Genomic DNA, 42,499 nt, shown 5'->3' on the forward strand with positions numbered 1-42,499 from the left:
CCAAACCGTTTCATCGGGAAGAATTGGTGGCGCGTATCCACGCCATTATTCGCCGCTCCAAGGGGCATTCCCAATCGATTATCCGAACGGGGCGGGTTTCAGTCAACTTGGACGCAAAGACTGTCGAGGTAGATGAAAAGTCGGTTCATCTGACTGGCAAGGAATATCAAATGTTGGAATTGCTGAGTTTGCGAAAAGGAACCACCCTGACCAAGGAGATGTTTCTTAACCATCTTTATGGTGGGATGGACGAGCCGGAGTTGAAAATCATCGATGTATTCATTTGCAAGCTGCGCAAGAAGCTGAGCAATGCGACCGGCGGAGAAAACTATATCGAAACGGTTTGGGGGCGTGGTTACGTCCTTCGCGATCCGCAAACCAGACCGCTCGACAATGTCAGATTGGCTGTCAACGCCTGAACGTTTGAAAATACCGTCCCTGAGGTCCCGGACGGAAACGCCACTCACGACACGGCACATCTGGACCTGAACATGGCCTCGCCCTATCACTGGTGATCAAGATCGAGCAACAGGGCGGGGCCATGAACGACACTCTACCGGTGGAAAAATTGACCCGGGCTCAGGCCCAGGAAGAACTGGCGCGTCTTTCGGCCCTGTTACACCGGGCGAACGAACTCTATCATGTTCTCGACGCACCAGAGATTTCCGATGCGGAATACGATGCTCTAAAGCGCCGCAATTCGGAAATCGAAGCCCGGTTCCCGGGGCTCAAGCGTATGGACAGCCCGACTGAGTTGATCGGCGCGAGGGCAAGCGACGGGTTTGCCAAGGTTACCCACGCGGTTCGGATGCTGTCGCTGGGAAATGCATTCGACGACGACGATGTGACAGATTTCGACCGTTCAATCCGAAAATACCTCGGAGTAGGTGACGAGACGTCACTCAGCTATACTGCGGAACCAAAGATAGACGGGCTGTCCTTGTCCTTGCGCTATGAGAACGGAGACCTGGTTCAGGCTGCAACGCGGGGTGATGGAGAGATCGGTGAAAATGTCACTGCGAATGCCCGGACGGTCCCGGACATCCCGCACCGACTGAACGGTGCTCCCGCCGTTCTTGAAGTGCGAGGTGAAGTCTACATGTCGCATGCCGATTTCGAGGCGCTCAATGCGCGTCAGGCGGAAGTCGGGGGCAAGCTTTTTGCCAACCCACGCAACGCAGCCGCCGGGTCGCTGCGGCAACTGGATGCCGAGATCACGCGCGCACGCCCCTTGCAGTTCTTTGCCTATTCCTGGGGTGAGGTGTCTGAACCACTGGGCGATACTCAGATGCGCGCAATTGGACGGTTGGATCAGTTGGGGTTTCAGACCAACCCGTTGACCCGACTTTGTGAAACGACCAGGGACATGATTGCGCACTACCGCGAGATCGAGGCGCAGCGGGCGACCTTGGGTTACGATATCGACGGTGTGGTCTATAAGATTAATGATCTTTCCCTGCAGGCGCGATTGGGATTCCGTTCGACAACACCCCGTTGGGCGATTGCGCATAAATTCCCTGCCGAACTCGCTTGGACCCGATTGGAATCAATCGACATTCAGGTAGGCCGGACCGGCGCGCTCAGCCCAGTGGCGCGCCTGTCACCGGTGACGGTTGGCGGTGTAGTCGTCTCGAACGCAACATTGCACAACGAAGACTACATTGCCGGTCGGGATGCCAAGGGAGGATCCATTCGCGGTGGCAAGGACATTCGCGTGGGCGACTGGGTGCAGGTCTACCGCGCGGGAGACGTGATTCCCAAAGTGGCAGATGTCGATCTTGCCAAACGTCCGGCCGGGGCCGAGCCTTTTGTTTTTCCGCTCAGGTGTCCGGAATGTGGCAGCGACGCAATCCGCGAGGACGGGGATGCAGTCCGCCGCTGTGTGGGGGGTATAATTTGCCCTGCACAAGCCGTCGAAAAGCTGAAGCATTTTGTTTCGCGCAAGGCGTTTGACATCGAGGGGCTAGGGGCCAAGCAGATTGAAATGTTTTACGACGATCCCGATTTGCCGGTGAAAACTCCGGTCGACATCTTCACGCTGCACGATCGGGATGCGGCCAACCTGACCAAACTCGCCAAGCGAAAAGGTTGGGGTGCACAGAGTGCCGCAAACCTCTGGGCGGCGATTGATGAAAAACGTACCATACCCTTCGGACGCCTACTGTTTGCCCTGGGTATCCGGCATGTCGGCGAGGCAGCGTCGAACTTGATTGCCAACCACTACAGCACCTGGCCGGAGTTCGAGCGTTCGATTACTGCGGCCGCTGGTTTCGAGGGACCGGATTGGGAAAACCTGTTGAGCATTGACGGTGTCGGAGAGGTCATGGCGCGGGCGCTGGTCTCGGCCTTTGCACAACCGGCAGAGCGTGAAACCATCGATGCTCTGGTGGCCCAGCTTACGGTGTTGGATGCGAAACGCCCCGATACATCCGGCAGCCCCGTAGCCGGGAAAACTGTGGTGTTTACCGGCACTTTGGAAAAGATGACACGTGCCGAAGCCAAAGCGCGGGCCGAAGCGCTGGGGGCTAAGGTTGCCGGATCGGTCAGCAAGAAAACGGATCTGCTTGTCGCCGGGCCCGGTGCCGGATCAAAGGCAAAAAAAGCCGCCGAACTCGGTATCGAGACGCTGGACGAAGACGGTTGGCTGCAGCTGATCGAAAGCGCATGAAGGGGCGACCAGAACAGCTTTTCCCGCTTTTTGCCGGGGTGGAGACGCTGGAAGGAGTGGGGCCGAAAACAGCGCAGCTTTTCGGCCATCTCGACATCGAGACGCCGAGGGATCTGTTGTTTTCCTTGCCTTATGCCGTAGTTGACCGTCGGCGCCGGGATACGATCAAAGGGGCAGAGTTCCCGTCTACGCTGACTGTTGAAATCACAGTGGGCGCGCATCGGCCTCCACGAACCAAGGGAGGAGCCTACCGAATCCATGTCGAGGATTCACAAACAGATTTTCAACTGGTCTTCTTTCATGCCCGCGGTGACTATCTGAAAAAGATCCTTCCCCAAGGTGCGCGCCGCGTCGTGTCAGGCAAGCTGGAACTGTTCGACGGCATGGCGCAAATGGTGCACCCGGATCATATGTTGCCGGTAGAAGAGGCAGACGATATTCCGGATTTCGAACCGGTTTATCACCTTACGCAGGGTGTGACGCAAAAGACGGCCTTCAAGGCCGCGCAAAGCGCTTTGGCGCGGACACCGGACCTGTCGGAATGGATTGATCCGGCTCAGTTGGCCAAGGAGGGCTGGCCCAACTGGCAGGCGGCAATAAGGGCAGCACATGAACCCAGCGGGCTGGATGACGTGGTTCCCACCGCTCCGGCCCGCGCACGGCTGGCCTATGACGAATTGCTTGCTCATCAGTTGACTTTGGCGCTTGCCCGTCAGCGCGAGCGAAAGTCGCGCGGATTGATCAGTGTCGGAACAGGCATTCTGCAATCCAAGGTTTTGGGCAGTCTCCCGTACCGGCCTACAGGCGCGCAAGTGCGAGCCATGGAAGAAATCGCCGCAGACATGGCTGCACCAACTCGCATGAACCGTCTGTTGCAGGGGGACGTCGGGGCAGGCAAGACCCTGGTGGCGTTCATGGCGTTGTTGCTCGCGGTCGAGGCGGGCGGGCAAGGCGCAATGATGGCTCCGACCGAGATTCTTGCCCGGCAACATCTCGAAGGGTTGCGCCCATTGGCAGAAGACGCCGGCGTGGTGCTGGAGATCCTGACCGGTCGTGACAAAGGGGCAGAGCGCAAGGCCAAACTGGAGGCGCTCAAACGAGGTGACATTCACATTCTCGTCGGTACACACGCCGTGTTCCAAAGCGACGTGACGTTTCATGATCTTCGCCTCGCCATCGTCGACGAGCAGCATCGATTTGGTGTACGACAACGGATGGAACTGGCAGAAAAGGGTATCGCGGCAGATGTTCTGGTGATGACCGCAACGCCCATTCCGCGCAGCCTTGCACTCGCGCAGTACGGCGACATGGATGTTTCGGTTCTGGACGAAAAGCCACCGGGACGGAAGCCGATCAAAACGGCCATCATCAGTACCCAACGGCTGGACGATGTGGTGGACCACTTGCGCCGAGCCATTGCCGAAGGCCGCCAATGCTACTGGGTGTGTCCACTTGTTGACGAATCCGAAGTATCGGACCTGACCGCGGCCGAAGACCGCTTCAAACGTCTGCGTGCGGTGTTGGGCGATGGCGTGGTCGGGTTGGTGCATGGTCAAATGCCGCCAGCCGAAAAGGACGAGGCGATGGCCGCGTTTCAGGGGGGTGACACCAAGGTACTGGTGGCAACCACGGTGATCGAAGTTGGGGTGAACGTCCCGAATGCGTCGATCATGGTAATAGAGCGGGCCGAGATATTCGGCCTCGCACAATTGCATCAACTTCGCGGCCGTGTTGGACGTGGCGAGGCCGACTCGACCTGTTTGCTCATGTATCAGTCACCGCTGAGCGAAGGGGGCCGCAGACGTCTGGAGGTTCTGCGCGAGACTGAAGATGGGTTCAGGATTGCCGAAACGGACCTGCAAATGCGCGGCGCCGGAGATCTGATCGGAACCGCACAATCGGGGCTTCCCAAGTTCCGGATCGCGGACCTTGAGCGTCAAGCCGGCTTGATGGCGGTTGCGCAATCTGACGCTCGTTCGCTCCTGTTTTCAGACCCAGACTTGACGTCGGAACGGGGCAGGGCAGCTCGTGTTCTTTTGTGGCTGATGAAACAGGATCAGGCGATCCGTTTGATTTCAGTGGGTTAGGCAAAGAATCCCTTAAAGTTCACAAATGTTCTCAAAAAGTTCTTTACAGACCCGATGAAAAATGAGAACAAAAGGTCAACAAAGGATTAAACCTGACCGGAGGTGAGAGCATGCTGAAGCAGATCAAGACCGCATTGAACCGTTCGCAGGAAACGCTGCTGCAAGACGCTGTTGGCGCCGCTTCCCTGGTTGTGATGCTGATGGTTGCGCTCCACCTGCCCGGAGGTTTCTGACCCTTTCTGCCTGCGATCTCGTGCCGGCCGCCTGCATCTTTATCCCCATTTGGATGCCTGGGTAACGACCTGTCCCAAGACCCTTGAGAGGCCATGCCTCGGCCTCGAACTGGCTATCCGGATCCCTCGCGAGACACGCACAACCTGCCGCCGCCCTCTCCGCCCGGGAGGAGCGGCGGTTTTTTTCAAAGCTGGCCGGTCTCGAAGATATCAAGAAGAGCTGACAAAACGGAATGAGCGGCGACCGACGCCAGGATCATCCCCATCACGCGACTGACAATGGCCGATCCTGCGTGGCCGATCAGGCGAATGATCGGATCGGCCAAGAGCATCATGACGAACGCAATGGCGATCACCGTCAGCATGACCGCCGCCGTGATGGTTTGGTCGGCAACGCCGAACCTTGTGTTGTCGGTGAGGATGACAATCGCGAGCATTGCACCGGGAGAGGCAAGGGAAGGCACGGCAAGTGGGAATATGGCGGGATTTGGTTTCTGGATTTCCTCGGCGGTCTCTTCCTCTATCTGGCGCCGATCCGAGTTTGCCTTGCTCTCTCCAAAGATCATGGTGAGAGCGAACAGGAAAAGAATGATTCCACCTGCGACCTGGAACGAATTCAACCCTATATCCAGAGCTTCGATCAGCAATTGACCGAAGATCAGAAAAAACAAAAGGACCCCTGCACTCACAAGGGCGGCTTGAAATGCGGCCCATCGGCGCGCTCTGGCATCCAGCATTGCGGTCACGGCCACAAAAACAGGGATCGTACCAATGGGGTCGATAACCACCCAAAGGGTGACAAACGTCTCGAGAAGATCAGACATGAACTCCACCAACAAACTGGCCGCAGACTAGGCCGGTTTGTTCGCAAAATCCATGTTCATGCGCAATTGGCTTGCTCTGCCTTTGCCATTGCTTCTGCCGTGGCATCCAAAACCAAAAGGATTGAAGCGTGGCGATTTTTATAGTCGCGAGCTGGCATCAACACCTCCAGCCCATCAAAAGGGGCATCTGGTGCAGGTCCGTCGTTCTTGAGCATCGCCTTGAGTTGATCTCGGGCAGCTTCAACTTGTTGTCGCGTCGCGCCTATGATGGCGCCCCCTACGACCGATGCCGATGCCTGTCCCAATGCGCACGCTTTTACGTCCTGCCCAAAGTTGATGATTTTGCCGTCTTCGACCTTGATGTCGACTGTCACGGTTGATCCACAAAGGGGCGAACGCTTCTTGACTGTTGCGTCCGGGTGTTCCAGCCGTTCGAGATGCGGAATATCCGCCGCGAGCGCCAGTATGCGGCCGGAATAAAGCTTGATCAGATCGGTCTCGCCGGACATGGGTTTCCCTCGTGGTCTGTTCCCCATACATAGTGGCCGTGCTCCGGGATGCAAAAGGTTTTTGTCCATGATGTTCGATCCTTCTTCGCTGAAATACAACGATGCCGGCCTTGTTCCTGCAATAGCCCAGGATGAGGCATCAGGCGAAGTTCTGATGATGGCCTGGATGAATGCTGAGGCAGTTGCGAAGACGCTGGAAACAGGTCGCGTGACCTATTGGTCCCGATCGCGTCAGGCCTTCTGGGTCAAGGGTGAAAGTTCCGGCCACGTGCAGGAATTGGTGGATTTTCAGGTCGATTGCGATCGAGATTGCTTATTGGTGAAGGTCCGACAGACCGGCCCAGCCTGCCACACCAACCGGCGGAGCTGTTTCTATGTCGCAGTTCGGAACGGTGAAGAAGTGGAGTTGATGGCACCCGAGGCCTGACCTCAAAACCCGACCAAGGCCCGGATATCTTCCGGAGTCGCGCCGTCGTCGCGAAATTTTCCTATTGCTCGGGCATCATCACGCTTGGCCAGACGTTTGCCGAACTCATCACGGATCAGGCGGTGATGGTGATAGATCGGTGTTGGAACGCCCAAAAGTGTTTGCAAAAGAACGTGAATCCGGGTGGCTTCGAACAGATCCTCGCCCCTTGTGACATGAGTGATCTGTTGATCTGCATCGTCGACAACGACCGACAGGTGATAGGAGCTTCCCATGTTGCGCCTAACAAGGATGATGTCGCCAACACCAGCCAACAGGATGTCCGGTTCAAGTCGATGCAAACCGGTATGTTGCGGGCCGGTTTCCTGAAATGAACGACGATCAGTGCACGCCAGCGCCTTTGAGATATCAAGACGCAGAACATCATCGGGCCCGGTCTCCGAAATGGGTCGCGCGCGGCAAGTCCCCGGATAGATCCGCCCGTCAGGTCCGAATTGCGGTACGCCTTCTTGTGGCGCGCCCGCTGCGGCCTCGATGTCCGTGCGATTGCAGCGGCAGGGATAGACCACACCCTTGGAAATCAGGTGTTCCAGAGCTTGCCTGTAACGGGGCAGTCTGCTGCTCTGGCGCATGACGGGTTCTGGCCATGACAAGCCTAGCCAAAGCAGGTCGTCATAGATTTGGGTTTCCCAGTGCAGCCGGGATCGCGAGGTATCGATATCCTCGATCCTCAACAGGAATGTACCACCATTGTCGTGGGCCATGTCTCGGGCGATCAGGGCAGAAAAGGCGTGTCCCAAATGCAGAGGTCCGGTAGGTGAAGGGGCAAAGCGGGTCGTTATTGTCACGCTTTTTCAACAACGTATACTTCGGACTTCAGGTTCAATCCCGGAAGGTGCGTTCCATGTTCGCGGAACAATAGTCGTGCAGCACCCATATCAAGCCATTCGCTTAGGCGACCCGTATACGCACGATCCGCCAAAGCATGATCATTGAGCGAAAATGCGAGCAGACCACCCTTTGGCAACGCCTTCATGAGCAGGTCGAAAGTTGCAGGCGGAGCGGCGCCCACGCCCAGAACCCCGGCGGCGGTAATGGCCTTGTAAGATCCTTGAACGAGCGGGTTCGGATTGGTGATGTCGAAAGTTTTCAAATCGCGATAAACATTCTTGGCAGCTGCTCCCTCAAGCATCTTGGGGGTAGGATCCATGCCGTCGATGGTCTTGAATCCGACCCGTGACAAGGCAACGCCTGACAAACCTGTTCCGCATCCATAATCCAGAATCGGCGTGTCGGGTTCCGGGAGCTTCGACCAAAGCGCTTCAGCTATGCGGCCCGGTGTGACATAGCCGTTCTCCCCGATCTCCTCGTCATAGGTCGCGGCCCATTTCTGATAGTGCTCGCGCGTGGCTTCGGGCGACTGCAGATCGTAAGTGTTCTTCAGAAATTTCTCACTCATACCTGAACATTAGGCATGAGATTTCGCGTACGTCCAGTCAGGATTGCGCCAACCAATCCAGCCAGGCCGCTTTGGCCCGGTCAGTATAGGCCTTGTAACGATCCTTGCGGCCGCGGCGACCGCCTTTCAGACCGTCGACAAGGCGGAACAGGCCAAAATTCACGTTCATTGGCTGAAAGGTCTTGGCCTCGGCCCCGCCTGTAATGTGATGGATCAAGGCCCCCATCGCACTGTCCTGCGGAACTTGTGGAAGGTGATCGCCTAGGATTTCAGCTGCGGCGAAACGGCCAGCCAAAAGACCCATGGCGGCGCTCTCGACATAGCCTTCGACGCCCGTGATTTGCCCGGCAAAGCGGATGTTTGGCTGCGATTTCAACCGCATCTCGGAGTCTAGCAACGTGGGTGAATTGATGAACGTGTTGCGGTGAATTCCACCTAGCCGCGCAAAGCTGGCGTTTTCCAAACCCGGGATCAAGCGGAACACGTCAGTCTGGGCGCCGTATTTCATCTTGGTTTGAAAGCCAACGATATTGAATAAAGTTCCCAGCGCATTGTCGCGACGCAGTTGAACAACCGCATAGGGCTTTACATCCGGGTGGTGCGGGTTTGTCAGGCCAACCGGCTTCATTGGCCCGTGGCGCAAAGTCTCGCGCCCGCGTTCCGCCATGACTTCGATTGGCAGGCAGCCATCAAAGTATCCTGCCGTTTCACCTTCATGAAACTCGGTTTTGTCTGCGTCCAGCAGCGCATCGATGAACGCTTCGTATTGATCGCGATCCATCGGACAGTTCAGGTACGCAGTGCGCTCCTCTTCGGTATCGCCCTTGTCATAGCGCGACTGCATCCATGCCTGCGACATGTCTATGCTGTCGGCATAGACAATGGGGGCAATGGCGTCAAAAAAGGCCAGCGACTCGGCACCGGTTTTCTCCCTGATCGACGCTCCAAGTGTGGGCGAGGTCAGGGGGCCGGTCGCAAATATCCATGTGCCGCTGCCGGGCAGCGTTGTCACTTCCTCCTCAGAGATCGAGACGCGAGGATGCGCACGCAGCTTCGCCGTCACGGCCTCCGCAAACGGATCACGATCAACGGCCAGGGCCCCGCCGGCCGGCAGGCGATGCGCGTCTGCCGTAGTCATTATCAGGCCGTTCGCCGCGCGCATTTCCCAATGCAAAAGGCCAACCGCGTTCTGTTCGTCGTCATCCGAGCGAAACGAGTTGGAACAAACCATCTCGGCCAGATTGCCGGTGTGATGCGCAAAAGTACCGACTTTGGGGCGCATTTCGTGGATGACCACATCAACGCCCATTTCCGCCGCCTGCCAGGCGGCCTCGGACCCGGCCATGCCGCCGCCAACGATATGCAATGCCTCTGTCATGCTGAGCCACATAGGGCAGGGCACCACTTAGTGCAACGCCAGAAAGCTTGTCGCGATTTTGGGGGGATTTGGGGTCGCCGGTACGGGAATGTCAACGCCGGTGAGAGAATCCGGCCTGGAGGGACCTTCCGCCTGCGGCGACCCAAAAGTGTCGGTCAGGTCTTTGCCTTACTTAATCCTTGCCACAATAAGACCGAACTTGAAAGCAAAATGAAGGGAAGGATCAGAAAGATATCAACAAGTTGAATCAATAAGGCCACCAGCGACCTATTGTGTCCAACTTGGGTCTCTTTTTTCGATAAATGCGGCAATTCCCTCTTCGGTGTCACGGTTGAGCATGTTTTCGACCATCACCTCGCCGGTATAGGCATAGGCTTGGTCGACAGGCATCGGGATTTGATGGTAAAACGCCTGCTTGCCGATCTTGACGGCACTCCCAAGTTTCGAAGCGACGAGTTCTGCGAGGTCCTGTGCCTGCTCTGCCAGCTCCTGTGCGGGAACAGCGCGGTTGATCAGGCCGAGTTCAGTCGCGCGTGCCGCATCGATAAACTGTCCAGTGGTCAGCATCTCAAATGCCTGCTTGCGGGGAATGTTCCGGCTGAGCGCCACCATGGGGGTAGAGCAGAACAGGCCGATATTTACACCATTCACACCAAAGCGGGTACCGTCGGCCGCAATTGCCAGATCGCAGGTGGCCACAAGCTGACACCCTGCGGCTGTTGCGATCCCGTGTACCTGAGCGATCACGGGTTGCGGTACTTGCTGGATCGTCATCATTACGCGGGCGCACCGGTCGAAAAGATCCTTGAAGTACGCGCGCCCCTTGTCCTCGTTTTGGCGTCCTGCGGTCATCTGTTTCAGGTCGTGACCCGCGCAAAATGCCTTGCCCGCCCCCGACAGGATCACCGCGCGGATTTCCCTGGCCTGGTGCAACGCATCCAGTTCCATCTGTAGTGCCGCGAGCATTTCGTCACTCAGGGCGTTCAGCCGATCCGGCGCGTTAAGGCGTAAGTGCCGAACGGCGTCCGTGTCGTGACGTTCCAGAATTGCCATCTTGCTCTCCCCTCGTAAGTCGGGGCAACTCTAAGCACAGAAACGGAGGAGGGGAAGAATGTCGTTGGCAATGAACAAGGAAGAACTGGCGGATTACTTGGCCGAGGTGTTTCCGCAGGTCAAAGAGGATTTTGCCATCGACAATCTAACCGAGGAATCAGTGACTATGCGTCTTCTGACTGCCGAGCGGCATTTGCGCCCGGGCGGGACAGTGTCTGGGCCGTCAATGTTCGCTTTGGCGGATGTCAGTGTCTACGCGATAGTGCTTGCGCGCTTGGGGCGCATGGCGCTGGCTGTTACCACAAATTGCTCGATGGACTTCATGCGCAAACCGGACGGCGCCGCGCAAATGAGAGCCGAATGCCGGTTGCTCAAGCTTGGGCGCACCCTGGCCGTCGGGGATGTTCTCATGTTTTCGGAAGGCTCCGACAAGCCTGTTGCACGCGCAACGATGACCTATTCGATACCGCCCGCAGGGTCAGTTGCAGCCTCGGCGGGTTAAAAAAGGCCGGGGAACGTCCCCGGCCCAGGAAGAGGTCCCGAAATAACCGGGACTGGGGATAGTTTACAGCTGCCAGAATCGCAGGCTCGCCTCGCGACGGGACTGCATTCGCGTCAGCCCAACATCCTTGAGCATCCTGTCGTCCAACCGGCTCAGGTTGATCCGGCTGCGGCGGCGTTGCTCCCAACGTGTCACGGTCGCGGCAAAACGCACGGCCAGAGCAGCGATCAGCGGCAGCCGGGGGCTGGCGTTCAGCAGCGACAGGGCGGGGTTGTGCATTGCGCGTGTCATGACGGATGTCCTTTCCAAATTGTATTGACACAATATTGAGCTGATTGATACAAGTGCTTGATACATTCCGGAATCACCTAAAGGCAAAGGAAAGATTGTAATGAGTACAATTTGGACCGATGCGCTGCCTCAAACCCAAGGACCCAAGTATACACTGGTGGCCGACACCATCAGAAAAGCGATAGATTCAAAAGCTTTGGATGTAGGCGCCAAGTTGCCACCAGTCCGCGAACTGGCATTCAAGCTGGGTATTACACCCGGAACTGTGGCGCGGGCCTATACGGTTCTAACGGATGAAGGTTTGCTTCAGGCCGAGGTGGGGCGCGGTACATTTGTCGCCCCTCCGAAATCTCCGATCATGGATGACGTTTGGTCCAGGCAACTGCATTTGCAAGAGGCGGAAAATGAAAGGCATGTCAGCCTGTTCAGTCCCCGGTTGGCGGACGTGGGGCAGGTGGCGCTTATACGAGAGTGCTTGAACAAGGTGGCGCGGGCCGATCCGGCGATGTTCCTGAACTATCCAACGCGCGACGCATACCAACCCGCTCGTCAGGCGGTTGTGGATTGGCTGTCCGAACTACCGCTCGGGCCTGTGACGTCCGACGATATCGTTTTGACGCATGGCGGTCAGAACGGTTTGTGCGTCGTGTTCCAGACGATTCTGAGTGGCCCGAAACCTGTTCTTCTGGTCGAAGACCTGTCTTATGCCGGGTTCCGGCGCGCCGGAGAGTTGATGCGTGCGGAAGTGATCGGGATCAGGATGGACAAATGGGGCATCAGCCCCGAAGCGATGGATCATGTCCTGCGTCAAACTTCGGCGCAGGCGGTTTGTGTATCTCCCGAAGTGCAGAACCCGACCGGCAGCCACTCTCCCCTGGAGCGGCGCAAGGAAATCGTCGCGGTTGCGCGCAAGTATGATCTGCAGATCATCGAGGATGACTGCTATCGGATGGGCGATGCGCGCGCGCCAAGCTATCGCGCTTTGTCCCCGGAACGAGGGTGGCATGTTTCGTCGATCTCGAAAACTTTGACACCCGCTTTGCGAGTCGGATTTGCAATCGCCCCAGAAGGGCGAAGTGGGGATTTGAGGCGGTCTGCCGAGTATGGTTACTTCGGGCTGGCCCAGCCACTGGTTGAATTGACAAGGCTGCTTCTCAGCGATCCTCGGACGCGTGATCTGGCCAACGAAATCAGGGCACGTATGTCTGAATACGTCCGTGTTGCTGTGAATTCGCTCGGAGGGTTCGATCTGGTGTGGGATCCGCAAGTGCCGTTTGTTTGGCTGAGGTTGCCCTCGGGGTGGCGGTCAGCGGCGTTTACGCGAGCTGCCGAGCGGGAAGGAATACAGTTGCGCTCGGCAGACGAATTCGCTTTGCGGGATGGCCGTGCGCCGAACGCGGTGCGTATCGCCATGAACGCGCATGTTTCGCTGACACGGTTCGAAGAGGCAATGCTTAGGTTGCGCAAACTTCTGGACAACCCGCCAGAGCAAATTAGTGTTTGATCGGGCGGGTGTCTCGGGCGCAATTACTATTTTTCGGTAAGAGGTATCCAAGCCGAAATATCGTTTGCGCCATAGCTCCAGCTATTCTGGCTGGCCGCAACACCCGCAGAGACTGCTGCTGCAATCAATCCTGCAACGGACGGGCCCGCGACTATCACGCCGTCAAGGGTAGGCTCAAACTTATAAGTAGCTTCGAGTGTTTCCGTGGCACATTTCATGCGAATTGTCGTCGGTCTACCTTTGAACTTGGGGACACGCACGATTGCCGGGGTAACAAATTTTGCCGAAATTTCAGCTGAATCTATTTCGCAAGCGACACCGGTTATTTCAGATTCGCTGGGGCTCTTTTGTTTTTGATTGTGGGAGACTTCCTGAATGACTTCTGTACCATCGCCCTGAGAAAGGAATGTGCGTACAACTGGTTCGGTGTAGCCAAGGATCCTGCTATTGTTGATGCTGCTGTTTTTTACAGTCACTTGCACAGGTGGAGAAGTAATCGGAGCCCCGTTGGTGCACGCGGCTAAAAGCGCAGATCCTGCCAGAATTGCAAACACTCGGTATTTCATTGTTTTTCCTAGTAGTTATGTAGTTATTCTAAGTCTCCCCATGTCGAGACTTGGGGACATACGGTCAAGCGAGTAATGGGATTTTATTTCTCCATTGGCGGGTGCTGTTGCGAAACTGCTACTGAACTGCCCGGTCTCTAGCTTGCTAGATATGGGGTAAAATATTACCTATTTTTTAAGACATTAAAAACAAACAATTAAATGGATGTTGGCGCACTTGACGTGCAATCAATCCGCAAATAAAACCCGAGCATCGAATTCGGGCCGGCCCATTGGGTCGGTCTTTCACATCAAACAGGACTATCCTGCCATGAAAACCTTTTCTGCAACACCTGCAGACATCGACAAGAAGTGGATCCTGATCGACGCCGAGGGTGTTGTTCTGGGCCGTCTTGCCTCGATCGTCGCCATGCGCCTGCGTGGCAAGCACAAAGCGTCGTTCACCCCGAACATGGACATGGGCGACAATGTCATCGTGATAAACGCTGACAAAATCCAGATGACCGGCAAGAAGCGCGAAGAGCACTTCTATTGGCACACTGGCCACCCGGGTGGCATCAAGTCGCGCACCAAGCAGCAGATCCTTGAAGGCGCACACCCCGAGCGCGTCGTGACCCAGGCGGTCAAGCGCATGCTGCCGGGCAACCGTCTGGCGCGTCAGCAGATGACCAACCTGCGCGTTTACGCCGGTGCCGAGCATCCTCATGAGGCGCAAGCGCCCGAAGTTCTGGACGTGAAGTCCATGAACAAGAAAAACACCCGGAGCTAATGACCGATGGCTGATCAGATCAATACTCTCGAAGAGCTGAGCGCCGTCGCAGGCGTTGAAACCCTGGTTGCAGACGAACCGCGCGAACCCGTTCGCGACGAGCTGGGCCGTTCATATGCTACTGGCAAGCGTAAAGACGCCGTTGCCCGCGTTTGGATCAAGCCGGGTTCCGGAAAGGTCACCGTGAATGGCAAAGATCAGGACGTCTATTTTGCTCGTCCCGTTCTGCAGCTGATCCTGCGCCAGCCGTTCCAGGTTGCCGGTGTCGAAGGTGAATTCGACGTTGTCGCAACCGTCAAGGGCGGTGGCCTGACCGGTCAGGCCGGCGCGGTCAAGCACGGCATCTCGAAAGCCCTGCAGCTGTACGATCCGAACCTGCGTGGCGCACTGAAAGCCGCTGGCTTCCTGACCCGCGACAGCCGCGTTGTGGAACGTAAGAAATTCGGTAAGCGCAAGGCCCGCCGTTCGTTCCAATTCTCGAAGCGTTAATCTTCGGGTTCCAAGTTTCAAAAGGGCCGCGCCGGGTGCGCGGCCTTTTTTGTGCGATCTTTCCATTTTCTGCCCTAGCGCGATACTAATGCGCATGCGCGAAGCGGTTGGATAGGTTGGCGGGCGAGCAGCGATATGCAAACCGGAATATACTACATCAATCTGGACCGTGTTCCCCAGCGCCGGGAATTCATGGAGCAGCAGTTCAACTCTTTGGAACTGGCGGCGACGCGTTTCAGCGCTGTCGATGCCAGCAAGCCTCCAGGTGCGTTCGGAAACGGGTATCGTCCCGGCAGCGGCCTGCGATGGGGGTTGAAGCTTAGCGAAATCGCCTGTTTCGAAAGTCACAGGGCCATATGGCAGCGGGCGGTCGCTGATGATCTCGCTGCCGTAGCGATTTTCGAGGATGACGTGCAAATGTCCTGCAGTGCGGGTCGTGTCATCAGGGCTGTTCTCGAAGCGTCTGAAGAGTTCGACATGGTCAAACTCGACTATTCGCCACGCGCACTTCGATTTGGGCCGAAGCAGGTTCTTAACGGCATGTGCGTAAGGCCAATGCTGGAGATGGCACCCAGTGCAGCAGCCTATGTCTTGTCCCAAGGCGGATGCCGCAAACTACTGAACTGGTCTCGATACTACTCCGATCATCTGGACGATTTCATCTCCATCCCCCGCCCAGACTGGAAGATGTTTCAGGCGTTTCCAGCCGTTGGAGTTCAGCTTGTCTGGTCGAAGTCTCCTTCGAATTTGGATGCGGTGGTAAAATCCAGCGAACGGGAATCCGATCCGACCATAAACAGCAATCTTGACAAGGGACCACCATGGTTTCGCCTGCGCAGGGAGCTCTATGGTGCGGGTGAAAAATTGCGGCGCAAAGTCGGCGGTGATGCCCGCCTCAAAAAGGGTGGGGGCTTTATCGGCTTCATTCCAGGGGCTGACGATCTGAGCGTCTGATATCGCAAGTATGTGCCGCGACCGGGCAAGTTCGGACGAACCTCGGAAGGGCGTTAATGCCCAGCGATTAGATCGAGTAATGGTCGTATATTCAAAAAGTTTAACAAAAGCCGCCTTATGTACTATCCTAACCATGTTAGATGCGCAGTGGTTTTCCGGTGAGGGTGCATGAGCCAAACAATTTACGAGAAATACGGCGGGTTCAAAACCATCAGCCGGATCGTAATGACATTCTATGAGATGGCCTTGGATTCCGACCAGATCGGGGACTATTTCGCGGATATCGACATGCCGCGGCTAATGGATCATCAGACGAAATTCATCTCTTCTCTTATTGGCGGGCCAGCCTCGTTCAGCGATGAGAGGATCGAGGCGGTTCATCGAAATCTCAACATCAGCCATACTGATTTCGACGAGATGACCAACCTGTTTGCCAACGCTCTGGCGGCGCATGGCTTGACGGAAGAGGATATAAGGACGGCATTGACGGCCATCGAAGGTAAACGTTCCATAATCGTTGTCCGGGACGCGGCATGAGTATTGCCGCCATCAACGAGCATCTTTTGCGTGCAATTGGTGTCGGAATTGCCGTGGTCCGTGCCTCGGATCTAACGTTTGTATTTCAAAACGAACCCTTTGCCGAGTGGTTCGGAAAACCGGAGGCAGAGGCCACTCTGACCGACGTCCTGCAGGGGTTGGACACTGCGGAACTGGATAATGTCCGCACCAATGGTCTGCGATATACGATCGAATTACAGATCAAGCCCAAGCGGCGGACGCTGATATTTGCGATTGCGATTTCACTGGCCAACTCGTTGGATGAAAAAATACTTGTCGTCGAATGCCAGAACATCACCCGAATCCGCGAGCTGGAAAGCATGATCGACAGCTATTCGACAATGGTCGAGCGGAACACGCGGGAACTGGAACGCGAGAAGGAAAGGGTAGAGCGGCTGCTTTTGAACCTCATGCCAAGATCGGTATATGAAGAGTTCAAGACCTTTGGCGTCGTTACCCCGCAGCTTTACGAGAGTGTCTCGGTCGTGATGCTGGACTTTGTCGATTTCACGGATTTTGCCGCGAAAACCGATCCCACGATAACGCTGGGAGAGTTGAACGATATCTTCACCGCTTTCGATCGGATCGTCGAACAATACGGGTGCGAACGGATCAAAACCATTGGGGATGCCTATCTTGCGGTATCCGGCATGCCCGATCCGACTCCGGATCATGCAACCGCGGTCGCGCATTGCGCCACCCGTTTCTTGAGGTATCTGGAACGACGTAACGAAAGCCATCCGCACAAATGGCGGGCGCGGATCGGGTTGGGAACAGGTGCTGCCGTCGGTTCGGTCGTGGGCATCCAGAAATATGTCTATGACGTTTTCGGCCCGGCCGTGAACATGGCTTCTCGTCTTCAGGTCTTTGCCAATCCGATGAAGATCGTGGCACCGGAAGAGATGAAATTTGCCTTGATTGACGAGTTCCAGGTGTCTGATTTGGGGCCGGTGGATATCAAGGGAATGGGAACCGTTGACTTGATCAACGTCACGTCCCAGCTTCGCAAGCCGCACCCCAGCCCACGGTTTTGACTTTCCCTGTGATCATTCACTCATCTGGCGCGATCAGGCCCAATCCACGCAGATAGATACCGATTCCGGTTTCCAGAAGGTCTTCAGGAGGAAAGGGCGATGCTGTTCCCGTATTTCGGGCATAGAGTTCGACCACGCCGTGGCTCATCGCCCAGATATGTGCACTGAACATCGAGGCGGGGGGGCGTTTTTCGGGTGGGATGTGCTGCGACAGATCGGCCGCCGCCTTTTCCAGAACGGCCTTGGCGCGGTTGGCTGCCGCAGCGAGTTCGGGGGTTCGGTTCAACGATACTCCGCTTTCGAACATCGATATGTAGTGACCCGGATGTTTTCGGGCAAAGGCCAGATAGGCGCGTCCCGTTGCTTCGAACGCGGCCAAAGCAGATGGTTGCCCTTTGTCATAGGCGTATTGCATCAGGTCGGCGAACATTTCGAAACCCTGGCGCGCCGCCTCGGCAATCAGATCTTCGCGCCCTTCGAAGTGGCGATAGACTGCTGCCGGGGTGACACCCGCAGTCTTGGCCGCTTCGGACAAAGTGAAACCGGTCGGCCCCTTTTCCTCGATCAGCTTGAGGGCTGCATCGATCAAAGCCTGTTTGAGATTTCCGTGGTGATAGCCGCGTTTAGACATCCCAGATTTCCGGGCCTCCACAGATTTTCCGATCGACCGGACCAATGGCGTCATCGTCCTTTTCGTCATAGTCGATTGCAGTCAAGATGGTTCGGATTGCGGCCAGCCGCGCACGTTTCTTGTCGTCTGAACGCACCACAATCCATGGGCTGACCTCCGTATGGCTGAGGGTCAGGGTTTCGGATATTGCATTGGAATAGGCATCCCATCTTTCCAGCCCCTTGATGTCGATGGGGCTCAGCTTCCAGTGCTTCAGCGGGTCGGTTTCCCGGGCGAGAAACCGGCGCAATTGTTCGGCGCGGCCAACGTTGAGCCAGAATTTGAACAGCTGAATCCCATCGTTGATCAGGCCCTGCTCTAGCGGCACGACCTGACGGAAAAAACGTTCCCGCTCGGCTTCCTCGCAAAACCCGAATACATGCTCGACAACCCCGCGATTGTACCAGCTGCGGTCGAAGAACACGATCTCGCCTGCAGACGGAAGATGTTGAATGTAGCGCTGAAAATACCATTGGGTGCGTTCGGCGTCAGAAGGCTTCGACAACGCGACAACGCGCGCACCGCGCGGGTTAAGGTTCTCGCGAAAGCGTTTGATGGTTCCGCCCTTACCGGCGGCATCGCGCCCTTCAAAGATGATGGCGATCCGTTTTCCGGTTTCCTTGACCCAGGCCTGCAGCTTAACCAGCTCGATCTGCAGCAGTTCCATTTCGCGGTCGTAATGCTTGCCCTTCATTTTCTCCTTGTGCGGATAGGACGGGGAAAGAATGTCGTCCTTTCCGGCCTTGTCGATGGCTTTCCGGATTTCATCGGGTGCATCGTTCTGAAAAAACGCGGTGATCGCGCCAGTTTTCGGTTTGGCCATTCGGCGTCTCCCAATGTTTTCCGGAATTTACTATGGGATGTGAATCCGATTAACGCAAACCCGCACGTTCCGCGGCGCGGTTGATTGCGGCGACAACGTCGGGAACCGAAACCACCTGAGGCATATGTCCCATGTCTTCGACCACAGCCAGGTTGGCATCCGGTATCTGACGGGACAGCGAGTTGGAGTGAAGGTCAAGGTCGACGGTGTCGTCGGCGGTTCCATGGATGATTTCGGTGGGAACAGCTATTTCACCATAAAGCGGATAGAGCGCGTGTATCTCTTCCAATAGATTGGCCCGCTGTCTCGCATTTGCCCGCATGGAGTCTCTGCGCAAAGTAAGCCCGGAACCAAAATGGCTCAAATAGCCATCGGGTACCGCTTGCGGTGAAAAAACCGCGTCAAACACACTGTTGATGTAAGTTTCCGGAACGAAGGCTGTAATCAACGGGGAAAGAAGTTTACCCCCGACAGGATGAGACGTGACACGGTGATAAAGATCTAGGGGCGTTGACCAGGGGTTCGATGCGGCTGCCACGGGGACCAGCGCCGCAATGTTGTCAGGGTGCCTGACGGCCCAAGCCAGGGCCACAGCCCCGCCATAGCTTTGGCCTACGACAATCGGTTTTTCTGCCCCCAACTGCGCCGCCGCCTTCTGCAGGATGTCTGCCTGTTCGAAAATGCTTTCGCCATTGGGGTTGAAGCTTTCCGAATAGCCAAGCCCCGGGCGGTCGAAAACGATTACGCGATAGTTTTGTGCCAAAGCCGGAGCCAGCGCAAACGTCATATCGCGCGTGTTGCCCGACGAGCCGTGGATCAGCACCACATCCGGACCTTGGCCCATGACCACCGCGTGAACCCGCACACCATCCACGGTCACGAATTCGCCTTCGGGGGGGAACTCGACCTCGGCGCGCGCCTCCAGATGGCCTGCACGCCAAGTTGCCAGCGCCGTCAGGCCTGCGGTTGCAAGCCCTATGGATATCAAGAGTTTAACGGCCAATTTCATCCAGATCGAAGGGAGTTGTCTGATATATTTCGTTGATCCAGTTACCATATAGGAGATGCGCGTGACTTCTCCAGCGGTTCTGCGGAATTCGGGACGGATCGTCGTCCGGATAATAGTTGGTCGGTACGTTGATCGGTGTTCCGTTCGACACGTCACGATCGTATTCCTGTTTCAACGTATCGCTGTCATATTCGAAATGATTGAAAATATAGATCGCGCGATGATCGGGGTCTTCGACCAGACACGGGCCAACCTCGTCACTGCCAAGCAAGGTGCGCAGGGCGGGAACCAGGTCGATCTCGTCTTGTTTCATTTCGGTCCAGCGGCTGACGGGAATGACGCAATCGTCCGAGAAACCGCGCAGAAAGGGAGAGGCCGGAGCAAGATTTCGGTGGCGAAAGCACCCGAACGCCTTGGCGTCCAGCATGTGTTTCTTGACGCCGTGAAAGTGATTGATCATCGCCATACCGCCCCAGCACACGCCAAAAGTGGAATGTACGCTGGTTTGCGTCCACTCAAAGACTTCCCGCAATTCTTCCCAATAGGTGACGTCATCAAACTCTAGATGCTCGATCGGAGCGCCGGTAATAATCAACCCGTCGAACTTTTCGTCCCGGACCTCCTGAAAAGGGCGATAGAACTCCTCCATATGTTCAGCGGCGGTATTCCTGGTCTGATGCTCGGTCATGCGGATCAGGCTCAGCTCGATCTGGAGCGGGGTGGCCCCGATCAATCGCGCGAACTGGTTTTCGGTCTGGATCTTTTTGGGCATCAGATTCAGCAGACCGATATGAAGCGGGCGGATGTCCTGCCGCATTGCCTGATCTTCGGACATGACCATGACGCCCTCCTTGGTCAGGACGTCATAAGCGGGCAGGTCGGACGGGATCTTGATGGGCATCAGTGCGGACTTTTTCGTTTAGAATGAAATCAGTTAATTAGGTGCCTTGGACACGGCTCTCAAGGGTGCGCTCGATCAACTCATCGAAATCAGACGCATCGCGGATCGCGGCGATCTCGTTGGCGCTGACCGCAATGCCCCAGTTTCTGGCCATGGCGTCGTATCTGGGCTGACGATGTGCCAGGGCCTGGGCATAGGTCCAACGGATGAACGCATCGGGATCAACATCACCGGCGGCACAGTCATTGGCCGCCAGGTATTCATCCCAGACCCTGCTGAGAAATTCGGGCTGATAGGACATCGGCTTTGGCGCTTTGTCAAAGCGGCGGATCAGGCTTTCGGTGTGGGCGTCATCTCCCTTGATCCAAATCATCAGCGTATGGCGTGACAGTTCGGAAAGAACCTGATCTCTGGGATCATCGGGATTGACCCATTCACAAATCGATCCGCCGGTATCGCAGATGAAATGCGGGTAGCCATAAAGACGCTGCGCCCGGTCAATGAAATACTCGGTATCCAACAGGGCGTGTATCTCGGCCAGACGGAACTGTTCCTGACGGCGGCGATATTCGGAAATCTCCAGCCCGCCAAGCGCAGGATTGCCCGGCTTGCCAAGGTAGGTCGCAACAGGCGTCAGGTTTTCGAAGGAAATGTTCGACCCGATATAGATCGAATCCGACAGCAGCAGATCGCGCAGAAACGGGATTTTCATCGCTTCGGCTTTGGCATTGTCGGTAATGTACTCGCCCATGTACCGGGTGCCGATGCGATAATCGATGGAGTAATGAAACCATTGCCCCTGATCACGCAGAATGTTCGAGACATAGGTTTTCCCCAGTCCCGACATTCCGAAAAACAATATCTTCTTGCGCGGCGCCTGACGCCAATCCTGTGCCGAGCCGTAAATCATGCCCCACCTTCCTTTTGGCCCTTGCTAAATCGGGGGGCAGGCGGCGTCAATTGCGGTTACGTCCGGATTTCTTGAGGATGATCAAGCCTGCGGCCAGCAACGCAAAGCCGCCAAATGCCTGCGGGGAAAGAGATTCATTGCGCAGAAACAGTCCCAACACAATTGCAACCGGCGGGATAATGAGGGTCACCAACATCAGGTTGCCACTGCCAGCAGTCGACAAAACCCGATAGTAGAGCAGGTAAGCCCCGGCTGTGGCGACCAGTGAATAGTATCCGATCGCGATCCAGGTAACCGGTTGCAGATCGAAAGCCGGAACACCCTCAAACATCAATGTCGCAGGAAGAAGAACTGCGGTTGAGCCGCTCAGCATACCTGCGGCAGCGATTGGGGGTGGAAGGTGTGAAAGCCTCACACGCGCCCATGCACCGGCACAGGCATAGGAAAACGCGCCCGCAAGTACAGCGATCTGCGCCGAGTTCTTCAGGTCGAGATTTGTAAGATTGTGCAATCCGATAGCGGTGGCAACGCCCAGAAATCCCAAAACCACACCGATCACCCGTCTCGGCGTCAGACGTTCGTCACGAAATAGCGCAGCAGCCACAATGACGCCGAAAATGGCGGTAGTGGCATTCAGTATCGAGGTAAGTCCGCTTTCGATATGAAGTTGCCCCCACGCCATCAGCCCAAAAGGCAAGACGTTGTTCAAGAGACCCATCACCAGAAAGGCCAACCAGACCTCCGGGGTTCGGGGCAACGGAAGACGTTGAAGAAAAACAACCATCCACAGCACGCACATGGCCCAGAATGTGCGATGAAGCACGGTTGTCAGAACCGGCACCTCATCCAGTACAATGCGGATCGAGACGAACGAAGCGCCCCAGATTACCCCCAAGAGGATCAGTTCGGCCCAGGCCTGTGGAGAAAGATGTTTCTGCTGCATGGTTTCCAGGTATTGCCACGCGCCCAACTCAGGTGCGACCCGAAACATGCGAAATAAAAAACGCCCCGCTGTTCAGACGGGGCGTCGATTTTTTGGGCTGATAGGGCGTCAGTCCAGAGCGTAGGTGATCTGGAAGCCAACGCTCCAGGCGCTGTTGCCCGTGAACGTGGCCCTGGCATTTGGGCCCGCGCCATTTGCAGTCGCGTCCCCGATATCCGTATAGCGGACACCGCCAGAAATCTTTGCTTTTTCCATTGTATAGGTGCCACCGACACCGACACTCCAGAAACCATCTGTCGGGCCAAGGTTCGACACGCTGCCTCCTGTTGAGGTCTCATAGCCAAGTGTGATTGCCCCGGAAAACTGCTCGGTAAAGCTCCTGCCGATACCCAGGGTATAGGTAAAGGTCGGGTCGTCGTAGTCGACGAGATTGGTGGTCGGGGGATAGTTTGGCGGGTTATAGACCAACTGCGGCCAGTCCACCCAACGGATGCTGCCGAACAAAAGGGTGTTTGCGGCAATGCCGGTCTGGAAATCGAGGTTCACGGATTGGGGGGTTTCGATTTCGCTGTTGGTATCGAACGAGGCGACAAACCCGGGCGGGATGGGCGGAACCGGTGGCGGGTTCAGGGATTCCGTCTGCGACAGGTCGTGAGTGATCGCCGAGTTGTAGGTCAACGCGATGCGCGCCGCGATGTCGGGGCGTTCCCAGGCAAACCCAACCACATAGCCGAAATCGGTCGATGCGCTGGTATTCACCTCGTAGCCGGCGGCGATCGGAACCGCGACATTCGCTTTGACGCGCTGCGCGCGAACGCCACCGATTGCGCTGAACCCGTTGTCAAACTTGTAGCGCAGCAAAGCGGTGATTGCGTCCGTGTCCGCCGTCGCGCGAAGAACATCCGAACGACCGCCGGGAATGGGGTTGATCGAAAGGGGGTAATTGGCGGCATAGGCAATATCGGCGCCAAATGGCTGGTCATAAATCAGCGCGAAATCCAATCGTTCGTTCAATTCGCGCTTGTAGGCCAGATGCGGCGTGAAAAAATCGTTGGCAACATTACCGGAATCGACCGGCTGGCCAAAGGTTGGCCCCGGCGTAAGGTTGGGCATCGTGCCGCTCACGTCCGGATTTGTATAGCCGAGACGGAATTGCACGACATTGCCTTCTTCAAAAAGGATGTTCACGCCCTGACCAGATCGGTCGATACCGCCTGCATATGCTGCCGTTGCTCCCAAACTCAACGCCAGCGCACTTGAAAGTGCGATTTTCATTCTTGTCTCCCTCTTGCTCCGAATTTGCGACCTGAACTCGCTTAACGGCAATCCTCCGAACGCCAGGTTAATCTGACTGGGTTCGGTAACTATTCGTCTTGAAGATGAACCGTCAATCACTGACGGTGCGTTAAGATTTTCTCACCTTTTGGCGACTGTTGCCTTGCTGCCACTCTTCTCCAGCCAGATGTTCATATAATTCGCGCCAAAAATCAAAAGCGATCCCACAAGAACCCAGATATCAAGCTGCTCTCCATAAAGTAGCATGCCGATAACAGCGATCGTCGGCAGGCGCACGAAGTCTATGGGAACAACAACCGTCGCCGGGGCGATTGCCAGAGCATTTGTGATGCAGAAATGCGCAAGCAGGCCTGCCAGCCCGACGAGGATGAGATACGGGGCGGATTGCAAGCTAGGCAAAGCGATTGCACCGTCATATCCGGAGGCCGCCAGACCGAGGAAAAGTTGCATCAATGTCAGCCAGAACATGATGCAACCGATGCTGGCGATACCGGTCAGCTTTTTTGTACTGATCGTTGTCAGCGCAAAGAACACCGCCGACAACCCGGCAGCCATGACGCCGATGCTCAGCGGTGTTGCACCCGGGCGTGCAACGACAAGAATACCAACAAAGCCGATGATCGCAGCAGCGGCGCGACCTCGCGTCAGCCGCTCACCCAACAGGAAGGGCGACAGAACGATCACCCATAATGGCTGCGTAAACTCCAAGGCAAAAACCTGCGCCAGCGGAATTGCTGTTACGGCAAAAAACCACAGGTTCTGTCCTGTGAAATGAACGGTGTTGCGAACGGCATGCAACCCCAGCCTCCGGGCTGACACCTGCGACCAGTTTCGGGTCACTGTGAGAACAATCGAGACGATGAGAACACCCACCAGGCTTCGATACATCATGATTTCGAAAGTATCGTGAGCAAGACTCAATTCTCGACCGGCAACCGCCATCGATGAAAACGAGGCAATTGCCCCTGTCATCCAAAGGGCTGCCTTGCCAACCTGAATGCCGTCCTGTTGCATATCGCTCTCCCGGAACTCACGAGGGACCGGAACTGGTATCAGGTCAAGGCAAAATCTGATCGGGCGCCGTGACAACGCGTAAACAAAAATGCCGGGCAAATTGCCCGGCATTCAAGGTCACTCCCACTCGATCGTCCCCGGAGGTTTCGAGGTGATGTCATAGGTGCAGCGATTGATGCCCTTGACCTCGTTTATGATCCGCGTGGCGGTCTCGCTCAGGAACTCGTGGCTGAAGGGATAATAATCAGCCGTCATGCCGTCGACCGAGGTCACCGCCCGCAGCGCACAGGCATAGTCATAAGTACGCCCATCACCCATCACGCCAACGGTCCGAACCGGAAGGATCGCCACGAACGCCTGCCAGATTTCATCATACAGACCGTGCTTGCGGATCTGATCGATATAGACCGCGTCAGCCTCACGCAGAATATCCAGCTTTTCGCGGGTGATCTCCCCGGGACAGCGAATGGCCAGGCCGGGGCCGGGGAAGGGGTGGCGACCGATGAAGCTTTGCGGCAAGCCCAGTTCACGCCCCAATGCGCGCACCTCGTCCTTGAACAGCTCGCGTAGGGGCTCGACCAGTTTCAAGCCCATCTTTTCGGGCAGGCCGCCCACGTTGTGGTGGCTCTTGATAGTGACCGAGGGGCCACCGCTGAACGAAACCGACTCGATCACGTCGGGATACAGCGTGCCTTGGGCAAGGAATTCCGCGCCTTCAATTGTGTCGGCATGTTTCTGGAACACATCGATGAACAGCCTGCCAATGATCTTGCGCTTGGTTTCCGGGTCGGACTGGCCTTCCAGTTCCCCAAGGAACAACTCTGTTTCATCTGCATGGATCAGCTGGATGTTGTAATTGTCGCGGAACATCGAAACGACTTCCTGCGCCTCGTTCTTGCGCAAAAGGCCGTGATCGACAAATACACACGTCAACTGGTCTCCGATCGCCTCGTGTATCAGGATCGCCGCGACCGAGGAATCGACACCGCCCGACAGACCGCAGATTACCTTCTTGTCGCCCACTTGCCTGCGGATATCCTCGATGGCTTGCTCGCGATATGCACCCATCGTCCAGTCGCCTGTGAAACCTGCCAGTTTCACGAAGTTCTCGTAAAGTTTTGCGCCCTTGGGAGTGTGGTGAACCTCGGGGTGAAACTGAACCGCATAGAAGTGGCGGCTGACGTCTGCGGTTATGGCGAATGGCGCATTCGGGGATGTGCCATAGACCTCGAAACCGGGGGCGATCTTGCTGACGTGGTCGCCGTGGCTCATCCAGACCTGTTCCCTGCCATCGGCGAACCAGCCATCAAGAATATCCAGACTGTTTTCGGGCGTAACATACGCACGTCCAAACTCGGCAGTGCCGTGACCGCTTTCGACTTTGCCGCCAAGCTGGTGCATCATCACCTGCTGGCCATAGCAGATACCGAGGATCGGCACGCCATAGTCAAAGATATCCTGCGGAGCGCGCGGGGAACCCTCGCGCGTCACGCTGTCCGGCCCACCCGAGAATATCACGGCCTTTGGCGCCATTTCGCGCACAAAGTCCATCGTGACGGTCTGATAGGGGTGGATTTCGCAATAGACGTTCAACTCGCGCAGGCGGCGCGCGATCAGCTGCGTCACCTGGCTGCCGAAATCGATGATGAGAAGGCGGTCATGGGATGTCTGGGTCATAGCCAGCGCTTTAGGAAATGTGGCTGGTGTTGACAACAATCTTCTGTCTGCCGAGAGGTCGCATCCATCCTTTTTTGGTCTCCGGCGATGCGCTGAGGCCATGTCGAGTGCTTCTTGCCTCGTCGTGGCGTCCATACGCACACGATGTCGCTTTTTCCCCGATAGCGCCGTTATCCACATTCGGGCCGTTCAAGTGTTCCTGTAAATATTCATGAAAGCCAACCTAACCAAAAACGGGAACTTCTCATGTCCGAGGCAAACACCCGGCGCAGAGCACGTGGAGGCGGCGGTGCCGCGCGCCGTGCCGAGCGCACCGCAGTCCGAATCGAGACCGCGAAATACATTCAGCGCAACATTCCGAACTTCGAGATCCTGAACGAGGAAGCGCTGGAAATCATCGAGTACAACGCGGAAACGATTCTCGAAGAAGTTGGCGTCAATTTCCTCGACAATCCGGAAGCGCTTGAGCTTTGGCGTAAGGCAGGCGCCGATGTGGATGGTGAGCGCGTACGTATTCCTCGCGGCCTGGCCCGCAAGCTCTGCTCCACCGCCCCGTCGGAATTCACGCAACATGCCCGCAACACCGAGAAATCGGTTGTCATCGGGGGCCGCAACATGGTTCTGGCCCCGGTTTACGGCCCGCCATTCGTGCGCGACACGCAAGGTGGGCGCCGGTACGCCACCATGGACGATTTCAACAAGTTCGTGAAACTCGCCTACATGTCCAAATGGTTGCACCATTCGGGCGGGACCGTGTGCGAGCCGACGGACATTCCGGTGAACAAACGCCATCTGGATATGTTGATGGCCCACATGACGCTCAGTGACAAACCCTTCATGGGTTCGGTCACCGATCCAAGCCGCGCGCAGGATTCGGTTGAAATGTGCGAGATCCTTTTTGGTAAGGAATTCGTGCAGAACAACACGGTGATGACCTCGCTCACCAACATCAACTCGCCGATGACATTCGATGACGTGATGATGGGATCGCTCGAGGTCTATGCCAGAAACAACCAGGCCTGCATCGTGTCGCCCTTTATCGTCGGCGGCGCCATGGCGCCCGTTTCTGTCGCCGGTACACTGACTCAGGTTCTGGCCGAGGTTCTGACCGGTATTGCATATTCGCAGCTGGTTCGTGCGGGCGCTCCGGTGATCTTTGGTGCGTTCGTGACATCGATCGACATGAATTCCGGCGCTCCGACATTCGGCACGCCCGAAGCCGCGCACATCACCTATGGTGCCGGTCAGCTCGCGCGTCGCCTTGGCGTCCCTTATCGTTCGGCCGGGTCGTTCTGCGGGTCGAAACTGCCGGATGCACAGGCGGCATATGAGACGGCGAATTCGCTGAACATGGGGCTTCTCTCGGGTGTGAACTTCATGCTGCATGCGTGTGGCTGGCTCGAAGGTGGCCTGGTCGCCGATTTCGAAAAGTTCGTCATGGATGCGGACCAGCTGGGCGTTCTGCACGGTCTGGCCAAAGGTGTCGCATATGACGAGAACGCTCAGGCCATGGACGCTATTCGCGAGGTTGGTCCGGGCGGGCACTATCTGGGTTGCGCGCACACGCAGGCGAACTTCAAGGATTCCTTCTGGAAAACCGAGCTGTTGGACTACAAGCCTTATGAAACCTGGGAAGACGAGGGCGCCCGCGACACGCGCGCCCTGGCATCGCAGAGGGTAGAGAACCTGTTGGCCAACTACCAACAGCCCCAGATGGACCCAGCGGTTCACGAGGCGCTTTCTGCCTATGTCGCGGAAAAGAAAGCGTCGATGCCGGATGCCTTTATGTAATTAGAACAATTGAGGGGCGCGGCTGGCTTGGTACAGCTGCGCCTCGCCCATGAGCGCAATCAACAGGTCCAGATGGTGGACCAGTGAATAACCCGTGTCCCGTGACCGGCGCTGCTCATCCACTTCCCGCTCCATATCCATCAGACGCATAAGCGCAGCCCCCGAGCCGGGAATTGTCCCATATCCCAAAATCCTTTGCAGGTGCCGGTTTCGATTGTACTCCTGCGCACCGTGCCTTGCTGCTCTGATCAATACACGAGGGCGGCGAAGGGTCGACAAAATCGTGGTGATGTCCTGCATGGTGCCTCCATGAATGCGTTTGGAATGACGTCGTTCATGGCACAACTAAAACGGGTGTTGCGCCGTGATGAATACAAGCGCTCGTTGGTTTCACCAGTGTTTATCATTTTAAACGAATTCTACCTGACGCCGCGTGGTTTTAACGAACGAGTAACGAAGTCAACTCTAGGTAGATTTTGTTAACCTTAAATCCGCGGGCAAATTCGAAATTTGAGTCAACGTAGATGAGGGCGCAAAATCATGGAAAATAGCACTGCAATGTCCGTTCCGGCTTGGGTTCCAGAAGGTGCGCAACGATACCTTGCCCATACCGAAGCCGGACGGTCGATCAGGGATTTGGCTCGTTCCGCAGGGTGTCATGCCTCGACGATACTGCGTCAAATCCGAAAGATCGAAATGCGGCGCGACGATCCCCTGGTCGATGCTGCCCTTCAATCCCTGGCCGAAAAGCACTTTCCCCCTCTCACAACGCTCGGCCAAAGAAAAGGAGCCGAACCGACCGCTCGAACCTTGGGGACTCCCGAGCAACGCGAAATGACGTCAAGTGCCGACCTGTTCAATCAGGAAGCGGTTCGGATCCTGCGGCGTCTCTGCGAATCCGGGGCGGTCCTGGCAGTTGCCGAGGACATGGACAAGGCCGTCGTGGTTCGGGATGGCGGAGCGGGCGATGCAACGAGAACGGCTGTGGTCGACTGCAGAATCGCCCAGGGTCTGGCGTTGAAAGATTGGATATCTTGCGACAAGCCCGGACGTATCAGCCGGTATCATATCACTGCAACCGGTCGAAATGCACTGGGGAGCCTTTTGGCCGAGAATGAAAATCAGGCACGTGCGCGCAAGGACCGTGGTTTTGCCGAGATGCCGGCCCGTTTCATTGGACAGCGGAAGGCGGTTGTTGAGGCGCGTGATACTTGCTTGAACGAAGAAGGACCCCGTCGGGTTCGGTACTCGGCTGTCGAAAGCCCATTGGCCGCGCTTGCAAGACGTCGTGACCGGGAAGGAAAGCCCTTTCTCAACGATGCTCTTGTACGCGCGGGCGAGCGTTTGCGCGAAGACTTCGAACTGGCGCAAATGGGTCCCAATGTCACTCAGAACTGGGACAGGTTTCTGACAGCGGGATGCGGCAGAGAAATCGTGAACGGCGAAGCAGGGTCCGGTGCCGCTTCCCGCGCACGCGACAGGGTGGCGCGCGCGCTGACGGATCTGGGGCCGGGGTTGAGCGATGTCGCATTGCGGTGCTGCTGCTATCTTGAGGGGCTGGAGCTAGCAGAAAAACGCATGGGGTGGTCGGCGCGTTCGGGGAAAGTCGTTCTGCGTATCGCGCTGCAACGATTGAAACGGCACTATGACGGGCAGGCGGAAAGCGACCAGTTGATCGGTTGACCGGCCTTCGTCCAAACCGGTGCTGGGCAAAGGAATAATTTTGCCTTGTGGACATGGTGGGGTTTGATAATCATCCCTTATGTCATTCACGCTCAGACAGCTCAGGTATTTCAAGGCGTTGGCCGAACAACGAAACTTCGGCCGCGCCGCGTCGGTTTGCCATGTCTCGCAACCCGCTTTGTCTGTTCAGATCAAGGCCCTTGAAGATCTGATGGGCGGCGCGCTGGTCGAACGGCAAGCGCGTGACGTTGTCCTGACGCCCTTGGGGCGCGATGTTCTGGCTCATGCAAATGATGTGTTGGTCACCGCCGACAGGCTTGACCGGCTGGCGCGGGATCAGACCCGGGGCTACAGATCGTTGTCTCTGGGTCTGATACCCACCATGGCCCCATATCTGCTGCCGGGTGTTCTGGCGTCCCTGCGGGCACGGGATTTGTCTTTGCGTGTGAAGATCCGCGAGGCGCGAACCGAACAACTTTTGTCCGCTTTGCGGTCGGGTGAAATCGACGCTGCGGTTCTCGCGCTGCCAACCGGTGACAACGGCTTTGTCGAAACGGCCCTGTTCGAGGACCGGTTTCTTTTGGCGGGTTCCGCCTCGCGGCTTGTTTCCCTGACCTCAGGCCCAGACACGCTGCGTCCGATCGACCTGCAAAAGGCGCATCTGATGCTGTTGGAGGATGGCCATTGCCTGACCGATCAGGCGCTGGAGGTTTGCGGGCAGAACCGGCAAAGCAGCGGCATCAACATGGGGGCCTCGTCGCTTGGAACCTTGACGCGGCTGGTTGCCGAAGGGTTCGGTCTGACCTTGATGCCGGAACTGTCGTTGCGATCCGAATGCTCGGCGGTTCCCGAACTGAAACTGTTACGGTTCAACCAGCCCGAACCGTTCCGGACCGTCGGCCTGATCCGAAGGGAAGCGACCCGGGATACCGAATGGTTTGAGGATCTGGCACAGGTGATCCGCGACGTTGGGCGACAGATCGTTCAGGCAACCCGTACCGTCTAACAGGAAAACCCGCGGGTATCCGCGGGTTTTCGGTTCATGGTCCAGAACTCAGGCCATGACCTCGGCCTTGGCTTCCGTCAGATGCTTGAGAACCGTTTCCGGCGACGAAACGCCATAAGGATCGTCGGGGCAGTTATCCATCAGGCCCGGTTCTTCGAACCACGCTTCGACGACACCGTCCTTGACGATGGCTGCATACCGCCAGGAGCGCATGCCAAAACCCAGATTGTCCTTGTCGACCAGCATGCCCATTTTGCGGGTGAACTCGCCCGAACCGTCCGGGATCACCTTGACGTTTTCCAGCTTCTGGTCCAGCGCCCACTTGTTCATGACAAAGCTGTCGTTGACGGACATGCAATAGATCTCGTCGATGCCGTTGGCCTTGAACTCGTCAAAACCCTTTTCGAATCCCGGCAGCTGATAGGTCGAGCAGGTTGGGGTGAACGCGCCCGGCAGCGAGAACAGGACGACCCGCTTTCCCGCGAAATAATCTGCGGTGGTCTTGTCTTCCCAACGATACGGGTTCGGGCCGCCTGCGGCTTCATCCCGTACGCGGGTGTGGAAAGTCACGTCGGGCAGTTTTGCGCCTGCTTTCATGGTCTTGCTCCTTGCGGGTTCACGATTTCGGAGCGGACCTATGTCGATTCTTAAGCCGCTTCAACGGCTAAAACCGCGTCAAATTGCGTCGATACAAAGACGAGCAGGAAACGGTGCGCATGAGGCGAATTTTGCGGCGTCGAACTCAGGGCAGGCGGGCTCAAACCTGTTGCGCTTGCGCCTCTTCGACCTGTTCATCGACATCGTCAAAGGTTTTCTCGCACTTCTTGTAGATGTCCGAAACGACCTTGATGAGGTTGTTCAATGCCTGCTTTTCCTTTGGATCCTTGATGTCCTTGATTTCCTTGCGCATCTTCTTCGCTGCGGCGGCAATTTCATCGTTCAGCTTTTCCAGCGAGGCAAGCTCGGACTTGGCCATGGACAGCGACTTTTCCGCTTTCTTGAGGTCCTTGTCGAGGTTCGCCTTGGTCGTCTTGCAATAATGCGTAATCTTCCGTTCCGCCGCCGATATCTTGCGTTCCGTCTTTTTACGCTGGTCCGCCTGCATCGACTTGGGAAACTCGGGCGGCGAAGTCTTCTTGACCGCGTCCGCAACGATTTTTTCGGCGGAAGCTTTGATCTTGCGCGCATAAAAGATCACGTGAACAGGCAGACCGCTGGCCTGCTTGCCGGCTTTTTGCAGTTCGGGAAGGGCGGCTTTGACGTCCTTGATGGTGGCTTCGATCTTGGCGGCATCGCCCCCGGCCTTGCCGTTCTTGACTTCCTTTTCGACTTTGTCGCACTGCTTTTTCAGCTTGGAATGCAGCGTATCCGCACGTTTGGAGAAATCGGTCAATTCGTCAATGTTTTCATGATGTTTCTTGACGGCCTTGGTCCAATCCTCCAGAGCCTTCTTGTAGGTATTGTCATCCTTGAAATCGTCCGCTTTCTTTCCGTCGTGCCCGCCCTTGCGGGCCTCTTCGATGGCTTCGGAAACCAGATCTTCCTTTTTCCAGACCTGGTTCAACCAGTCAGTGACGTCTTTTTTCAGCTTTTTTCCATGGGCGGCGGAAATCCCTTTGAGTTCCTTTTCCAAGCCTTTGAATTCTTTAACCAACTTCTCCGCTTCGCTTGGCATTGCCGACCTCCGCTAAAAAAACAACATTGCCACCCAGTATCAGACCGGGCCCGCAACTTGGCAAGCGTGCTGATCAATACACCAGACGCGCGAAACGGTGTCGCGCATAGCGGCCATGCGTCGCTGGCGTTACATTGGGCGAACAAATATGATAGGGGGCGAACAACTGGTCTCAATCATTAGGTAACCGCCCGTGCGCGATCTGAAAATTCCCGAGCAACGCCACCCCGAAAAAGCGCATCGCAAGGACAATGCGCAACCCAAGAAACCCAGCTGGATTCGCGTCAAGGCGCCGGGCGGAAAGGGATATGCCGATACGCACAGAATCATGCGCGACAACAATCTCGTGACCGTGTGCGAAGAGGCCGGTTGCCCCAATGTCGGGGAATGCTGGTCTCAGGGGCACGCAACCATGATGATCATGGGCGAAATCTGTACGCGGGGGTGCACGTTCTGCAACATCGCCACGGGTCGTCCTGACGAACTGGATGCGTTTGAGCCGGGCCGCGTCGCACATGCCGTCGAAAAGCTGGGCCTGAACCACGTGGTCATCACCTCGGTGGATCGTGACGATCTGGTGGATGGCGGGGCCGAACATTTTGCTCAGACGATCCGCGCCGTCCGTCATCGTTCGCCCAGCACTACGATTGAAATCCTGACACCGGACTTCCTGAAATGCGACCCTTCCGTGCTCGAAGTCGTGGTCGAGGCGAAACCGGATGTTTTCAACCACAATCTCGAAACCGTCCCCGGCCTGTACCCCGAGGTTCGCCCCGGCGCGCGGTATTTCCATTCGCTGCGCCTGTTGCAGAAGGTCAAGGAACTGGACCCGGCAATGTTCACCAAATCCGGCATCATGGTCGGGTTGGGCGAGACCGAACAACAGGTGCGTCAGGTCATGGACGACATGCGCGCGGCCGACATCGATTTCCTGACCATCGGGCAATATCTGCAACCCACGCCAAAGCATCATGGCGTTGACCGTTTCGTCACGCCCGAGGAATTCGCCGCCTACGAGAAAGCGGCCTATGGCAAGGGGTTCCTGATGGTGTCCGCGACACCGCTTACCCGGTCTTCGTACCACGCCGGCAATGATTTCGCCCGCCTGCGCGAGGCCCGGATGAAGAAGCTCGGTCAGGCATGACGCCCGAAACGCTGGAACGGCTGACAGCTATCCGGCATGAACTGCACCAGCACCCCGAGGTATCGGGCGCTGAGGTGCAAACGGCTGTGCGCATTGCCGAGCTGCTGCAGCGCCATGCCCCGGATCAGATCGTCACCGGAATCGGGGGGCACGGTATTGCCGCGCTGTTCGACAGCGGCACGGCGGGGCCAACCGTTGGGATACGCTGCGAGTTGGACGCGCTCCCGATCGAGGAACTTACCGGCGCGGCCTACTCGTCCAGGTACCCCGGCAAAGGACACTTGTGCGGCCATGACGGCCACATGACCATGGTACTGGGCGTGGCCGAATCTCTCGCCGCAGAACGCCCTAAACGCGGTCGCGTAGTGCTGATTTTTCAGCCGGCCGAGGAAACCGGGAAGGGCGCAATTGCGTTTCGCGGTGATCCCAGGTTTGTACAATTTGAACCAGACTATGTTTTTTCCCTGCACAATTTGCCCAGTTTGGAGCTTGGGGCCGTCGAACTTTGTACAAGAGCAACGAACTGTGCCTCGCGTGGAATGCGCGTCGTTCTGACCGGAAAGACCTCTCACGCGGCCGCGCCGCAGGATGGAATATCTCCCGCTGACGCAATGGTACAACTGATGCCTGCGCTTTCCGGCCTGGGACAGGGTGGCGAACTGAACGATGACTACGCCCTGACGACACTGACGCATGCGGAACTCGGGCAACCGACATTTGGTGTTGCACCCGGACGGGGAGAGGTCTGGGTCACGCTCCGCACCGTATCCGACGCCCGTATGGAACGCTTGGTTGCCGACGCAGAGGCCCTTGTTTACAGCGAGGCAAAGGCGGCGGGACTGGGCGTGGAAATCACCTATGACGATGTGTTCGACGCTTGTGTAAACCATTGGGAAGCCGTGAAAATTCTGGAAAAAGCATGCCGTTCGAAAAAGGTTTCTTTGAACCTGACAAGCGTGCCGCAGCGGTTCTCCGAAGATTTCGGCCAGTTCGGCAAGGGCGCGCGGTCGGCAATGTTCTGGTTGGGGGCCGGGCGGGATCACCCGCAGTTGCACAATCCCGACTATGATTTTCCCGACCAACTCATTCCGGTGGGAACCGGTATTTTCCTCGCCGCAACACGTGAATTGCTGGGGTAAAACCCGTCAAGGCCGCAGTTTGAGCGGTTTGGTCTGGGCCCAGTCGGGCCACCAGCCAAGGTATTCGATACCCACGACGACAAGACACAACAGGATCACGCCAAAAACCAGCTTCACCCGCTTCTCCGATGGCGGGCGCCGAGCCCATTTCGCCATGCGCAATAAATGAAGAATTTTCATTGACTTATCGAAATTTGAAACGTGGTTCAGACGGCTTCCTGAATGAAACGGACCTTGCCGATATAAGGAAGGTTTCGATTGCGTTGCGCATAGTCGATGCCATAACCCACGACGAATTCATCAGGGATTTCGAACCCGACCCAATCGGATCGGAAATCCACCTCGCGGCGGCTCGGTTTATCGAGCAGCGCGATGGATTTCAGACGTTTTGGATTGCGGCTGATCAGCAGGTTCGTGACATGGTTCAAGGTATGGCCGGTGTCGACAATATCTTCGACCACCAGCACATCACGTCCTTCAATTGCGGCGCGTAAGTCTTTGAGAATTCGAACTTCTCTACTGCTTTCCATTGAATCGCCATATGAGGACGCTTCAAGGAAATCCACTTCGATCGGAAGCTCCAGTTCCCGAACCAGATCAGCGATGAATACAAAGCTGCCGCGCAACAAACCGACAACGACCAGCTTGTCGGTGTCGTTGAATTCGGTGGAAATTTCCCGGCACAACTCTTCGATTCTTGCGGCAATGGCCTTGGCCGAGATCATCTCATCTATCACATAGGCGCGCTGGCTCATGTCACCCCCCTTGATCTTTCGGCCGCAACATACGACATGACGCGCCATTGTCACCAAGTAAAACCGGAACTGATGCCTGTACACTCGGAAACCCGTCACCTGCCTTACACCGCCCAGCAGATGTACGATCTGGTCGCCGACGTGGCCAAGTACCCCCAATTCCTGCCCTGGTGCGCAGCCGCCCGGATAAGGCGAACCTATTCGCTTGGAGAGGCTCAGGTGATGGAAGCGGATCTGGTCATTTCGTTCAAAGTGTTTCGCGAACGCTTCGGCAGCCGGGTGACCCTGTTTCCCGACCAAAAGAAAATCGACACCGAATACCTCGACGGTCCGTTTCGGTATCTGAAATCCGACTGGGCATTCGAGGACGCGCCAGATGGTGGGTGCAACGTGTCGTTCCACGTTGACTTCGAGTTCAGGAATACAGTCCTTCAAGGCATAATCGGTGTTGTGTTCAACGAGGCAATGCACCGGATCGTCAGGGCATTTGAAAAACGCGCGGTCGACTTGTACGGCTGAGGCTTTACCCGCGCTGAACCAGCGCTAGACTGCGCCTCATGACGGATTTCACATCTCAGTTGGCCGCTTTTGTCGCGGGGCCTGTCTCGACGAGCGCACAGGCCCGCATCGTAGCTTCGCTTTCGGCGCTGGATTGGTTGGCGGTCGGACGGGCGGGGGCGAACGAACCTGTTGCCCGGATCGTTCGGGATATGGTTCTGGAGGAGAGTGGCGCATCGCAAGCCCGATTGTTCGGGCAAGGAACCGCCCCGATGCGCGGAGCCGCCTTGGTCAATGGCACCATTTCCCACGCGCTTGACTATGACGACACGCATTTTGCCCATATCGGTCATCCGTCTGTCGCCGTTTTTCCTGCCGCGCTGGCAATGGCGGAATGGAGCGACCGCATGCTCGTGGAGATGCTTGAAGCCGCTCTTGTCGGGATGGAGCTTTCAATTCGCGTAGGGCTTTGGCTGGGGCGTGGGCATTATCAGGCCGGGTTTCACCAAACTGCCACAGCCGGTGCCTTTGGCGCAGCGGCGGCGGCCAGCCGTATGGCGGGATTGAACGAGCAACAAATCGAGCGAGTTCTGGGTCTCACCGCGACTCGTGCGGCGGGGCTTAAGGCGCAATTCGGAACCATGGGCAAACCCTATAACGCGGGAATTGCTGCATCGAATGGTATTGAGGCGGTTCTGTTGGTGCAGCGTGGATTTGAACCCAGCGAAATGGCACTGGAAGGCCCGTTCGGTTTTGGTGCAACCCATCATGGGGCCGGAAATACCAACGCAGCGCTGGACGGCCTGGGGGAGAACTGGCTGTTCGAAAACGTCAGTCACAAGTTCCATGCCTGCTGTCACGGTCTGCATGCTGCTTTGGAAGCCGGGCTGAAGCTGGATATCGCCGAACCCGAAGTGGCGGAGATCACCATTAAAACCCACCCCAGATGGATGAGCGTTTGCAATCAGTCGGCTCCGACAGGGGGGCTTGGGGCGAAGTTTTCTTACCGCACGGTGATGGCAATGCAGGCACTGGGTTATGACACCGCAAGACTTGACAGCTATTCCGACAAGGTCTGTTCCGATCCACGCCTGATTTCGCTGCGCGAAAGTATAACGGTCGAGCAGGATGAAACCTTGTCCGAGACCCAATCGCGCTTAACTCTTCTGCGCCGGGATGGCGTCAAGCGGGAGGCCGAACATGACTTGGCGGCTCCTATCTCGTTGTCAGATCGGGAATCCCGTGTAAGGGAGAAGGCCGCGAAACTGATTGGACAACAACAGGCGGACGAGGTCTGGTCTCTGCTCCGAACGGGTGGGCGGGCGTCGGACCTTGCTGACCGGTTGGGCGGCGCATGACCAAGTTAAAGAAAAAGCGGACCCCCAAGAGGCCCGCTTTTGCCCTTGCGGGCGGCAGAGCATGCCAAGGTGGGCTTAGCTACTCATGTCATAGGCCCGCTCGCCGTGGACAGAGAGGTCGAGCCCGTTTGTTTCGGTCTCGGCATCTACGCGAAGCGGCGTGACGAGTGCAACCACCTTGACCAACACAATTGTGAAAACTGCCGTAAAGGCACCAACGATCACCAGCCCGCCCAGTTGGGCTGTCCAGCTTCCCAGCCCATAAGCGGCAATCATGATGGTGCCGAAAATGCCACCGACTCCGTGCACGGCGAACACGTCAAGCGTGTCATCGATCTTGAGCAGGTTGCGGACGACGTTGACCGCTTCCTGGCACAGAATCCCGGCAATGGCGCCGATAATCAGGGCCTGGACCGGATCGACGTAACCCGACGCGGGCGTTATCGACGCGAGGCCCGCGATGGTACCTGTAACAAGGCCGACCAGGGACGCCTTGCCGTATTTGATCCGCTCCCAAAGCGCCCATGTCAGCGAAGCGGTCGCAGCAGAGATATGTGTGACAGTCAATGCCATCGCCGCGCCACCATCCGCAGCCAGCTGCGAGCCGCCGTTGAAGCCGAACCAGCCAACCCAGAGCATCGCTGCGCCGATCATGACAAAACCCGGATTGTGCGGTGGAACCGTGCGGTTGCGACGTGGCCCAAGGAAAACTGCAATGATCAGGGCTGCAAGGCCGGCTGTTTCATGCACGACTATGCCGCCCGCAAAATCGCGTACACCGATTTCGCCTAAGATCCCTCCATCGGTCAGGATACCACCGCCCCAGATCCAATGAACCACCGGTGCGTAACAAAGCAGCATCCAGAGGCCCGAAAAGGTCAGGACAAAGCAAAATCCCACGCGTTCCACATATGCACCGATGATCAACGCCGGGGTGATGATGGCAAAGGTCATCTGGAAGGCGAAGAACAGGATCTCGGGCAATGTGCCCGACAGATTGTCTGGAGTAATGCCGACGAGAAATGCCTTGTCGAGCCCTCCCCAGATTCCTGATGTACCGTTGCCGAAGGCGATGGAATATCCAGCTATCATCCAAAGAACGCTCATGAGGCAAGCGATTGCGAAACAGTGCATGAACACGCTCAGCACGTTGCGTGCCCGAACGAGACCGCCATAGAACAGGGCAAGACCTGGCAGGGTCATGAAAAGGACCAGCGCAGTTGCGACGATGATCCAGGCTGTATCGGCTCCATTCATGGGCCGTTCTCCTTTCGACAAACGGGGCAACGCCTCGTTGAATGAGTGTGGAGAGCCTTGAACCCAAATGGCCGAGAAAAAAAAAAAAAATGAGGCAGCCTGCAAAACGCCCGCCTCTTTATGCGTCTTTTGGTCAACTGTTGTCGTTTTATGCGCGTTTTGGCGCAATGTGCCTTATTTTTGAGCGATCCGAAGAAGCCCTTGTGCCAACAGGCTCAGCGCGTGCTCCTGGGCGGCAGTACGTACATTCTCCCGACCAAGCGCTCCGAACTCCACAGTTTCCGAGGTGGTCTCTATCCCATTCCCAGACAAACCAAAGCAGACTCGGCCTTCGGGTTTGAACTCTGATCCGCCCGGCCCTGCAATTCCGGTAACTGATACGGCAAGCTGCGCCCGTGAGTTCCGTAAGGCGCCTTCGGCCATTTGCTGCGCCACCTCTTCCGAAACGGCCCCCACTGTTTCCAGCGTGGCGGCAGAGACGCCCAGCATCTCCCGTTTGGCCTCGTTCGTGTACGTCACAAACCCGCGTTCAACCACGGCTGAACTGCCCGGAATTTCTGTCAATGCGGCTATGACCAGACCTCCGGTGCAGCTTTCTGCGGTGGCGATCATCACGTTCAATGCCTTGGCGCGATCAAGAAGGTCAGAGACGTTCACAACCCCAAAACCCCATGTGAGATAACCGCAAGTATGGCAACACCGACCGCCGCAAACGCTCCAGCGATGATATCATCCAGCATAACACCCATAGCATCGCCGCGCCGGTCGGCCCAGCCGACAGGACCCGGCTTGGTGATGTCAAACAGTCGAAACAGCAGGAAACCGGAAATCCAGCCTGGCCAAAGCGCGGTAATCTCGAATCCATGCGCCCAGGCCGGATAGGAAATGGCCCAAAGGGCGATGAACTGTCCGGCAACCTCATCAATGACAATCTCGGACGGGTCATGATCGTCTTGGCCCGCCGTCATTTTCCGGGTGGCCCAAAGACCGCCTAAGAAAACGGATACCGTCGCCAACGCCAGCAGAGGGAAGCCGCCGACCGTGTGCAGGCCCAAGGCCAGAGGTAAGGCCGCCAAAGATCCCCAGGTGCCGGGGGCAGGGCGCAAATAACCGACGCCGCAGACTGTTCCTATCAGTTGTGCCAGTGTCATGCGCGCACCAGGCAAGCCGTTGCGATCGAAGCGATTCCTTCACCGCGCCCGGTGAACCCCAACCGTTCTGAGGTTGTCGCCTTGACCGACACCTGATCTGGTCTGAGATCCATGATCTGCGCCATCTGTTCGCGCATACCTGCAGAATGCGGCCCGATCTTGGGGTATTCGCAAACCAAGGTGCAATCGATGTTCGACACCTTGAAGCCCATACTCGCCGCAAGTTGGATAGCGTGGCGCAGAAATATCTCGCTAGACGCTCCCTTCCATTGCGGATCCGATGGGGGGAAGTGTTGCCCGATATCGCCTTGCGCCAACGCACCGTAAATGGCGTCGGTCACGGCGTGCATCCCGACGTCGGCATCCGAATGGCCTTGCAGTCCACGGTCGTGTGGAACTTTGACACCACATAAGACTACATGATCTCCGTCGCCGAAGCGGTGCACGTCATAACCATTGCCAAGTCTGATATCCATGGCTGCTCCCAAAATTCGTTCTGCCCGCGCAAAGTCTTCGGGGCGGGTAATTTTCAGATTGTCCGGGTCACCCGGCACGATTGACACGTTGATTCCAGCCGCGCGCGCCACCTCAACATCATCTGCGGCACCACCCGGATGCGCGTCATGGGCCGCCCGGATAGTGGCATAGTGAAATCCTTGCGGTGTCTGGGCCGCAAAAAGCCCTGACCGGTCTTGTGTACCGGTGACGTGGTTCCCGTCACCGGTCCAAAGTGCGTCGGTTACTGGAATCCCGGGCGCTGCGGCGCAACTGCTGTTCAAAGCGTCAAGAACATCCTGAATGATCCTTTGTGATACGCACGGGCGCGCGACATCATGGATGAGGACGTGAGTGATGCCCAATCCCTCCAATTCACGAAGTCCGCTTTGAACCGAGCCAGCCCGATCCGTACCGCCCTTTGCCAGCAAGAGGCCGGATACCGAAAACTCTTGCCAAGCGGTGCTGTCTTCTTCTGACAGGACCAGTACGATTTGGTCCAACCCTGCTGCGTGAAATGCATCAAGGGTCCAGTCGATAACCCGACGTCCCGCCAATTGGCGCCACTGCTTGGGAGTTCCGCTACCTGCCCGTTGACCACGCCCGGCGGCGACGATGATGGCGGCGGTTTTCATTCAGGGAAGTTCTCCGTCGATACAGCCTCTGTTTAGGATGAGGTGAAAGCAGAGGCAATCACCGGACTCCAGGTGGTGAAAAATTATGCAAACTTCGAATTATTAACCTTGTGCCGTGGCGTTTCGTTGTTCAAATGCTGAAATTTCGGTATTCAAAACTCAACTGCACAAGGATTAAGCGTTTTGGACCTGCGTCTGGGTGAAAAAAAACTGAATCCGCCGGTTGTACTGGCACCCATGGCCGGAATCACAGACCGGCCCTTTCGTGACCTTGTGATGAATTTCGGTGCTGGCATGGTAGTCAGCGAAATGGTCGCCAGCCAGGAAATGGTGCAAGCCAAACCAGGTGTGCGAGAGCGGGCGGAACTATCGGCGGATGTCGAAAACACGGCGGTTCAACTGGCCGGGCGAGAGGCGCACTGGATGGCCGAGGCCGCAAAGCAGGTCGCGGATCGGGGCGCGCGGGTCATTGACATCAATATGGGATGCCCGGCCAAGAAGGTGACCAACGGATATTCCGGCTCTGCGCTTCTGAAAACTCCGGATCATGCGTTGAAGCTAATCGAGGCGGTGGTCGAGGCAGTCGACATTCCGGTGACACTGAAAACCCGGCTTGGTTGGGACGACAAATTGCTCAATGCCCCTGACGTGGCCAAGCGGGCAGCCGACGCCGGAGTATCAATGGTAACGATACACGGACGCACCCGGTGCCAGTTCTACAAGGGGCGTGCAAACTGGGTTGCAATCCGCGAGGTCAAAGAGGCCGTTTCAGTGCCGGTGATCGCCAACGGTGATATTACTGATCCCACCTCGGCGCGCCATGCTTTGGCCCGATCCGGTGCGGATGGCGTGATGGTTGGGCGCGGTGCGCAGGGTAAGCCGTGGATTCTCGCTCAGATTTGTCATGAACTTTATGGGGCGGAAGCGCCGGAAATTCCGATGGGCAACGATCTGATTGATGTGATCTCTGCTCACTATGAAGCAATGTTGGCGTTTTATGGGACCGATCTTGGCTTGCGCGTCGCGCGCAAGCACCTGGGGTGGTACATGGACGAGGCGGGAACAGGTGCGACGCTGCGCCGTGCGGTACTGACTTGTCGCGACCCACAAGAGGTTAAGCGAATTCTTCCGGATGCGTTGTTGGCAAGAAAGGAGGCGGCCGCATGACATTAGATCAGGATATCTGGACGTCACTTCCAGTACCCGCTTTCATCATCGACCCGGCGGATCGGATCGCTGACATCAACTCTGCCGGTGAAGGTTTTCTTAACGCCTCACGAAAATCTGTCATCGGTGAACCCGTCTGGGATCAGATCGCGGTGAATGCTCCGTTGGAGCCCGCGTTTGTGAAAGCGCGCAAAAAC

At 56.8% G+C, this 42,499-nt stretch carries 46 protein-coding genes (1 of these 46 only partly in view); 21 read left to right on the forward strand and 25 right to left on the reverse strand.

Annotation, left to right across the window (positions count from 1 at the left end; genetic code table 11):
- The 4 genes from ctrA to AC2FNB_RS00845 all read left to right on the forward strand — a co-directional run.
- Positions 1–419 carry the 3' portion of a response regulator transcription factor CtrA gene (ctrA, locus tag AC2FNB_RS00830; protein ID WP_496743866.1) on the forward strand. The gene continues 298 nt to the left of window position 1, outside the view, so only the last 419 of its 717 coding nucleotides appear in the window; its start codon lies beyond the left edge, outside the window; the stop codon is at positions 417–419.
- A 122-nt stretch (positions 420–541) separates the two neighbouring features.
- Entirely contained in the window at positions 542–2,668 is a 2,127-nt protein-coding gene (gene ligA / locus AC2FNB_RS00835; protein ID WP_496743868.1) for an NAD-dependent DNA ligase LigA, read from the forward strand.
- On the forward strand, positions 2,665–4,755 hold the full coding sequence (gene recG / locus AC2FNB_RS00840) for an ATP-dependent DNA helicase RecG (RefSeq protein WP_496743922.1): 2,091 nt from the start codon (positions 2,665–2,667) through the stop codon (positions 4,753–4,755). The genes ligA and recG overlap by 4 nt, the downstream gene beginning before the upstream one ends.
- Before the next feature lie 110 nt (positions 4,756–4,865).
- Entirely contained in the window at positions 4,866–4,988 is a 123-nt protein-coding gene (locus tag AC2FNB_RS00845) for a hypothetical protein (RefSeq protein ID WP_480750870.1), read from the forward strand.
- 185 nt (positions 4,989–5,173) lie between these two features.
- Here AC2FNB_RS00845 and AC2FNB_RS00850 read toward each other — a convergent pair whose 3' ends face one another.
- Both AC2FNB_RS00850 and AC2FNB_RS00855 read right to left on the reverse strand, forming a co-directional pair.
- Positions 5,174–5,812 carry a MarC family protein gene (locus AC2FNB_RS00850; RefSeq protein WP_496743870.1) on the reverse strand — a complete coding sequence of 213 codons (639 nt, stop codon included), beginning with the start codon at positions 5,810–5,812 and terminating at the stop codon, positions 5,174–5,176.
- A 56-nt stretch (positions 5,813–5,868) separates the two neighbouring features.
- Entirely contained in the window at positions 5,869–6,321 is a 453-nt protein-coding gene (locus tag AC2FNB_RS00855; protein ID WP_480750872.1) for an iron-sulfur cluster assembly scaffold protein, read from the reverse strand.
- A 67-nt stretch (positions 6,322–6,388) separates the two neighbouring features.
- Between AC2FNB_RS00855 and hisI the strand changes: the two genes are divergently transcribed.
- Complete coding sequence (gene hisI, locus AC2FNB_RS00860) at positions 6,389–6,748, forward strand: phosphoribosyl-AMP cyclohydrolase (protein ID WP_480750873.1); 360 nt, start codon at positions 6,389–6,391, stop codon at positions 6,746–6,748.
- 2 nt (positions 6,749–6,750) lie between these two features.
- On the opposite strand, the gene gluQRS is transcribed toward hisI, so the two are convergent.
- The 4 genes from gluQRS to AC2FNB_RS00880 all read right to left on the reverse strand — a co-directional run bounded on the left by gluQRS (position 6,751) and on the right by AC2FNB_RS00880 (position 10,638).
- Complete coding sequence (gene gluQRS / locus AC2FNB_RS00865) at positions 6,751–7,596, reverse strand: tRNA glutamyl-Q(34) synthetase GluQRS (RefSeq protein WP_496743872.1); 846 nt, start codon at positions 7,594–7,596, stop codon at positions 6,751–6,753.
- Entirely contained in the window at positions 7,593–8,207 is a 615-nt protein-coding gene (locus AC2FNB_RS00870) for a class I SAM-dependent DNA methyltransferase (protein WP_496743873.1), read from the reverse strand. The genes gluQRS and AC2FNB_RS00870 overlap by 4 nt, the downstream gene beginning before the upstream one ends.
- A 37-nt stretch (positions 8,208–8,244) precedes the next feature.
- Positions 8,245–9,585, reverse strand: coding sequence for a methylenetetrahydrofolate--tRNA-(uracil(54)-C(5))-methyltransferase (FADH(2)-oxidizing) TrmFO (trmFO, locus tag AC2FNB_RS00875; RefSeq protein ID WP_496743875.1), 1,341 nt, complete (start codon positions 9,583–9,585; stop codon positions 8,245–8,247).
- Between the two features lie 267 nt (positions 9,586–9,852).
- Positions 9,853–10,638, reverse strand: a complete 786-nt coding sequence (locus tag AC2FNB_RS00880; protein ID WP_480750877.1) for an enoyl-CoA hydratase — start codon at positions 10,636–10,638, stop codon at positions 9,853–9,855.
- Positions 10,639–10,696: 58 nt separating this feature from the next.
- Between AC2FNB_RS00880 and AC2FNB_RS00885 the strand changes: the two genes are divergently transcribed.
- Complete coding sequence (locus AC2FNB_RS00885) at positions 10,697–11,140, forward strand: PaaI family thioesterase (protein WP_480750878.1); 444 nt, start codon at positions 10,697–10,699, stop codon at positions 11,138–11,140.
- 63 nt (positions 11,141–11,203) lie between these two features.
- On the opposite strand, the gene AC2FNB_RS00890 is transcribed toward AC2FNB_RS00885, so the two are convergent.
- Entirely contained in the window at positions 11,204–11,431 is a 228-nt protein-coding gene (locus AC2FNB_RS00890; RefSeq protein WP_496743877.1) for a DUF1127 domain-containing protein, read from the reverse strand.
- Between the two features lie 100 nt (positions 11,432–11,531).
- Here AC2FNB_RS00890 and AC2FNB_RS00895 point away from each other — a divergent pair, with 100 nt between their 5' ends.
- Positions 11,532–12,935: an aminotransferase-like domain-containing protein gene (locus tag AC2FNB_RS00895; RefSeq protein ID WP_496743879.1), complete on the forward strand. Its 1,404-nt coding sequence runs from the start codon at positions 11,532–11,534 to the stop codon at positions 12,933–12,935.
- A 26-nt stretch (positions 12,936–12,961) separates the two neighbouring features.
- Here AC2FNB_RS00895 and AC2FNB_RS00900 read toward each other — a convergent pair whose 3' ends face one another.
- Positions 12,962–13,501, reverse strand: coding sequence for a hypothetical protein (locus tag AC2FNB_RS00900; RefSeq protein WP_496743881.1), 540 nt, complete (start codon positions 13,499–13,501; stop codon positions 12,962–12,964).
- 310 nt (positions 13,502–13,811) lie between these two features.
- Here AC2FNB_RS00900 and rplM point away from each other — a divergent pair, with 310 nt between their 5' ends.
- The 5 genes from rplM to AC2FNB_RS00925 all read left to right on the forward strand — a co-directional run bounded on the left by rplM (position 13,812) and on the right by AC2FNB_RS00925 (position 17,305).
- Complete coding sequence (gene rplM / locus AC2FNB_RS00905; RefSeq protein WP_496743883.1) at positions 13,812–14,270, forward strand: 50S ribosomal protein L13; 459 nt, start codon at positions 13,812–13,814, stop codon at positions 14,268–14,270.
- 6 nt (positions 14,271–14,276) lie between these two features.
- Positions 14,277–14,759 (forward strand): 30S ribosomal protein S9, encoded by a 483-nt coding sequence (rpsI, locus tag AC2FNB_RS00910; RefSeq protein WP_480750883.1) that lies wholly within the window; start codon positions 14,277–14,279, stop codon positions 14,757–14,759.
- 135 nt (positions 14,760–14,894) lie between these two features.
- Positions 14,895–15,713, forward strand: a complete 819-nt coding sequence (locus AC2FNB_RS00915) for a glycosyltransferase family 25 protein (protein WP_496743885.1) — start codon at positions 14,895–14,897, stop codon at positions 15,711–15,713.
- Positions 15,714–15,881: 168 nt separating this feature from the next.
- Positions 15,882–16,250 carry a group I truncated hemoglobin gene (locus AC2FNB_RS00920; RefSeq protein ID WP_480750885.1) on the forward strand — a complete coding sequence of 123 codons (369 nt, stop codon included), beginning with the start codon at positions 15,882–15,884 and terminating at the stop codon, positions 16,248–16,250.
- Complete coding sequence (locus tag AC2FNB_RS00925) at positions 16,247–17,305, forward strand: adenylate/guanylate cyclase domain-containing protein (protein WP_480750886.1); 1,059 nt, start codon at positions 16,247–16,249, stop codon at positions 17,303–17,305. The genes AC2FNB_RS00920 and AC2FNB_RS00925 overlap by 4 nt, the downstream gene beginning before the upstream one ends.
- 16 nt (positions 17,306–17,321) lie before the next feature.
- Here AC2FNB_RS00925 and AC2FNB_RS00930 read toward each other — a convergent pair whose 3' ends face one another.
- The 9 genes from AC2FNB_RS00930 to guaA form a co-directional block, all read right to left on the reverse strand.
- On the reverse strand, positions 17,322–17,936 hold the full coding sequence (locus AC2FNB_RS00930; protein ID WP_480750887.1) for a TetR/AcrR family transcriptional regulator: 615 nt from the start codon (positions 17,934–17,936) through the stop codon (positions 17,322–17,324).
- On the reverse strand, positions 17,929–18,798 hold the full coding sequence (gene ppk2 / locus AC2FNB_RS00935) for a polyphosphate kinase 2 (RefSeq protein ID WP_496743888.1): 870 nt from the start codon (positions 18,796–18,798) through the stop codon (positions 17,929–17,931). Before ppk2 ends, AC2FNB_RS00930 begins: the two co-directional genes overlap by 8 nt.
- 49 nt (positions 18,799–18,847) lie before the next feature.
- The gene (locus AC2FNB_RS00940) at positions 18,848–19,807 is read right to left on the reverse strand and encodes an alpha/beta fold hydrolase (protein WP_496743890.1); all 960 of its coding nucleotides are present in this window, start codon (positions 19,805–19,807) and stop codon (positions 18,848–18,850) included.
- Complete coding sequence (gene metA / locus AC2FNB_RS00945) at positions 19,791–20,708, reverse strand: homoserine O-acetyltransferase MetA (protein ID WP_480750890.1); 918 nt, start codon at positions 20,706–20,708, stop codon at positions 19,791–19,793. Before metA ends, AC2FNB_RS00940 begins: the two co-directional genes overlap by 17 nt.
- 37 nt (positions 20,709–20,745) lie before the next feature.
- Positions 20,746–21,618, reverse strand: a complete 873-nt coding sequence (locus AC2FNB_RS00950) for an ATPase (RefSeq protein WP_480750891.1) — start codon at positions 21,616–21,618, stop codon at positions 20,746–20,748.
- Between the two features lie 46 nt (positions 21,619–21,664).
- On the reverse strand, positions 21,665–22,609 hold the full coding sequence (locus tag AC2FNB_RS00955) for a DMT family transporter (RefSeq protein ID WP_496743892.1): 945 nt from the start codon (positions 22,607–22,609) through the stop codon (positions 21,665–21,667).
- Positions 22,610–22,669: 60 nt separating this feature from the next.
- Positions 22,670–23,836, reverse strand: coding sequence for an OmpP1/FadL family transporter (locus AC2FNB_RS00960; RefSeq protein WP_496743894.1), 1,167 nt, complete (start codon positions 23,834–23,836; stop codon positions 22,670–22,672).
- Between the two features lie 141 nt (positions 23,837–23,977).
- Positions 23,978–24,871, reverse strand: coding sequence for a DMT family transporter (locus AC2FNB_RS00965; protein ID WP_496743896.1), 894 nt, complete (start codon positions 24,869–24,871; stop codon positions 23,978–23,980).
- Positions 24,872–24,988: 117 nt separating this feature from the next.
- A complete protein-coding gene (gene guaA, locus AC2FNB_RS00970; RefSeq protein WP_496743897.1) occupies positions 24,989–26,548 on the reverse strand; it encodes a glutamine-hydrolyzing GMP synthase in 1,560 nt (519 codons plus the stop codon).
- 246 nt (positions 26,549–26,794) lie between these two features.
- On the opposite strand from guaA, the gene AC2FNB_RS00975 reads away from it, so the two are divergent.
- On the forward strand, positions 26,795–28,339 hold the full coding sequence (locus AC2FNB_RS00975) for a trimethylamine methyltransferase family protein (RefSeq protein ID WP_480750897.1): 1,545 nt from the start codon (positions 26,795–26,797) through the stop codon (positions 28,337–28,339).
- Here AC2FNB_RS00975 and AC2FNB_RS00980 read toward each other — a convergent pair whose 3' ends face one another.
- Positions 28,340–28,639, reverse strand: a complete 300-nt coding sequence (locus AC2FNB_RS00980) for a DUF6477 family protein (RefSeq protein WP_480750898.1) — start codon at positions 28,637–28,639, stop codon at positions 28,340–28,342.
- A gap of 240 nt (positions 28,640–28,879) precedes the next feature.
- Here AC2FNB_RS00980 and AC2FNB_RS00985 point away from each other — a divergent pair, with 240 nt between their 5' ends.
- Positions 28,880–30,022: a DUF6456 domain-containing protein gene (locus tag AC2FNB_RS00985; RefSeq protein WP_496743899.1), complete on the forward strand. Its 1,143-nt coding sequence runs from the start codon at positions 28,880–28,882 to the stop codon at positions 30,020–30,022.
- A gap of 79 nt (positions 30,023–30,101) precedes the next feature.
- Positions 30,102–31,028 (forward strand): LysR substrate-binding domain-containing protein, encoded by a 927-nt coding sequence (locus tag AC2FNB_RS00990; protein ID WP_496743900.1) that lies wholly within the window; start codon positions 30,102–30,104, stop codon positions 31,026–31,028.
- Between the two features lie 48 nt (positions 31,029–31,076).
- Here the strand turns inward: AC2FNB_RS00990 and AC2FNB_RS00995 are convergent, their stop codons facing one another.
- Positions 31,077–31,625 carry a peroxiredoxin gene (locus AC2FNB_RS00995; RefSeq protein WP_480750901.1) on the reverse strand — a complete coding sequence of 183 codons (549 nt, stop codon included), beginning with the start codon at positions 31,623–31,625 and terminating at the stop codon, positions 31,077–31,079.
- A 160-nt stretch (positions 31,626–31,785) separates the two neighbouring features.
- Positions 31,786–32,703 carry a hypothetical protein gene (locus tag AC2FNB_RS01000; protein WP_496743902.1) on the reverse strand — a complete coding sequence of 306 codons (918 nt, stop codon included), beginning with the start codon at positions 32,701–32,703 and terminating at the stop codon, positions 31,786–31,788.
- A 193-nt stretch (positions 32,704–32,896) separates the two neighbouring features.
- On the opposite strand from AC2FNB_RS01000, the gene lipA reads away from it, so the two are divergent.
- A complete protein-coding gene (gene lipA / locus AC2FNB_RS01005; RefSeq protein WP_496743904.1) occupies positions 32,897–33,847 on the forward strand; it encodes a lipoyl synthase in 951 nt (316 codons plus the stop codon).
- Complete coding sequence (locus AC2FNB_RS01010) at positions 33,844–34,986, forward strand: amidohydrolase (protein WP_496743906.1); 1,143 nt, start codon at positions 33,844–33,846, stop codon at positions 34,984–34,986. The genes lipA and AC2FNB_RS01010 overlap by 4 nt, the downstream gene beginning before the upstream one ends.
- Positions 34,987–35,192: 206 nt before the next feature.
- On the opposite strand, the gene hpt is transcribed toward AC2FNB_RS01010, so the two are convergent.
- A complete protein-coding gene (hpt, locus tag AC2FNB_RS01015; RefSeq protein WP_496743907.1) occupies positions 35,193–35,741 on the reverse strand; it encodes a hypoxanthine phosphoribosyltransferase in 549 nt (182 codons plus the stop codon).
- Between the two features lie 72 nt (positions 35,742–35,813).
- On the opposite strand from hpt, the gene AC2FNB_RS01020 reads away from it, so the two are divergent.
- Complete coding sequence (locus AC2FNB_RS01020) at positions 35,814–36,260, forward strand: type II toxin-antitoxin system RatA family toxin (RefSeq protein WP_480750906.1); 447 nt, start codon at positions 35,814–35,816, stop codon at positions 36,258–36,260.
- 38 nt (positions 36,261–36,298) lie between these two features.
- Positions 36,299–37,597 (forward strand): MmgE/PrpD family protein, encoded by a 1,299-nt coding sequence (locus AC2FNB_RS01025; protein WP_496743909.1) that lies wholly within the window; start codon positions 36,299–36,301, stop codon positions 37,595–37,597.
- A 75-nt stretch (positions 37,598–37,672) separates the two neighbouring features.
- Here AC2FNB_RS01025 and AC2FNB_RS01030 read toward each other — a convergent pair whose 3' ends face one another.
- The 4 genes from AC2FNB_RS01030 to AC2FNB_RS01045 all read right to left on the reverse strand — a co-directional run bounded on the left by AC2FNB_RS01030 (position 37,673) and on the right by AC2FNB_RS01045 (position 41,135).
- Positions 37,673–38,854 (reverse strand): ammonium transporter, encoded by a 1,182-nt coding sequence (locus AC2FNB_RS01030; RefSeq protein ID WP_496743911.1) that lies wholly within the window; start codon positions 38,852–38,854, stop codon positions 37,673–37,675.
- Positions 38,855–39,028: 174 nt separating this feature from the next.
- Positions 39,029–39,511 carry a CinA family protein gene (locus AC2FNB_RS01035; RefSeq protein WP_496743913.1) on the reverse strand — a complete coding sequence of 161 codons (483 nt, stop codon included), beginning with the start codon at positions 39,509–39,511 and terminating at the stop codon, positions 39,029–39,031.
- Complete coding sequence (locus tag AC2FNB_RS01040) at positions 39,508–40,005, reverse strand: phosphatidylglycerophosphatase A family protein (protein WP_496743915.1); 498 nt, start codon at positions 40,003–40,005, stop codon at positions 39,508–39,510. Before AC2FNB_RS01040 ends, AC2FNB_RS01035 begins: the two co-directional genes overlap by 4 nt.
- Positions 40,002–41,135 (reverse strand): bifunctional 2-C-methyl-D-erythritol 4-phosphate cytidylyltransferase/2-C-methyl-D-erythritol 2,4-cyclodiphosphate synthase, encoded by a 1,134-nt coding sequence (locus tag AC2FNB_RS01045; protein WP_496743916.1) that lies wholly within the window; start codon positions 41,133–41,135, stop codon positions 40,002–40,004. The genes AC2FNB_RS01040 and AC2FNB_RS01045 overlap by 4 nt, the downstream gene beginning before the upstream one ends.
- Before the next feature lie 183 nt (positions 41,136–41,318).
- On the opposite strand from AC2FNB_RS01045, the gene dusB reads away from it, so the two are divergent.
- Together dusB and AC2FNB_RS01055 are read left to right on the forward strand one after the other, a co-directional pair.
- Positions 41,319–42,302 (forward strand): tRNA dihydrouridine synthase DusB, encoded by a 984-nt coding sequence (gene dusB, locus AC2FNB_RS01050; protein ID WP_480750912.1) that lies wholly within the window; start codon positions 41,319–41,321, stop codon positions 42,300–42,302.
- Positions 42,299–42,499: PAS domain-containing protein (locus AC2FNB_RS01055; RefSeq protein WP_496743918.1), on the forward strand; the 201-nt coding region annotated here is incomplete at its 3' end. The genes dusB and AC2FNB_RS01055, both read left to right, overlap by 4 nt.

The sequence above is a fragment of the Ruegeria sp. BHSB058 genome, from assembly GCF_059613285.1.

Bases quoted from the DNA above. Each gene is read 5' to 3' on its own strand.
- ligA (WP_496743868.1), top strand. From the start codon at position 542: ATGAACGACACTCTACCGGTGGAAAAATTGACCCGGGCTCAGGCCCAG.
- recG (WP_496743922.1), top strand. From the start codon at position 2,665: ATGAAGGGGCGACCAGAACAGCTTTTCCCGCTTTTTGCCGGGGTGGAG.
- AC2FNB_RS00845 (WP_480750870.1), top strand. From the start codon at position 4,866: ATGCTGAAGCAGATCAAGACCGCATTGAACCGTTCGCAGGAAACGCTG.
- AC2FNB_RS00850 (WP_496743870.1), bottom strand. From the start codon at position 5,812: ATGTCTGATCTTCTCGAGACGTTTGTCACCCTTTGGGTGGTTATCGAC.
- AC2FNB_RS00855 (WP_480750872.1), bottom strand. From the start codon at position 6,321: ATGTCCGGCGAGACCGATCTGATCAAGCTTTATTCCGGCCGCATACTG.
- hisI (WP_480750873.1), top strand. From the start codon at position 6,389: ATGATGTTCGATCCTTCTTCGCTGAAATACAACGATGCCGGCCTTGTT.
- AC2FNB_RS00870 (WP_496743873.1), bottom strand. From the start codon at position 8,207: ATGAGTGAGAAATTTCTGAAGAACACTTACGATCTGCAGTCGCCCGAA.
- trmFO (WP_496743875.1), bottom strand. From the start codon at position 9,585: ATGACAGAGGCATTGCATATCGTTGGCGGCGGCATGGCCGGGTCCGAG.
- AC2FNB_RS00880 (WP_480750877.1), bottom strand. From the start codon at position 10,638: ATGGCAATTCTGGAACGTCACGACACGGACGCCGTTCGGCACTTACGC.
- AC2FNB_RS00885 (WP_480750878.1), top strand. From the start codon at position 10,697: ATGTCGTTGGCAATGAACAAGGAAGAACTGGCGGATTACTTGGCCGAG.
- AC2FNB_RS00890 (WP_496743877.1), bottom strand. From the start codon at position 11,431: ATGACACGCGCAATGCACAACCCCGCCCTGTCGCTGCTGAACGCCAGC.
- AC2FNB_RS00895 (WP_496743879.1), top strand. From the start codon at position 11,532: ATGAGTACAATTTGGACCGATGCGCTGCCTCAAACCCAAGGACCCAAG.
- AC2FNB_RS00900 (WP_496743881.1), bottom strand. From the start codon at position 13,501: ATGAAATACCGAGTGTTTGCAATTCTGGCAGGATCTGCGCTTTTAGCC.
- rplM (WP_496743883.1), top strand. From the start codon at position 13,812: ATGAAAACCTTTTCTGCAACACCTGCAGACATCGACAAGAAGTGGATC.
- rpsI (WP_480750883.1), top strand. From the start codon at position 14,277: ATGGCTGATCAGATCAATACTCTCGAAGAGCTGAGCGCCGTCGCAGGC.
- AC2FNB_RS00915 (WP_496743885.1), top strand. From the start codon at position 14,895: ATGCAAACCGGAATATACTACATCAATCTGGACCGTGTTCCCCAGCGC.
- AC2FNB_RS00920 (WP_480750885.1), top strand. From the start codon at position 15,882: ATGAGCCAAACAATTTACGAGAAATACGGCGGGTTCAAAACCATCAGC.
- AC2FNB_RS00925 (WP_480750886.1), top strand. From the start codon at position 16,247: ATGAGTATTGCCGCCATCAACGAGCATCTTTTGCGTGCAATTGGTGTC.
- AC2FNB_RS00930 (WP_480750887.1), bottom strand. From the start codon at position 17,936: ATGTCTAAACGCGGCTATCACCACGGAAATCTCAAACAGGCTTTGATC.
- ppk2 (WP_496743888.1), bottom strand. From the start codon at position 18,798: ATGGCCAAACCGAAAACTGGCGCGATCACCGCGTTTTTTCAGAACGAT.
- AC2FNB_RS00940 (WP_496743890.1), bottom strand. From the start codon at position 19,807: ATGAAATTGGCCGTTAAACTCTTGATATCCATAGGGCTTGCAACCGCA.
- metA (WP_480750890.1), bottom strand. From the start codon at position 20,708: ATGCCCATCAAGATCCCGTCCGACCTGCCCGCTTATGACGTCCTGACC.
- AC2FNB_RS00950 (WP_480750891.1), bottom strand. From the start codon at position 21,618: ATGATTTACGGCTCGGCACAGGATTGGCGTCAGGCGCCGCGCAAGAAG.
- AC2FNB_RS00955 (WP_496743892.1), bottom strand. From the start codon at position 22,609: ATGTTTCGGGTCGCACCTGAGTTGGGCGCGTGGCAATACCTGGAAACC.
- AC2FNB_RS00960 (WP_496743894.1), bottom strand. From the start codon at position 23,836: ATGAAAATCGCACTTTCAAGTGCGCTGGCGTTGAGTTTGGGAGCAACG.
- AC2FNB_RS00965 (WP_496743896.1), bottom strand. From the start codon at position 24,871: ATGCAACAGGACGGCATTCAGGTTGGCAAGGCAGCCCTTTGGATGACA.
- guaA (WP_496743897.1), bottom strand. From the start codon at position 26,548: ATGACCCAGACATCCCATGACCGCCTTCTCATCATCGATTTCGGCAGC.
- AC2FNB_RS00975 (WP_480750897.1), top strand. From the start codon at position 26,795: ATGTCCGAGGCAAACACCCGGCGCAGAGCACGTGGAGGCGGCGGTGCC.
- AC2FNB_RS00980 (WP_480750898.1), bottom strand. From the start codon at position 28,639: ATGCAGGACATCACCACGATTTTGTCGACCCTTCGCCGCCCTCGTGTA.
- AC2FNB_RS00985 (WP_496743899.1), top strand. From the start codon at position 28,880: ATGGAAAATAGCACTGCAATGTCCGTTCCGGCTTGGGTTCCAGAAGGT.
- AC2FNB_RS00990 (WP_496743900.1), top strand. From the start codon at position 30,102: ATGTCATTCACGCTCAGACAGCTCAGGTATTTCAAGGCGTTGGCCGAA.
- AC2FNB_RS00995 (WP_480750901.1), bottom strand. From the start codon at position 31,625: ATGAAAGCAGGCGCAAAACTGCCCGACGTGACTTTCCACACCCGCGTA.
- AC2FNB_RS01000 (WP_496743902.1), bottom strand. From the start codon at position 32,703: ATGCCAAGCGAAGCGGAGAAGTTGGTTAAAGAATTCAAAGGCTTGGAA.
- AC2FNB_RS01010 (WP_496743906.1), top strand. From the start codon at position 33,844: ATGACGCCCGAAACGCTGGAACGGCTGACAGCTATCCGGCATGAACTG.
- hpt (WP_496743907.1), bottom strand. From the start codon at position 35,741: ATGAGCCAGCGCGCCTATGTGATAGATGAGATGATCTCGGCCAAGGCC.
- AC2FNB_RS01020 (WP_480750906.1), top strand. From the start codon at position 35,814: ATGCCTGTACACTCGGAAACCCGTCACCTGCCTTACACCGCCCAGCAG.
- AC2FNB_RS01025 (WP_496743909.1), top strand. From the start codon at position 36,299: ATGACGGATTTCACATCTCAGTTGGCCGCTTTTGTCGCGGGGCCTGTC.
- AC2FNB_RS01030 (WP_496743911.1), bottom strand. From the start codon at position 38,854: ATGAATGGAGCCGATACAGCCTGGATCATCGTCGCAACTGCGCTGGTC.
- AC2FNB_RS01040 (WP_496743915.1), bottom strand. From the start codon at position 40,005: ATGACACTGGCACAACTGATAGGAACAGTCTGCGGCGTCGGTTATTTG.
- AC2FNB_RS01045 (WP_496743916.1), bottom strand. From the start codon at position 41,135: ATGAAAACCGCCGCCATCATCGTCGCCGCCGGGCGTGGTCAACGGGCA.